Source organism: Henriciella marina (assembly GCF_027213945.1).
In the GTDB taxonomy this organism is placed as follows: Bacteria; Pseudomonadota; Alphaproteobacteria; order Caulobacterales; family Hyphomonadaceae; genus Henriciella; species Henriciella marina_A.
On the sequence record NZ_JAPWGW010000002.1, the window covers coordinates 397930 to 453718 of the forward strand.

A 55789-nucleotide genomic window follows, 5' to 3' on the forward strand; every position below is an offset into this window, starting at 1 on the left:
CAATGCTGGAAGGAAACCTCCCATGAAAAAGCCCGTCAAAGTTGCCGTTACAGGTGCCGCCGGTCAGATCGGTTACGCCCTGCTCTTCCGTATCGCCGCTGGCGACATGCTGGGCCCGGACCAGCCCGTCGATCTTCACTTGCTCGAAATCACCCCGGCCCTCGGCGCGCTCGAAGGCGTGACGATGGAGCTCAATGACTGCGCCTTCCCGCTTCTCAACAAGATCGTGCAGACCGACGACCCGAACGTCGCCTTCAAGGATTGCGACTATGCGCTTCTGGTTGGCGCCATGCCGCGCAAGCAGGGCATGGAACGCAAGGACCTGCTGTCAGCCAATGGCGGCATCTTTGGCCCGCAAGGCAAGGCGATCAACGATCACGCGTCGCGCGATGTGAAAGTCCTCGTCGTCGGCAACCCGGCCAATACGAACGCCCTCATCGCCCAGCAGAACGCACCGGACCTCGACCCGAAATGCTTCACCGCCATGGTCCGCCTCGACCATAACCGCGCGATGAGCCAGCTCGCCGAGAAGACCGGCGCGCACAATACCGACATCAAGAACGTCATCATCTGGGGCAACCATTCGGCGACCCAGTATCCGGACATCCATCACGCAACGGTCAAAGGCAAAGACGCCAAGCCGCAGGTCGATGAGGCCTGGTACACCGACACCTTCATCCCTGACGTGCAGCAGCGCGGCGCGGCGATCATCAAGGCACGCGGTGCCTCGTCTGCCGCTTCGGCAGCTTCGGCCGCAATCGACCATATGCGCAGCTGGGCCCTCGGCACGCCTGAGGGTGAGTGGGTCTCGATGGGCATTCCGTCCGACGGCTCCTACGGCATCGAGCCGGGCGTCATCTATGGCTATCCATGCACCTGCAAGGACGGCAAGTATGAGATCGTCCAGGGCCTCGAGATCAATGAGTTCTCGCGCGGCAAGATGGATGCAACCGATGCGGAGCTGCGCGAAGAGCGCGCCGCCGTCGAGCACCTCTTCGCCTAGGGCCTAAGACTAACTGACAAAGACGGGCAGCCATGTCGCACAATACGTTCGGCCACCTCTTCCGCGTGACCACCTGGGGCGAAAGCCACGGGGCGGCCATCGGATGCGTGGTGGATGGCTGCCCGCCAAACCTGCCGCTGGATGAGGCTTATGTGCAGGGTTTCCTCGACAAGAGAAAGCCCGGCACCAGCCGCTTCGTTACCCAGCGCAAGGAACCGGACGAGGTGCGCATCCTCTCCGGCGTCTTCGCTGACGATCGCACGGATGGCCAGGTCACGACCGGCACGCCCATCTCGATGATGATCGAGAATGTCGACCAGCGCTCCAAGGACTATTCGGAAATCCGGGACCGCTATCGCCCTGGCCATGCCGACTATGCCTATGACCAGAAATACGGGATCCGCGACTATCGCGGCGGCGGGCGCAGCTCTGCGCGCGAAACCGCCATGCGGGTTGCTGCAGGCGCGGTAGCGCGCCGCGTTCTGGGCGATGGCATCACGATCCGCGGCGCCGTCATCCAGATCGGCCCGCACATGATCGACCCGGAAAACTGGGACTGGGACGAGACGGGTAAGAACCCTTTCTGGTGCCCCGACGCCAAGACGGCCGCGCAGTGGGAAAGCTTTCTGGACGAAACCCGCAAGGCCGGCTCCAGCGCCGGCGCCATTGTCGAGGTCCACGCCTCAGGCGTACCTGCCGGATGGGGCGCCCCCATTTATGGCAAGCTCGATAGCGAACTGGCGAGCGCCATGATGAGCATCAATGCTGCCAAGGGCGTCGAGATCGGCGCAGGCTTTGCCGCCGCCTCCTACTCTGGCGAAGAGAATGCCGACGAGATGCGCATGGGCAATGAAGGCGTGCGCTTCCTGTCGAACAATAATGGCGGTGTCGCCGGAGGTATCAGCACGGGTCAGGACGTTGTGGTCCGCGTCGCGATCAAGCCGACCTCATCCATCCTGTCGCAAACGCGCTCTGTGACCCGCGACGGCGATGAGGTCGACGTGCGCACCAAGGGCCGCCACGACCCCTGCGTCGGTATCCGCGCCGTGCCTGTCGCCAAAGCGATGATGGCCTGCGTGCTGGCGGATGCAAAGCTGCGTCATCACGGGCAGATGGGCTAAAGCTCCAGCACCATCTGAACATCACAGCGGCTATAGGGCGTGCCCTTGAGCTCATCATCCGACAGCTCTCGAAAACCTGCCGAGCGATAAAGGCCAAGCGCCGCTTCAAGCTTGCGATTAGACTCCAGCCAGATACGGCCCGCGCCCATCCGACGGGCGGCAGCCACGCTTGCTTCCATCAGAGCTTTGCCAATTCCCATTTCACGAAGATCGCCGCGCGCGCTCATCTTTACCAGTTCGAGCGTATCTGGTTGATGACCACGCACGAGTGCCGCCGTGCCGACGGGCGTTCCGTCAAGGTCAGCGATAAGAACGCAGCCCCCGGCATCAATAATTGATGCTTGCGGATCATCGAGCTGGGCAAGGTCAGATGGCTCAACGCTGAAAAGAGGCTCGATCCAGGCAAGATTGAGCGATTTGAACGCATCGGCGTCAGCAGGCGTGAAGGGTCGTACCTCGATCATCGTCCTTTGGACTATGCTACCCCACAAACGCCTTTTCAATGACGAACTCGGCCGGGGCAGCGTTCGAGCCTTCGGTCAGACCGGCTTCCTGCATGAGGTCTTTCATCTCCAGCGTCATCGGCATGGAGCCGCAGATCATCACACGGTCCGTGGACGGATCGAGCGGTGGCAAGCCCAGCTGCTTGAACAGCTCGCCAGAGCGGATGAGGTCCGTCGGGCGGCCCATGCGGTCTGACTGCTCCTGCGTGCAGGAGGTGAACAGCTTCAGCTTGCCATGCACCATCTCACCGACGAGCGGGTCATTGACGAGGTCCTCGATCAGTTTGGTGGAGTATTGCAGCTCCCCATTCTGGCGGCAGGTATGGGTGACGATAACGTCCTCGAACTTCTCATAGGTCTCCGGGTCGCGCACCAGGCTGGCGAAGGGCGCAAAGCCCGTCCCTGTGGAGAACATGTAGAGCCGCTTGCCCGGCGTCAGCGCATCGAGCACAAGCGTGCCGGTCGGCTTCTTGCCGAGCAGCACCTTGTCGCCCGGCTGGATCTTCTGAAGGCGTGAGGTCAGCGGGCCGTCAGGCACCTTGATGGAATAGAACTCCAGCGAGTCGTCCCAGGATGGCGACGCCACCGAATAGGCCCGCAGCAGCGGTTTACCATCTTCGCGCGGCAGGCCGATCATGACGAACTCGCCCGAGCGGAAGCGGAAGCTTTGCGGGCGCGTGATGCGGAAAGAGAAAAGCCGGTCGGTGTAATGCTCTACCGAGAGGACAGTCTCTTCGGTTGGCGCGTTCGGATTGACGCGTGGCGCGGCAGTTTGCTGGCTGGCAGTCGTCATGGTTTCGTCCCGATAATCACTGGTCGATGGGTGACATGACGGCGAAAGCGCCGATGTGCAAGCGGCGTAACGGTCGCATTAGCAGAACTAAATAAGGAAAGGCAGGCACGGCGAGGGGAAACCGGCCTGCCTTTCAAGGCGGTGCGCAGCTGAGGTTCATGGCATGTGCGGCGCGCTCACCCAGTTCACATCCGGATCGCTGGTGCTGACAAGCTCGCCGAGCTCATAGACATTGGTGTAGCCATAGCCGTGCAGGTTGATGAAGGTCGGGATGTTCAGCGCGAGCGGCGCCCGCTTCAGCATCACCGGCGCGATATCGTCGGCAAAATTGTTGTTGCAATAGATGAGGATGCGCGTGCCGCGATGGGCGATTAGATCGGCCAGCTTTTCATCGGTGAAGTCGGCAAAGTTGATATTGATGGCACCGTTGATATGGCCCATCGCAAAAGCCTCAGCGCTTCGAGCGTCGAGGATGATCGTGTCGGCTTCGCTCGCAATCTCATTGAATTCGGCAAGGCTGACGAGGCGTGTGGCACGCAGCGCCATGACATCCTCACCTGCCTGCATGAAGCTGGCATAGTCGATCTCTGGAGAGCCTGCGGCCTGCGCGCCAGCCTTGGCGCTCACACCTGCGAGCACGAATGAAAGCAGCGCAGTCAGCGCGAATGCAATATTGCGGCGGGCACCCATGACCTCTCCTCCTCAGTCGATGCGATGAGGGGACAGTCACTCGCAAATGGGGCGTCAATCTGGTCAGGCGCGGGCGATTGAGGGGTTTCATAAGTAAAGCGGCGCCACATTCGCAGCGCCGCTTTGCTCAAGATTTGCGAAAGATCAGTCGGCGCCGACGACCCAATAGCGCTCGACCTTGTAATAATCGAAGGCCGCATCGCGCGCGGCCGCGCCATCATCCTTGGTCAGCTCTTTCAGGCTGTGCGATGGCGCCTGCTTCAGCTGTTCTTCGCTGAATGGGACGATGTAGCCGCCCTTGTCCTTCTCATAGTCGAGCGACGACCAAGGGATCGCATGAAACTTCTCACCGAAGCCGAGGAAGCCGCCAAAGCCGACGACTGCAAACATGATCTGGTTGTCGAGCTTGTTCAGCATGACGTCCTCGATCTCGCCGATCTTATCGCCGCTGGTTGAGTAGACATCCGTCCCGATAACGCGGGAGGCGCGGATGGCAGTGGTATGTCCGTCTGGTGTGGGCATGGCAGTTCCTTTCTGGTTTCGATTGGGAGCGTTCTGCTCCTGCCCCAAACAACCAGATGGACGGCCCACTTGTTCCTGTCAGTCGGCTTGCAAACCGGTAACTTCTTTCCAGTGCTGGCGGCAGAGCGACAGATAGTGGTCCTTGTCGATATCGACCTGCTGACCTTCTGTCTGCGGCTGACCGGCCTCATCGACGCGGGCCGTCATCGTCGCCTTCTTGCCGCAATGACAGATGGTGCGGATCTCCCGTAGGCTATCAGCGATGCCGAGCAATTCAGCCGAGCCATCGAACAGCTTGCCCTGGAAGTCGGTGCGAAGGCCGTAGCAGAGAACAGGGATGCTGAGCTCGTCCGCCACACGTGACAGCTGCCAGACTTGCGCAGGGCTAAGGAATTGCGCCTCATCCAGCAGAACAGCGCTTAGCGGCGTGCCTGCATGCGTTGTCTCGATCGCAGAGAAGAGGTCGACGTCGCCATTGAAGCGGTGGGCGTCAGAGGCAAGCCCGATACGCGATGAGATGCGCGCATCCTCTACGTCATCGGCCTTGGTGAAATGAGACGTCCAGAGCATGACCGTCATGCCCCGCTCACGGTAGTTATGGGCCGATTGCAGGAGGATGGTCGATTTGCCGGCATTCATTGCCGAATAGGTGAAATAGAGTTTCGCCACGATCTCTCCTCATCTCAGGCAGGGCCTACCTTCCGCAGACATTCGGCTTGGCCTGATTCCATCCGCTTCCGGACACTCAATCGACAGGCGCTTCTATGTCTTCTGTCAGGAAATGACGCACTTCGCGATCCTCAATCTCGATCACCCAGAGATCGCTGTCTCGGCTGCGGGCGCGGTGGACATACTCATCCGCCTCTGCCTCGCTTACGCCCACGCCCTGCAGGCGCACATCAGAAAAGATGCGGGTGCCTTCCATGCTCGTTCGGGGCACATAGACGCGCGCACTCCCCTTTAGGTCAGCCACTTTCACGATGACGTCGCCCCGCTCCCGGTCGCCCTTCTGCAGGATGAAACAGCTGGCGCCGGCCACCTGTACCCGGCGTACCAGAGCATCGACCCAGAGCCATGTCGGCAAGCGTTCTTCAAACATACCGTCCGGCTCCTCTCATGCGGCACAGTGCTTGCAAGTTGCGCAAGCGTTAACAGTTTACTAATACACCGCCGGGGAGTGGGCCATGTTCAGCACCATCATTCAATCAGGCGCCGCCATAAAGGCTGCAGCTGAAACATCCAGCGTGAATGCTCTGTCGCTTGGCGGCAAGGATTTCCTGTCTGCGCGTGCTGTCGAAGTTACCGGCTCGCCTGTCCTTCCCCTCGAAGTGGTCATCGTCACGATCGGGGCCCTACTCCTCAGCGGCTTTGCGCTCCTCCTGCGCGAAACACGAATCGAGCGACGCAAGTTCAAATCCTGATCACAGGCCGACTTCACCGCCAGGCTAGACGCTGGTCGTCTCCAGCATCGCGCTTTCAGTCTCTTCTAGCTCGGCCTTTGGCAAAATGACTCGCACCCGCGTGCCCTCTCCGGGGGCGGTATCAATGATAACCTTGCCATGCATCAGGTCGGCAAACGTCTTCACAACGGCAAGGCCAAGGCCAGTGCCCGCCCTGCCCTTCGCGTTGCTGCCCTGCTGGAAGGGCCGCGCAACCTGTTCAAGGTCGCTGGCGCTCATTCCGGCGCCCATGTCCCGGACCGAGAGCGCGACTGTCGATGCCCCCGCCCGCGCATCAATGCTGACCATCGCCCCTCTCGGAGAGTATTTGATCGCGTTCGAAAGAAGGTTTTGCCAGATCTGGCGCACCGCGCGCGCATCGGCCAGCGCCCAGACTTCATTGCCCGCTTTCTGACGGATGGAAACGCCTGCCCGATCGGCAAAGGCTGATAGCTGCGCAATGACGGACTCGCTGCTGGCGACGAGATCAACCGGTTCCAGATCGAGCCGGATATGCCCGGACTCTGCCTTTGCATAGTCGAGGATGTCCTCAACGGTCAGAAGCAGGTCCTGTCCGCTTTCATGAATGAGTTCGACATATTCGCGGTAAGCCTCTGGCAGGTCGCCGCGTAGCTCGTTGCGCATCAGATCGGAAAAGCCGAGAATAGCGTTGAGCGGGGTCTTGAGCTCATGACCGAGGCTGGCGAAAAACGCGGTCCGCTCTGCAAGCGCCTCTTCGGCGGCACTGGCGCGATCAACCGGGGCTTCAACTGGCTCGCCCTCCTCTCCGTCTTCTGAGTCCGCCTCTTCCATCAGGCTCATGAAGACGCGCATGCCTGCAGCATGCGGATCGAAGATCAACTCAAGCGGCGAACGCCCGATAGCGACATCAAGACGGGTCCCGTCAGATGAGAGGGCCGCCTCGATCTTTGGCCTATGCGGCGTATCGAACGCCTCCACAAAAGGTTCTTTCTGGCGCGGCTTGACCGGCGCATCAATCTCGCCCGAGACCATGCGGACGCGGCCATCGTCGGCGACATCGACAATCATCACTGGGCCTGATCGAGCAGGTTTGCCCTCGTCGATCTCCGGACCGGCGCGAACCGGTTCTAGCGCCGTTGCGGCAGCGACATCGGCGGACTGGCGCTGCAGAATGGCAACAAGCAGCAAAGCGCCGGAGAGGATCGCGTTGACCGACAGCACGCCGCTGAACATGTCCAGTGCGGCATTATCCAGCGTGCCATTCAGGAAGGCTGCAGCGATCAGGCTGCCTGCAAGCCCCAGGATCGCGAAGATGCAAACCTCGACAACATGGGACCGCCAGCCGAAGGCCAGCACAAGAAGTGGCGCGAGCGCCCCTGTCGCAATGGCTGGCGAATAGAAGCCGCCAGTCACGAAGACGAGACCAGATGCCAGCGCAATCCAGGGCAGGATCGCAATCACCGATTTACGCGCCACTGGCCAGCGACGCCCGCGCAGGGCCACGAGTATGGTCAGCACGGCTGGCATCGCCGCGCACGCGCACACCGCCACCGCAATCAAACCCGGCATGCCTTCGCGCGCCGCCAGCACAGCCGCAGCGACGGCACCAGCCAGCCAGATCAGGGAGGCAGATATTACCGCGAATTTAGACGAGCTGTTCATCTGTCGGTTAGAAATGCCACGCATCCTTGCGGGTGAAGAATTCAAGTTGAGTCGGTTGCCTATTATGCCCTAGATTATGGTGAGTTGCGCCAGAATGATAGAGCGAGGCATGCCTTCGCGTCTCAGGGGAAACAGAATGAAACTCGGAAAAATTCACGCAGCAGTGACCGCCGGCGCGCTATTGGCGCTTACCGCCACAGCCCAGAACAACACGCCTGAACAGGCCTCCGAACCAGCCCCGACGGCGGTCATACCCACAGTTCAGCCCTACAGTATCGCACCGGCGCCAGACCCGCTGGCGACAGCTGCAGCCGTTTACGCCACCTATCAGAGTGACGTGACCCGTCTGGAGCAACAAAGGTTCGAGGACGTCGCGTCGATCCAGACCGCGCTCAACGACCTAGGTAGCCAGAACCATGATCAGCTCTCTCGCGGCTGGCTCGCCTATTCGGCGCTTATCGCCTCGCAGGACCCTGAATTCCGCGCAGCTGTGCGCGACGGCGAAGCCTATTATGGCCGCGACTTTCTCGTCCGCGGCCTGCAGAATGATGTGCGCTATGCTCGCACGCTTCATGGCGGCTCCGCCGCTGTCAGCGCAGCTCTCAATGCAGGTGCCGCCGATGCTCAGCGCCTTCAGGCAACCGCACAGACCGTGAAGCAGCAGGCCTACAGCCTTCAATCCTATGGCTGGGCCAAGGGCAAGCTCGGCGACTCTGGCGCGCTGGCAACCCGCCTTCGCGCCGACTCGCTTGTCGGCCGCACCGCCAGCAATGACATGACCACCGCTTTCCGCGCGCCGGATATCGGCAATGTCCTGTCGACGGCGGGCCGGGCTGGCGCCCCTTCAATCTGGCGCAATATCAGCGGCACCGCCGATCGTGTTCGCGTCGCGAATGTTGGCACCATTACCCGCGGCACCCGCCGCAGCGTCGCTCCTGGCAGCGAGCAGGTCGCCGACAAGATCGCCACGCTTGCCGCCTACCGGGTCCTTGGCAGTGAGCAGACTGGCCCTGCCCCGATCCAGGGCGCGATGACGGAAAGCCAGACATCTGGCTGCATGAATATGGCCAATCTAAACCTTCAGCAGTGCATCGCCGCGACGCACCAGCATTTCGAGGTGCCATTCTGCCTCGGAGAGCATGCACTTGCTGAGATTGGAAGTTGCATCGCCAAGGTCAGCAACTAGGATCACAGATATTCAATCTCTCGCCCCGACCCTCAGCTGGGGGCCGGGGTTTTCTTTTGCCTGTTTCTGCCCCAAATGAGCGGCATGACAGTTACAGAACGCGCCCAGGATATCTCTGCAGAGTTTGAGTTTCTCGACGATTGGGAGACCCGCTACGCCCACATCATCGATATGGGCAAGGCGAACCCGCCACTCGACGCTAGCGAACGGAGCGAAGACACGCGCGTTCGCGGCTGCGCCTCCCAGGTGTGGATGGTAATTGAGCCTGAGGATAGCGATAATCTGAAGATCCGCGCCGAGTCCGATGCGCTGATTGTTTCCGGCCTGATCGCGATTCTCATCCGGCTCTATTCGGGCGCTAAGGCCACAGAGATTGCAGCCTTCGATGCCATGTCTTTCTTTGACGAAATCGGCGTCAGCGAAGCGCTGTCGGCGCAGCGCTCCAATGGTCTTGCCTCCATGCTGGAACGGATCAAGTCGGTCGCCGGCACCGAAGCGGCCGCTGGCTAAATCCCTTCCCGCCACCTGACTGGCCGACATCCGCAGCCTCGCGCAGCTTGTTCTCCATCAGGTCCAGCCAGGCGTCGATGTCCGGGTCGTCGCGCATATCCTCGATCCTGTGGCAACCATGCGCGACGGTAGAGCGGTCCCGCTCCAACGCTGTTGCGACGCGCGCGAGACTCATCCCCAGCCCGACATGTGAGAGATACATCGCCACCTGCCGGGCACGCACGACGTGATGGTCGCGCGCGGATGCTGACAGGATCGCTTCAGAAGGGATCTGCAGCGCATATCCCGTCAGCCCGACCGCGAGCCGGACGCTGTGCTCGTCATGGAGCCTGTTCTTGGTAGAGTTCATTTCCTACTCCTGTTGTCTCGTGCGTCCCACCTTAAGGTGCGCGAGAGAGGTGTAGGATATTTTTCCTAATTATATACTTGACAAAGCAGGCCCTCTGGCTATCTTGGCAGCCAAGGAGAACAGCCAATGTCTATCGCTCTTACAGACCCGATCTTCACCGACGAAGACGCAGCGCGCGAGCATCTTGAAGCGCAGCGCTGGCCTGACGGCGCGGTGTGCCCACACTGCGGCTGCGTAGGCGAGGATCACGTTACTCCGATCAAGGGTGCCCGTGCGCGTCCATCCAAAGCCCACCCAGAGGGCAAGGAGCGCAAGGGCCTCTATCAATGCAACGGCTGCCGCAAGCAGTTCACCGTGACCGTTAAAACCGTGTTTGAGCGCTCCAAGGTGCCGCTCAACAAGTGGCTGGCCGCTACCTACCTTCTGGCCTCTTCAAAGAAGGGCATGTCTGCCCACCAGCTTCACCGTATGCTTGGCGTTACCTACAAGACCGCTTGGTTCATGTTTCACCGCATCCGCGAAGCCATGAAGGAAGATAACTCCACGTCTGGCCCGCTTGGTGGCGACGGCAAGATTGTCGAAGCTGACGAGACACATATCGGCAAGCGAGACGTGCCTTACGTCTCCCCGCGCCGCATCAAGGAGGGCCGTCCTTTCATCAAGTCAGGTGGCAACCAGAAGCGCCCTGTCGTCGCTCTTGTCGAGCGCGGTGGCCGTGTCCGTTCCTTCCATGTCCGTATCGCCAACAAGGCGCAGGCGCGTGACATTCTGGTCCGCAATGCAGACCGCAAGTCCCGCCTGTTCACTGACGAGTCGCGCCTCTACACCACGACTGGCACCGAGTACGCAGACCACAAGACGGTCAATCACTCCGCTAAGGAATACGCGCGCGGCGAAGTCCACACCAACACGATTGAGAACGTCTTCTCCGTCTTCAAGCGTGGCATGACTGGCGTGTACCAGCATTGCGGCGAAGCCCATCTTCACCGTTACCTCTCAGAGTTCGACTTCCGCTATAACCGTCGCACGAAGCTCGGCATCAATGACGAAGAGCGTCACAACCAGCTCCTCAAGTCAGTGGCAGGCAAGCGCCTGACCTATCGGCGGACTGGTGAAGCCGCGCTCGCCTAAGCAGCTAGCGCGCGCCTTCAAACGTCACCGAAAGCGTAAAAAGTCTCGACAACCGTGACTGCGGTTTGCGCTTATAGGGCCTCACGCAACTTCGAGGCTGCTATGTCGTTCAAACCGCTTCTCGTCTGGATAGAGGCCAAACACTTTGATCGGTTCAGAGAGGTCCTCTCCGAGGACCCTCAGTTCCCCAGTTCCTTCGAAGCGTTCCGCGAGAACTTTGAGCATGAGCGAGCGAAATGCGCGGCGCGTGGCCAAGACGCCGACCATGTCGTCGTAAATCCTGATGAGTTCCTGCGGTTCTGCGAACTCAGTGGCTTGCCACACAACACTATCTCTTTGCAGGGCTGTGCCGTCGCAAAGGACGCAACCCCTAAGAGCGATCGTTAGGCTAGAGGTCCGCGCGCCCTCGTCATAAGCCGCATCATAGGCAAGGTCGGCCACTTCAGCAGCCGCAAGAGAAAGAGCGTCAGCCTTTATCATATCGTGCCTCGCTCCTATTCGGCCCAGTCAGTCTAGCCGCGACGGCGCTTTAGGGGATCGACTGGCCCCATCTTGCGCCGTCGCTCGGACTCGCGCTTAACTTTAGCCTCATCCTTCACGTCCTCTTGCGGCTTTGGCTTCTGATCCATCAGCCGTTTGAGGGTGTCGGTGAATTTTTTGTCATCTCTGGAGTCTGGCATGAGTGATGAAACCGATTCAATCAAAGTCGCATTCGACGAGATGCCGAACGAAGTGTTTTTCCTCATAGGCGTCTTCCTGCGCAACTGCGCCGAGCTTGAGGATATGATTGAGACTAAGCTCTTTTCGCTTCTCAAGCTATCCGAGGATCAGGGGCGAATGCTTCTTGGGGCCGCAACTATCGGCACTAAATTAAATAAGCTGGAATACGCAGCCAAGGCAAAAGATACAGACTTCCACCAGGCATTAAAGCGCCTCAAGCTGGACAGCCTTGATGAGATAATCTCCTGCCGCAACACCTTCGCTCACTCAACATATGTTGGGACCATGGATGGTGAGTTTGCATTCCTTACTGCAAAGCAAATGGCACCTGACAATGGCGTAGGAACAACCAAGATCGAAACGTACTCGCTAGACACCATTAAAGAGAGGGCAAAGGTGTCCGCTGAACTTTGCTTCATTTTTGGGAATGACCCTGAGACTCAAGCGCGGCGCAAAGAACGGAACGAGCTACTTCAGTCGGGGTATAACCTTCGTCGAGTATCGCCCCAGCAAAAGAAAACTCCCCCAGCACAGAAGCGCCGACCTCAATCATCTGGGGAGTAACGCGATACGCTCGCGTTGCTTCGCCCTCTTCATTCCCATCCTTCATAGGTATCCTCCCAGATACCTGACCGCGAATCACTCCGCTTTGTCAGGTATATAATTAGGATATTTTTCCTATTTCAGGAAATCAATCTCTTGTGGATCAGGCAGCTACGGCGCGCGATGCCAATGGATGTAGGGAAAAGACCGGCCGGGACATGCGAGTTTTTTTCCGCCGCAGGATATCGTGGCATAGCACCATGGACGGTGTCTCGTCCGCAGCCGTGTGGCGCAATGGCAGGCGGAGCCAGGCATGATGGCTCTCGCCGAGGTCGACAACGCCCTGGTCCGGCTGGCAGGATTCAGGCCGTGGCAGCCCGCCGCCCATTCGCCAGATCGAGGCATATTCGTCAGGCAACTCATCAATGTGGCAACCGCGCATATCGGCGCCGATCAGGTTTCGAAGCTGCGTTCCCATAAGGCGGAAGGTTGCGCCGCCCTGCCCGTCCAGTTCCAGAATTGAGATACAATGGAGATGCGCGCGAAGGGCACCGGGGTCCATGTCGCTCCGCAAAGGTACGACGCCGCTCTGCCTTCTGGAATTCCAGTAATCGACAATCTCATTTTGAGCATCGATCAGGCTAAAAATATCTGATTGACTCGTCATCGTCAGCCACCCCAAGCGATTCGATAGAATCAGGTGTGTCTGAATTCGATTCGCGCCGCAAGAGTCAATCTAAGAAAAAATTAACCTAGATTGCCAAAGCATTTCATTTCGCAAGCGTAACGATTTTGGATGTCAGTATTCGGTAGACGAACTGAAAAGAACCGGCTTATTTCTTACCGGTACCCAGGCCCATTTTCTTCGCAAGTTGCGAACGTTTGCGAGCATAACTTGGTGCGACCATCGGATAGTCGAAAGGCAGGCCCCATTTCTCGCGGTATTCATCCGGGGTCATGTCATACTTGGCGCGCAGGTGGCGTTTCAGTGATTTGAACTTCTTCCCGTCTTCGAGACAGATAAGGTAGTCGTCAGTGACAGACTTCTTCACAGGGATAGCCGGCTTGGCTTCCGGCACCTGGACGTCTTCAGCGGAGAGGTTGGTCAACGCATCGTGGACATTGCGGATCAGATTGGCGAGGTCACTGCTCTGGACAGGATTGTTGCTGACATAGGCCGCCACAATCTCGGTGGTCAGTTCCAGTGTGTCGACGCCAAGGGCTTTCTTGTCTGTGCCGGTATCCACATTGCTCTCCTTTACGCTCAAGCCCAATCAATTCATCTGAATGGGCTTGGTTCCAAGTACATTTCAATAAGTACAGCGAATTCCAATAGAATACACAAACGGAGATTGCACTGATCTATATCAAGATCAGTGCATAGGGCTTCGTTTCAGTAGTGGCGGGTGATCCTAGCGAATGAAGAACGCGATCAGCAGGGCGAGGCCCAGCAACACCGCTGTCCAGATTGCCATCCCGTTGAAGAGCCCACCAGAAGCCAGCGTCCCCCGCGGGCTGAACGCCGCTTCAAGCCGTGAGAATGTTCGCGCGCTGAGGCCGCCAAACACGCCGCTCATCGCCGGGCCGACCTTGGTCCAGACAAGCCCCGCCCAGGTCGCAAGGCCGTAGCCAGCTTTACGATAGATGATATCGGTATCGATGATGATACCGCGCTTTTCTGGCGGGTAAGCGCCAAGGCGCTGCAGCAGGGCGAAGGCGAAGATAGCCAGCACGAGAAGCTGCATCTGCGTCAGGATATGGTCGCCGGTATAAGGTTCGTAGCGGACCGTATACGGGTCGTTGGCGAATGGCAGGATCGAGTAGAGCCAGTTGAAGCCAAAGCCCGGGAAGAAGGCTGGCAGGCCGACAGCGATACAGATGAACGCGGCAAGCCCCATCGCGACGAGCATGTTGAACGGCGCCTCCTTGGGACGCTTGCCGCTATCATGGCCGAAAAAGGCAAAATACGGGATCTTGATGCCCGAATGCTCCAACACACCAGCTGACGCGAAAAGCAGCATCAGCCACGGGATCAGGAAAGCCCCGCCCGCAACCGCGCTCATGGTCAGAGACTTCGATACAAAGCCGGAGAAGAGCGGGAAGGCCGAAATGGATGCGGCGCCAATCAGACAGAAAACCGTCGTCCACGGCATGGTGCGGAACAGGCCCCCAAGCTCGGTCGCCTTGGCCGTGCCCGTGCGGTAGAGGACTGCGCCCATGCTCATGAAGAGCAGCGACTTGTACATGATGTGGCAGAAGGCATGTGCAGCCGCGCCGTTTAGCGCGAGCGGCGTGCCGACACCGATGGCGCAGACCATGAAGCCGAGCTGGTTGTTCAGCGAGAAAGACAGGACCTTGCGCAGGTCGTTTTCCACCACGGCGAAGAAAACCGGGTAGATCGTCATGATCGCACCAATCCAGACGAGGCTTTGCTCGCCGGCGAAAGTCCGCGCCAGCGCATAGATAGCGAGCTTCGTCGTGAAGGCAGAAAGAATGACGGTGCCAACAACGGTCGCCTTCGGATAGGCATCTGCGATCCAGGTATGAAGGAACGGGAAGCCTGCCTTGATACCAAAGGCGAGGAAGACCAGAAGCACGCCCGGATTACCAAGCTCCAGCGCGCGGATGCTCATGTCGCCCGTATCGAAATAGATCTGCATTGCGCCAAACAGCAGCAGCACGCCCGACAGGATGTGCAGGCCAAGATAGCGCATGCCAGCCTTGTACGCGGCCTGTGTTCCGGACCGGAAGATCAGGAAGACTGAGGTGATGGCGGTCAGTTCCCAGAAGACGAACAGGCTTATGAAGTCGCCGCAGAAGGCCGCAGCCACAGCCGCGCCCATATAGGTAAGCCCCATCGTGTCTTCGAACTGGCTATCTTGGTGAAGCGCGTAGACTGCATTGATGAAAGCCGCGATCAGGAAGGCGAGGCCAAAGATGAAGGAAAGCGAGTCGACCCGGTAAAGCACCATGTCGAAGCCCATCATGGACAGGCTTGCGAGGTCGGTCTCACGAGGGGCAGCAAGCAGCAGAGCGGTCGCGATGACCGGCGCCAGCAGCGCGAGCCCCTGACGAACACGCTGGACCGGAATGACGGCGGCCAGCATGCCCGCAAGGATGAGCACAAGGCCCGGATTGATGGTTGCAAGAAGCCCGTTCATGGATGCGGCTCCGTTCCGGCAGGTTCCTGCTCATCCTCATAATAGTCTTCAGAGCGACGCATGAGGCGGCCAAGCGGCCAACCCGCCAGCACCACAAGCGCAAAGGCCCCGAAGCCCCAGAATGCATTGAAGCCAAGCGTGCCGTCGATGCTGAAGTAAGGGTGGCGAAAATGCTCACCTTCCGGCGCCAGCATTTCGAGCACAGGCTCAATGGCGATCAGCAGGATCGACACGACAAGCAGGCCCCAGAAGATGACCTTCCCGATCCATGGCTTCGTCGTCCAGCCGAACAAGGCACGTGCTGCTGGAACCGTCTGGCTCTCATCGGGCGCGTGTTCTCCGTGATCGCTCAGATGAGGCGGGGTTGCATGATCGCTCATGGCTGGCCTCCAATCGCTGGCAGAAGGAAGTCGTAAAGCTCGCCCATGAAGAAGAACAGCACAAGCGTGCCGACCGCCGTAAAGACGGGCGCGGCAACGGCAAGAGCTGGCGCCCCTTCAGGGCGTTTGTAAGGGGCAGGCTCTGGCGTACCGCGCGGCGGCATCAGGCCAAGGAACGCAATCGGCAACAGATAGGCGATGTTCAGGAGCGAGGAGATGATCAGCACCCAGGCGACGTAGGCGTCACCGCTCTCAGACGCGCCAAGCATCAGGAGGACCTTTGGCCAGCCCCCTGCAAGCGGCGGAAGACCGATGATCGACAGTGACCCGATAAGGAATGCCGTGAAAACGAGCGGCATACGCCGGCCAAGACCGCGCATCTCCGAGATCGCCTTCTTGCCCGTCGCAACATAGATCGCGCCAGCACACATGAAGAGCGTCATCTTGCCGAAGGCGTGGGCCGGGATCTGCAGCGCACCGCCCATCATGCCCGCCTCATTCGCCAGCATTACACCCGCTGTGACATAAGCCAGCTGGCCGACGGTCGAATAGGCGAGCCGGGCCTTGAGGTCGTTCTTGGTGAGGGCGATCAGCGAGGCAACAACAATGGTGAAGCACGCCACGAAGAGGACAAAGTCACGCGCTGGTGTGTCGGCCAAAAGGTCTATGCCGAAAACGTAGATGCCCACCTTGGCCATGGTGAACACGCCAGCCTTCACAACCGCCACGGCGTGCAGCAGCGCAGATACCGGCGTGGGCGCGACCATGGCATTCGGCAACCAGAAATGGACCGGCATTAGCGCCGCCTTACCGATGCCGAACGCGAAGAGGATGAGAAGCGCGCTGGCGATTACCGGCGTCACACCCTCTACCCCGGCGAGCAGGCCGCCCGGTACGAAGTCCATGCTGCCAGCCAGCGTCGCCGTCCAGATGATGGCGACGAGTAGCAGACCGATAGAGGTCGCGAGCAGCGTCATGAGATAGATACGGCCACCGCGGAGCGCATTGGCATCGCCCTTGTGTGCAACCAGCGGGAAGGTCGACAGGGTCAACACTTCGTAGAAAACAAACAAGGTGAAGAGGTTCGAGGCCATGGCAACGCCCATGGCGCCCATCAGCGCAATTGCGAAACACATATAGAAGCGCGTCTGGTGGCGCTCCTTGTTCCCTCGCATATAGCCGATGGAATAGAAGCTGTTCACGATCCAGAGACCGCTGGCCACGAGCGCGAACATCGCGCCAAGCGGCTCCAGCTTGAATGCGAGGTCCAGGCCCGGAACGACCGTGCCAAGAACGTATTCGGCAGGCTCTCCGCCAGTGATAGTCCCAGTCAGCAGACAGGCGACAACAAAGAGTGCGCCGGCGCCAACCAGCGTGACGCCTTCGCGCACATCAGGCAGGCGACCGGTCAGGTAGATACCGGCCATGGTGACAAGCGGCAGGATGAGCGCCGCGAGGATCAGGAATTCACCGCTCATGACGCGCCTCCGATAAAGAGCGCCTCAGCTGCATCCGTTGCAAGGCCATAGACGAAGCCGCCATCGACACCGACCCAGATATTCGCGATCGCAAGAATCCAGAGCGGCACGAGTATGAGAAGTGGGGCTTCGCCATGTTCCTTGTGCGGATTTGCAGGCGCGCGGAAGAAGACCGCTTCGAGGATGCGGCCCATATAGATGACGGCCAGCACGCTGGAGAAGACCACAAGTAGCGCAGCCCACCACCAGCCGCTTTCAAGGAGCGCCGAGACGAGCGCGAACTTGGACTGGAAGCCTGCAGTCAGCGGCACGCCGATCAGCGAGAGACCCGCGATTGCAAAGGCCGTCATCGTCCACGGAGCGCGGCGGCCAAGACCTGCAAAGTCGTGAATGCGCGTGCCCTGATAGGTCAGCACCGCGCCGGCGACGGCCATGAACAGCGCGCCCTTCATCAGCGCGTGGTTGACCAGGTGGAACATGCCGGCAGAGACGCCCGCCGCTGTACCCAGCGAGATGCCGAGCAGCATGTAGCCGACCTGCGCAACCGATGAATAAGCCAGCGTGCGGCGAATGTCGGCCTGAAAGATCGCCTGGAAGGAACAGGCGAGCATCGCCGCAATGCCCATCGGCGCGAGGATCAGGGCAAGACTCATGCCTTCGAAAGCAAAGTCGAGCGAGAAGACGCTGAACAGGAAGCGAACCATTGCATAGATCGCGACCTTGGTCGCGGTTGCGGCAAGGAAGGCCGTTACGAAGCTCGGACTGTAGGAATAGGCGTTTGGCAGCCACTGGTGCAGCGGGAACATTGCCGCTTTCAGGCCAAGACCCACGAGGATGAAAGCAAAGCCGACCTGAACGGCGCGGTTGCCGCCAACATCCTGAAGCTGGACGGCGAGATCCGCCATGTTGAGCGTGCCGGTCGCGGCGTAGAGGAAGCCGACGCCGACCACATAGAAGCTCGCCCCGATCGTGCCCATCAAGAGATAGTTGATCGCTGCCGGAAGCGCGCGCCGGTCACGGCCGGACCCAAGCGCGACCAGCACATAGGTCGCGATGGACGAAAGCTCCAGGAAGACGAAGAGGTTGAAGGCGTCGCCCGTCGCGGCCACGCCGAGCAGGCCCATGAAGCAGACCTGGAACGCGCCAAAGAACATGGCGCGCTTGCCGTCGGCAATCTCCGCCTTGATCGTCGGCCAGCCAAAGATGCTGGTCAGGAAGGCAATCACGCTGACGAGCAGCAGAATGAGCACGTTCAGCGCATCTATGCGGAACTCGATACCATGCGGCGGCGCCCAGCCACCCATGGCGTATGAAATGATCGCGCCGCCCTCAATCGAGCGGACCTGCGCCAGCAGGATCAGCGACAGCAGCGTACAGAGCCCTGTTACGACAACCGTCATGATCCAGGCGACTCGTCCGCCGCCGGGCAGGAATGCCGCAATCGGTCCGGCCAGCATCGGCAGCAGGATGAGCAGCGCGGGTGCGTGCGCTTCAGCGAATGCTGGCGCGATTTGAAGGATCCAGTCCATCATACCGGGTTAGCCTCATCAGCCTGGTCCACAGCGTACTCGGCGCGTGCGACCTCAAGGTCAGTCTCGCGGATCTCGTCGCTTTCGATCGTGCCGTACGCTTCCCTGATGCGAACCACGATGGCGAGACCGACAGCAAGCGTTGCGACACCCACCACAATGGCCGTCAGCATCAGAACGTGCGGAAGCGGGTTGGAATAGACATGCTCAAGTCCATGGCTGGCCGCGCCATGTGCAGCGTCGGCAGCCCCATGAGCGGCATCGGCCGCACCATGCGCTGCATCTGATGCGCCGTGGGCCGCTTCGCTAGCGGCACCATGCGCGCCGGCTGCCTCATCATGACCGCCGCCATGTCCTTTCGCGTCCTTGCCATAAAGGATCGGCGCGGTCCCGCCATCGATACGGCTGAGCGAGATGTAGAAAAGGATGATCGACGTCTGGAAGATCGACAGACCGACCAGCTTCTTGATCAGGTTGGTCGCCGCAAAAAGCGTGTAGAGGCCGATCATCATCAGGCCGATGATCGCCCAGTAATTGCCGCGCTCGAGAACGAATTCCAGCATTACCAGTCCTCGTCCTTGATCTCGGTGACGCGGCCCGCAAACGCGTAGAAAATGGACAGCATCGACCCGGCAACGGCGAACAGCACGCCAACTTCGACAGCGATGATGCCATAGTGCTGCCCCATATGGCCGCCCGGCTCTTCATTGAACAGGACGTCGTAGTCGAGGAAGTTACCGCCCATGACCAACGCCCAGACGCCAACGCCCGCGAAGATAATGAACCCAAGCGCCGCAAGCGATCTTGCAAACACCGGCGGGACCGCGCGCATCGCGGGCGTGATCCCGAAAACCAGTGCGTAGAGCACGACGGCAACGACGATGATGACGCCTGCTTGGAAACCGCCCCCCGGGCTGTAGTCACCATGGAAATGAACATAGAGCGCAAACAGGGCGATGATCGGAATCAGCGGCTTTGCGACAACGCGCAGAATGACGTGATGATCTGAACGCGGGCCGGCCATTATTGCTTGTCCTTCTTGCGGTTGAAGGTCGCCGAGAGAGAGCGCTCGCCGAAACCAAGCAGGAGGATCACAGCAAGCGCCGCAGTAAACACAACGCCCGTCTCACCCAGCGTATCGAATCCACGATAGCTTGCGAGAACGGCGGTCACGATATTCGGAACAGCGATTTCCTTGGGCGTGCGCTCAAGATAATCGGTGCCGACATAGGTATTGGCCGGGCTGTCCGGGTCACCGAAAGCGGGCAGGTCGATCGTCGCATAGACGAGCATCGCGCCCGTCGCCAGGACGACCAGAATCGGGACGATCTGCATGGCGCCTTTTTCAGGCTTGGCCGTACGGGCGGTGAGCAGCATGGCACCAAGCAGAAGTGCGGTAGAGATACCGGCACCAACGGCAGCTTCGGTGAACGCCACGTCGACAGCATCAAGGGCGACAAACCAGGTCGCAGAGATCAGTGAGTAGATGCCCGACAGCATGACGATGGCGAACAGGCTGCGCATACGCGCAATTGCCACGCCAACGACGAAAAGCAGGCCGAGCAGAAGAACGTTGATTAGAGCAATGGCGAGATCTGCGCCAGAATAACCAGCGATCATGCCCCCTCCTCACTATTGTCTGGGCGCTTCAGATCGCGGCCGAGGACAGGCTGAAGCCCTGCCGTATGAGCCGCATTCGCAAGCGCGTGTGAACCGGTCGGACTGGTCAGGAAAATGAACAGCCAGATTGCCGCCAGCTTGAACACGACCAGCCAGCTCGGCGCGAGAATCGCCATCCCCAGAAGGGAAAGCGTGACAGCGCTCGTATCAGTGATACTGGCCGCATGAAGGCGCGTGAAAAAATCGGGAAAACGCAGGACGCCGATCGAGCCGATCAGCGCAAGCAGTGCGCCAATGACACAGAGAATACCGCCGACCCATGGCTTGAGGAAGATGAGGATGCCGAGAAGCTCAGACATTGTCGCCCCCCTGCTCTGTCGGCGTCTTCGTGGCCGGTCTGCGATGCAGCGGCACCTGGAAGGAGCGATACCGGAAGAATTTCAGGATCGCGATCGTCGAGACGAAGTTTATGAGCGCATAAAGCACAGCAATATCAAGCCAGTCCGGGCGACCCAGCACAAAGCCGAGGAAACCGATAAAGAGCACGATCTTGGTCCCGAGCGAGTTGACGGCGAGCACGCGGTCATAGAGCGTTGGCCCCAGTAGCGCGCGGACAAGCGTCAGCCCGATCGCGATGATGATTGCGACAGCAGCGATCTCGGTCATGCGGCCAGCTCCTCCTCACGCTTGCCATCGGCAGCGCGATAGGAACGCAGATCCATCTCGTCAAACGAGTCCGGCGTGGCGTCTTCTTCAAAGAGCGCGTGGATCAGAAGCTTGCCACCCTCAACCTCAACCGTCACCGTTCCCGGCGTCAGCGTGATCGAGTTTGCAAAGATCGTTTTGGCGAGGTCGCTTTCGCAGCGCGTCTTAACCCGCACAAAGGCCGGATTGATGTTCAGATTCGCGCTGACGCACGCCTTGATGACCGGCCAGTTCGCCTTGAAAATCTCGATCATCAGCCAGGCCCAGTAGGACAGGATCGGGATGGAGCGGCCATATGGCGAGCCTTCCCGATCAACAGTTTCGAGGCGCGAAGCCAGAACAACCGAGATGAGAATCGAAATGCCGGCAAGAATGAGCAGTAAAGGCTTGTAGATCCCCGAAAGGCCAAGCCAAAGTGCGGCAAGCACAAAGATCAGGCCTGCAAAATAACCCACGAGTTAGCCGCTCCCTTTACGCCACAAGACAAGTATGGGTCGCTGTTACTCGCTCGGCAGGAGTTTGGCCAGACCCTCTTCCAGTCTATGCGCCGAAAACGAGCTGAGCCGTCCGCCGCGACGTTGAGAAACGGGTTTCATTGGGCGATTCTGTCGCATCTTCAGCAGCAGGGCTAGTACGTGGTGAGTAGGAAGAAGAGAGCGACCAGTTCCAGTAACGCAGCGTTGTCTGCGCCTTGGCCACCGCAAGAAGTTCATAGGTCTCGGACAGATACGCGAACTGTGGGTGAAGCTTTCCGTCATCCAGTTTAAGTGGCCGGCGCAGTGCATGCCACAGGCGCGCCAGGTAAGGCCGTTTCAGCCCTGTCGCCTTGCAAAGCACGGCAAGGCCTTCGCCGCCTGCGTCGCTCAAGATCTTCGCAATCGTCACTGGCTTCACGCCGGCGAGAAACCCGATTTCCTGCGCCAGCTCAGGCGTGAGCCCCTTCTCTGCTGCGACTTCAACGGCGTGCTCCAGGCTATCATAGGGGCTCTTTTCGATGGCTGCGCGGTTTCTCTGGCGCCGCTCGATCAGCTGGAGTGTCTTGCGGGCGACCGGGTCTGACCAGTTTTCCTGGGCGGCCACAGCGAAGACGTCCGAGCAAAGATCCACGAGTTCGAGCCGGTCGGCGGCCTGCCTTTGCAGGATGGTCCGGCGGGTCGCGCCATCCGCCCACCAGAACATCGCCATGGCCTGACTCGGAATAAGCTCCAGACGTTTGATGAGCAACGTCGTCAGGCCTTCGACGGTCCGCGAGTGCTGGACGAGAAGGTCCATACCGCGTTCTGAAATCTCCGCGCCGCGATTCTGCAGAAGCGCCTTGAGGACCGCCGGTTCCTCGCGCTGGCAGAGCGCTTCGGCGACACAAGGATCGATGCGTTTGCGCTGCGCGATCAAAAGTCTGTGATCGAGCGAGGTTTCGTCTGCGATGGTGGCCAGGTCGGCCGCGTCGAAACCCTCATTCACCTCGAGAATCGGACGCGCGACCTCAAGATCGGACATGGCGAGGTAACGCATCAGGCGTCGCGGCGCTTCCTTGTTGACCTGTAGACGCTCTGCGCAGAACCGACGATCATCAGGCGACGCGTGGAACAACATTTCCAGAAGGATATCGCCGCCCATTGATCGGTCCTGCGGTGCAACCGCTGTGGCCGGCAGCGCCACGAAGTCGATAAGCCGCCGTAGCAGCAGCCGTCTGGCGCGCCCACTGGTTGCACCTTCAGGCTTGCTCGGTTCGCCTTCTGAGATCTTTTCCAATGCTGACATTGCGGCCTGTTCGCTCAGTGTCGTTCAAGCCCTCAGAGTGCCAGCCTCAGGTTAACAGCGCGTTTGACGTTTCAGACGTCTTCGATCTCCGGCGCCTTGCGCACGGGATGGGAAAAGAAAAGCAGTATGGAGACAGCGAGCATCGCAACCGAGAGCATGAACACCCGGCCGAAATCGGTACCGCTTTCGAAGACAGCCGTAGATGCGGGAAGTTCGCGGCCAAGTATGTCCGGCATGAGATGTACTGTCACTGCACCCATCATGAGGAGCGCCGATAGTGCCGCGCCAAACCGCCTAGAAGCCGGAATCAGCAGGAAGACGCAAAGCAGAAGCTCAAACACTGCCACAACAACGCGGCCCGTTGGCTCCAGAAGCTCGATCCCGGTCTTGTCCGCCATGGTCTGGAAAATGACATTGCCCCCCGGTCGGTCGAACAGCTTTACAAAGCCTTCGGGCGGATCTGGCAGCGGATGAAGGGTCGCGTTGACGTAGACGAAGATCAGGAAAACCGCGAACAGCCAGCTGAGGAGCAGGCGCAAGGCAAACATCGGATTCTCCCGGAGGGTAACGTTAGTGGCAGAGCATAGACCGCCTGTGCCTTACCTCAATGAGAGACATGATGTGAGGCGACTTTGTGACTGCGAATGCAGCCAGTAGGGGAAAATCGCTTTTCTGAAGGGCCGCAGACAGTAAGGTCGCCCCTTCGCCGACAGGGAAACGGTATCACGTATGAATGAAGACGAGCGCCAGCTGGAAAGCCGCGGCGAAGACCGCACCGGCCAGGTGAAGTCGCCGGTCAGCGGCCTGGATAGCGCCACAACGGCGGGCGCCTCGGTCGAGTTCACAGCGCGCAGCCTGTTCACACGGCGTACCCATCGGCGCGTCAGATCAGAGCTTCCAGCCTATCTGTTGATCCAGTGCAGCTGGTTCACCGCGTTCGGCCTTCAGATGGTGCTGTTCCCTTACCTCATTACCAACCGGCTTGGTCTTGATGGCACGGAGCTTGGCCTCGCCAACATGGCGCTGTCAGGCCCCTCGGTCATCTTCCTTCTGCTTGGCGGTGTCATTGCCGAACGTGCGTCGGGCAAGTCGTTGCTCATGCTGCTTCACCTCATGGCAGCAGTGCCCGCAGCCATCCTCGCTTTCGTCCTTGCGACCGGCAATCTCGCCTATGGCTATATGATCATCTATGGCGTCGCGATGGGAACGGTGGGCGCGTTCATGATGCCTGCGCGCGATTCCATCATCAATGAGGTCGTCGACCGGCGTGCCCGCGTTGGGTCTGACGTCACCCTTCAACAGGGCGTCGCCTTTGCGACGATCGCACAGTTCGCCGCCCAGATTTGCGGCCTGATCATCGGCGGCTATGCCGACAAACTGACCCGTATGCCGGACTGGCTGGGCGGCTTCTCAGTTGGTCCCATACCCAGCTGGGAGCTTCTTGCCTTTCAGGCCATCATTGTCGGTCTCGGAGCAGGGTTCGCGCTGTTCCTCGCCCATGGCCGCCGAGTGAAGACCGGCCGCTCTGGCCTCGGCGCCGCTTTCGGCGACATCAAGGAAGGCTTTCAGGTTGTCAGTGCTGACGGAAAGCTCTGGGCGATGACCGTGCTCATGTTCGGGGTCGGCATCTTTGTTATCGGCTCCTTTCTCGTCGTCTTGCCGATTATCAACCGCGATATTTACGGACTTTCATCGGATGGCATTCGGGACATGTTTGTCACCTTCTGGCTAGGTGCCTTTGTTTCTTCAGTGACGCTCTCTCTCTTCAGGCACATCAGGCGGCAGGGACGCCTCCTCCTGACCGCGCAGCTTCTCGGCTCGCTTGCTATTCTCATCATGCTGGCAAAGCCGCCGCACTATGTCTTCCTTGGCATTGTCTTCGCCTGGGGCCTTGCCGCTGGCGTCTCCATCGCGATGAGCCGCTCTATCGTTCAGGACGCCGCGCCGAAGAACCATCTCTCCCGCGTTCTCTCCATCTACCAGCTCGGCTTCATGGCCGGAGCCCCGTTTGGCGCCGCCCTCATGGGCTGGCTGATCGATTTCTTCCCGGAACAGCCCCAGCGTGTTGCGGTGGTTCCGGCGCTTGGCATGACCATCCTGATCGCCTGGATGGTCATCCGCACCCCCATCTGGAACATGAAGCATAAACCCGCCGCCGAGGGGTGAGGACGAAAAAAGACTACGGGGCCATCTGACCATAATTTAATGCGGTCCGAGAGACGGAAACGGCCTTGCCGTCCGTCCAAGCCTGCGCCGACCGGCCTGAAAGCGCCGGCAGGCAAGCTTGAAAGGATTTCAGATGAGCTCTCCCTCCCCCCGGCAGGCAGCTGGGTGCATTGCAGTGTGCACCTTGTTCCTGCTCTCCGCCTGCGCATCCCACCCCGACGGCCGTGGCGGTCGCCCAGAAGGCCCGGGCCCGCGCCAGATCTCTGGCCCGGTTGCGTCGCCTGCTGCGCTGCTCTTCACCGGATTAGACGACAATGGGGACATGATCGTCAGCGAAGCCGAGTTGCATGCCGGCCTGGATAGCGCCTGGCCGACTTTTGCTGATGGTGAGCATTCTACATCGACGCTATCGCTGGATAACTGGCTGGAACGCGCGCTTGGTTCTTCAGATTCGGAGCTCTCTCCGATTGCCTTTGACAGCAATATCGACGGCGTCATTTCGCGCCGCGAATTCGACGGCCGCTTTGCCGCTGTTTTTGAACGGCTGGATAAGGACGGGAATGGTGAGCTCACGCGCGCGGAGCTTCTGTTCACGCCGGCACGCGCCCGTCGGCAGAATGTGAGCCAGTCTGGAGGTCGTGGCCGTGAGGACAGGCCGCGTGGACGGCCCCAGCGGCAATAAACAACATTCCGCAATCGGAGAACGGGAAACAGAACCGGACGGGCCGCTGACGCGCGGTCCGTCCGGATCATGAATGAAAAGCGATCAGCCGCCCTTCTTGGAAATCCATTTGAAGGACGGATCCTTCCACCATGGGAAGAAGGTAGGCATGTCCTTGGAGACAGAGCCTTCATACTTTGCGGGGCGCTTTTCGAGGAAGCTCATCACGCCTTCCTTCGCGTCGGCAGACTGTCCGCGCTCATAGATGGAGGCCGAATCGACGATGTGAGCGTCCATCGGATGCTCTGCGCCCAGCATGCGCCACATCATGTGACGGGTAACCGCGTTGGAGACCGGCGCTGTGTTGTCAGCGATCTCTCGGGCGAGTTCCCTGGCGCGGGACATGAGGTCGGCCTGCGGCACGACCTCTGAAACAAGACCACCAGCGAGCGCTTCGGAGGCCGGGAAGACGCGGCCGGTATAGCACCATTCCAGCGCCTTGGAGATACCGACGAGCCGCGGGAGGAACCAGCTGGAGGCTGCTTCCGGGTTGATGCCGCGCTTGTTGAAGACGAAGCCGAAGCGGGCATTGTCCGACGCGATCCGGATATCCATTGGCAGCTGCATCGTCACACCGATACCGACGGCCGCGCCATTGATGGCGCCGATGACAGGCTTCAGGCTTTCAAAGATGCGCAGGGTGACACGGCCGCCGCCATCGCGCTGGATGTCTTCTTTATTGGTACGGCCTGCTTCGCCAGAGTCAGCGCGGGCATCATAGTCGAAGGTCTTTGCGCCCTCGGAAAGATCGGCGCCGGCGCAGAAGGCACGTTCGCCAGAACCGGTGACGATGACGGCCTTGATGTCATCATCCTTGTCGGTCTCGTCGAAGGCGGCGATCATTTCCTGCATCATCTTGCCGGTGAAGGCATTCATCTTGTCAGGGCGATGCAGGGTCAGCACCGCGATGCCGTCTTCCTTCTCCAGTTTGATCTGTTCGAATTCCTTGATCACGGTCGCGCTCATCGGACGTGTCTCCCTTGTTGGCTATTGTTTCGGCCGCCAGTGAGGCGAGGTTCCCCCGCGTTCGTCAAGCGCGATTTCAATGATGTGCCCTGGCGAAACCCTTGGGCATCTACTTGCGCCACTGAGCCCCATATGCTCCACAAGAGTGCGCAAAACTGTTCGATAACAGGGCGATGGGGGACGTTAATGATGCGGTTTATTTTATTGTTCATGGCGGTGACCGGACTGGCGGCAACGAGTTCGGCGCAGACAGTCTGGGGAATTGAAGCCTATAGCGATGTGTGCCGGGTCGTTCTGATTGAAGATGATAACCGGATCGGGCAGGGCATCATTGATCATCTTGATGAAGGCTGCCGTGTCGGACCATTTGAGCGATATGCTGTGGGCGATCGTGGAGAAGTTCGTTTCCTCAGTGCAAGCGGGGACATCCTGATGTCGGTCATGCCCGACGGCCCCGGCTATGAAGGGTATGTCGGCGATGGCGAGCCGGTTACGATGAGCGTCATGAGCAGCGAAGCTGCCAGACGCTATCCTGCCCCAGAGAGGCCACGTCCCCTGGCAAGGCCACATCGCGCACCGGCGGGCGTCAGCGAACCCGCCGCTGCAGCCTGCGTACGCTATTACGACACCGGACAATGCGCGCAAGATCACGATCTTGGCTTGCCGGGCAGCCGGTTCGATCTTTTGCCCGTCGAGACCCGCGCGCGAATGAACAAGCGCTTCATGGCGAGCCTCAACTCCTCGATCGAGGGTCAGATCGATGCTGGCGTCTGTGTTGAAGTGCGCAACTGTACCGAACGTATGATCGACGACGAGATCTGGTGCGAGATCGACCATGATGGCGACTGGTCCTGGATCCTGAAGCAGGATGCGCAATTCGTTTACGCTGGCGCCGGTTGTGGCTGAGCCCTTCGGGTCACTCTCATTGATCTGTGCACGGCGGGACGATCTGGCACTGCTGGCTGATCTGGACTTCAGTCCGGAGCCGGGCAAGGTTTGAGCAAATCGATGCGTCCAACACCTTTGGAGAAGGTTGGGCGTCTCATCATCCGAGCTTGAGCCATGCCCGAATTTCCCTCCCCGACTACACTTGCAGCGCCTGCCTTCGTGCTGGCGGTTATCTGGGAATGGTGGGCGGTAAAGTCTGGCCGCGCGGGCGGACGCTATGAGACGAAAGATGCGTTTGCCTCCTTGGCGATGGGGACCGGCAACCTCGTCGTGAACACGATAACCGGTGCCATCGCCCTCTGGATGATGATGCTGGCCTGGCCTTTCCGGCTTGTCGAAATCCCGGTGACCTGGTGGAGCTTCGCCCTCCTCTTCGTGGCCTATGACTTCGTCTATTACTGGAAGCACCGCCTTGCCCACCGCATGCGCTGGTTCTGGATGGAGCATGTCACCCATCATTCCTCGACCCATTACAATCTGACGACGGCGCTGCGCCAGCCATGGTTCGGCCCGTTTACCGGGCTTATCCTTCTTGGCCTGCCGCTGGTCCTCATTGGCTTCCACCCGCTTTTCATCTTCTTTGCTGGCGGACTGAACCTCCTCTACCAGTTCTGGATCCACACCGAATCCATTGGCCGGATGCCGCGCTGGTTCGAGGCGGTGATGAATACCCCCTCTCATCACCGGGTCCATCACGCGACCAATCCTCGCTATCTCGATGCCAATTATGCGGGCGTCTTCATCGTCTGGGACAAGATGTTCGGCAGCTTTGTAGAAGAGCGAGAAGACGACCGACCGAATTATGGCATCGTGAAACCGCTCGGCAGCTATAATCCTGTGCGCATCGCCTTTCATGAGTTTGGCGGACTGTTGAGCGATTGCAGGCGCGACGGCTTCAGGCCTGACCGCTGGGTTCGCAGGGCATTCAATCCCCCGGGCTGGAGCCCTGACGGCCAGCACAATCGAAGCGAAGACATTCGGGCCGCCTGGGCAGAGGCGCAGCAGTCGCGGCCGCAGGCCCTGAAAGACTGACGGCAAAACGGACCGGTTTTTCAGAAAGCCTTGCGGCTAGCCGCTATCAAAGGCGAATGGCACGCGCGCGTCTGATCGCGAAAGCGCAGATATCACAACCCTGGAGATGAAGCAGGCAGGTCGAAAGCGCTTCACGCATGTATCTGGCTTAAGGGCCACCGATAAGGAGAGCCAGGGCTGGTACGGGGTATGCCCCCTCCAAACAGCTCTAACGGGCGCAGCATCTTCGTAAACATCAACGATAATGAGCCGCCCATGACGCGAAACTGCGAGAGCAACATGACCGCGCATGTCGTCCGGCAGGTCTGCGCGCCACCTCAGATAAACCGCAACATCATGCAGGAAGACCGGCCAGAGCCAGACCGGCAGCAAGCTGAGCGTGCGAAGGATGAAGGCGCGGTTCATGGCGAAGATTGGACCACGGCCCGGCTGCTGTCGGACGGATTTATTCTGTCCATGAAAACAGTGCGGAAGGAGGGCCGGGTTTCCGCTACGTTGGGCATGGACGCATGAGGCCCGCTTGATAGAAACCTCATCAACGACACGACGCCCGACAGTGATGGCCAGAGGCGCGCCCATACGCACGAGGAGAGGACCCCCGCATGCACCCTTTTCATTTCGCCAAGTCGAAGCCGAACCATCCCGCCTATATCATGGGAAGCTCCGGTGAGACCGTTACCTTCAAGCAGCTGGACGAACGCTCGAACCAGATCGCCCACCTGCTTCGCGAACACGGTATCAATCCGGGTGATACGATCGCCATCTTCGCCGAGAACAGCGCCCGTTATTTTGAGATTGCCTGGGCCGCACAGCGTGCAGGTCTCTACTATGTGTGCATTTCTTCGCGCCTGACGGCGCCGGAAGTTCAGTATATCGTCGAGGATTCAGGCTCGAAGGTGCTGATCGCATCGGCGAGCCTCAGCTCCGTCGCGGCAGAAGTCACCGCGATTACAGAGCTTGAAGCCTACTGGTCCATCGATGGCGAGATCGTGACCTATCAGAAGCTCGAGGACCTTGTCGCAAAGAAGCCGACCACGCCCATCGCTGATGAGATGATGGGCACGGACATGCTCTATTCGTCTGGCACGACGGGACGTCCGAAAGGTATCCGGCCGGCGCTCGAACTGGGTATGCCGATTGATGAGCCGAGCGTGCTCGTCCAGCTCGCCCAGCTTCTGGCCAAGGCGCAGGGCGACGACATGGTCTACCTGTCGCCGGCCCCGCTTTACCATGCGGCCCCGCTGCGCTGGTGCATGTCCTTCACGCGCATGGGCGCGACGCTGGTCATCATGGAAAAGTTCGACCCGGAAAAGTATCTGGAGCTGGTCGAGAAGTACAAGGTCACGCACACCCAGCTGGTGCCGACCATGTTCGTCAAGATGCTGAAGCTGCCCGAAGAGGTCCGCACCAAGTATGATGTCTCCTCACTGCGCGCCGCCATTCACGCGGCAGCCCCCTGCCCTGTGCCGGTCAAGGAGCAGATGATCGAATGGTGGGGTCCTGTGATCGAGGAGTATTATGCCGGGTCCGAAGGCAATGGCATGACCTGGATCAATTCGGAGCAATGGCTCCAGCACAAGGGCTCGGTCGGCCTGCCGGTCATGGGCGAGCTTCATATCTGCGACGAAGAAGGCAATGAACTGCCCGTCGGCGAAGCTGGGACCATCTATTATAGCGGCACGACCCCGCCGAACTATCACAATGACCCGGAGAAGACGAAGGGCGCGCTGAACCCTAAGCATGCTGACTGGTCGACGCTGGGCGATGTTGGCCGGCTCGACAAGGACGGGTTCCTCTATCTCACTGACCGCAAGGCGTTCATGATCATTTCGGGCGGCGTGAACATCTATCCGCAGGAAGCCGAAAATGTGCTGATCACGCACCCGAAAGTGGCGGATGTCGCCGTCATCGGTGTGCCGAATGACGAGTTTGGCGAAGAAGTGAAGGCGGTTGTCCAGCCTGCCGAGGGCATACCAGCCGATGAGGCGCTGAAGGAAGAGCTGCTTGAGTTCTGCCGCTCGCAACTCGCAAAGATCAAATGCCCGAAAACGGTCGATTTCGACCCGGCCCTACCGCGTCACCCGACCGGCAAGCTCTACAAGCGTCTCGTTCGCGACCGCTATTGGGGCAAGAGCGATTCCACTATCGTGTAAGCGCGGTGCAGCTGGGGTGTTCTAGATGCCCCAGCTTGCGGGATCGTTGATCGGCTGTTCCGCCAGAAGGGCCTGCATCCCTTTGACGACGCGGATGACATACCAGACAATTGCGGCAAGAATGATCAACACGCCCACGATGATGAGCGTGAGCACGGCGCCAACCACCATGAAGAGCAGCATCTTCCAGAAGATGTTGATCTGGTTTTCATAGTGCGAGCGCACCAGCGGCGACGCGCTATCCTTGCCGATATAGGCCATGATGACGCCAACCAGCGCCGACACGCCGATCAGGAAGCTGCAGAGATAGAGAATATAGACCAGGTTGGCATTGCCCTTCTGGCCCGGATCTACGGTAACGACGGGGTCGGACATGGCGAATTAGCCTCCTGGCTGATTGGCGCACCAAAATGGCACGATCAGAGAAGTGCCCCCGGCCTGCCTCAAGGTCAACAAGACGTCGCGAATCTCACAGCGCAGAGAGCCCTAGCTGCCCGCGCCCTACTAGCCTCGCGGTGGTAACGCCTCATGACCGGGCATATCGGCAAGTCTTTTGACGCAATCTGTTCGATGCTGCGTCCATATCTGCTCCCAAGGGCGGACGCTGTCGGGGTCGTCGAAGCTCTCCGTCGTAATGTCGACAAGGCCTTCCAGATAGTCGGCTTCGAAGAACAAGGTCGTTCCGCACTGGCCGCAAAACGATCGCCGCACGCCTGGCGACGACTCATAGACGCAAAGGCGCGACCTGTCCGTCTGAAGACAGTCGGCCTCGAAAAGGGCCCAGCCCACAATCGGCGCGCCTGCCGACTTTCTGCAAGACGGACAGTGACAGACAGCCGCGTAGTGCAGCTCACCATCGACCTGAAACCGTACAGTTCCGCACTGACACCCACCCGATAATCTCATCTTGTCCACCCTTGCCTTAAAACAAACAGACAGTATGTTTTTATATAGAAGCAACGAAGTGAGCAAGAGCGATGCCCAAAAATGATGTCCGGAGCGCAAGGACACGCCGCAAGGTTCTGGACGCTTCGCGCAAGCTCTTTGCCGAGCATGGCTACAGCGGCGTCTCCACGCCCAAGATCGCGCGGGAAGCGGGCGTGTCGCGCGGCGCGCTCTACCACCATTTCAGTGACAAGGCGGCCATTCTGGAGGCCGTCATTATCGCTGAGTACGAAGCCATCGCCTCTGCCATAAACGCGGGAACCAAAGAGCAAAGCGATCCGATGGAAGCGCTGATAGAGGGCGGCGACCTTTTCCTGTCTGCAATGTCGGACCCGGCATCGCGCAGACTGCTGTTGATTGAGGGACCTGCGGTCCTCGGAAAGTTCAGGATGGACGAACTTGATGCCGCCACAACGACGCAGACGCTTTCAGCGGGAATCGAGGCGGCCCAGCAGGCTGGCTGCCTGCCGGCCGACATAGATACGGCGGCGCTCACCAGCCTGATGACGGGCGCCTATGACAGAGGGGCTATCGACGGATTTGGCGATGATAGCGAGAATCAGCTTGCGATACGCCATGCCATTCGCGCTATCTGGTTCGGCCTTTCCAGGCTGGCCTGATGCGATGCTCCAACGTGAGGCCTTGGCAAGCTCGGCTCAAATGCGCAAGAAGGAACCAACGCCACGACAGATAAGGAAGAGGAGGCTCCATGGCTGACCCAATGAAAGTACACTACAACGACCTGGAATCGATTGCCGGCAAGGAAGTCGGTGTTTCCGACTGGGTGACGATCGATCAGGACCGCGTGAACAAGTTCGCCGATGCGACCGGCGACCATCAGTGGATTCACGTGGATGTCGAACGCGCCACGAAGGAAATGGGCGGCCCGATCGCGCACGGTTTCCTGACGCTGTCGCTTCTACCAATGCTTGGTGCGCAGGTGCTTCGCATCGAAGGCACGACCCGCGGCATCAATTACGGCTCTGACAAGGTCAGATTCACGAACATGGTGCCTGTCGGCTCCAAGGTGCGCCTGCGCCAGAAATGCCTCGCCGTTGAAGGAAAAGCCGGCGGCAAGCAGACCCGTATGGAAGCAACGATTGAAGTCGAAGGCCAGGAGCGCCCGGCGCTGGTCGCAGAAACGCTGACCGTCGTTTACGGCTAGGCCTGAAAATCAGGTGCAATGACAAGGGGCTGGCGGAGCGATCTGCCGGCCCTTTTTTTCGTGAATTTTGCCCCTTGAGGCACAAGTCTTGCAGACTTTTACGTTGAATTGCTGCACAGATTTTGTGGCAACGGCATCGCACGGGCAAAAAAGAAAAATTGCCTCGCAGTGCCTGACTGATGTTGAATAGCCTACCGGCTGCTTCTTTCAAAAAGGGTTCCAAGCCATGCTCGTGAAACCAAAGTCCCTTTTCCTGTCGACCTCGGCCCTTGCCCTGCTCGCCCTGCCCGTCACCGCGCAGGGATCGATGCCGAGATTTGGTGCGATCGATGAAGCCTTTGCCGGTGACGGTGTCTGCAGCGACCCCCGCTTTGAAGGCCCCGGCATGGCCGAGACGCCTTCCGAGGATGCGATCATGAGTGATGCGGGCGACTGTGTGGTCGCCTGGGAAGCCGGTGAGATCACGCTGATCGAGGTGGAAGCCGAGGTCGAAGACGCCGCTGATGAGGTGATGGACCCGGACACCGAAGCGGAGGTCGACGCTGAAGAAGTTACGTTGCCGGACGTCGAGGGCACGGTGGACGCGGCAGATGAAGAAGCTGCTGACGACGTCGTCGAAGAGACAGACATGGACGCTGAAGGCGAAGCTGAAGCGAACGTAGACGCAGACGCCGAACTGGATACTGGCGTCGATCTTGAAGAGGCCGCAGGCGAGACCGAAGCAGAGGTCGCGATGGAAGTCGCGGCCGATGATGAAGCTGCGGCGGACGAAACTAAAGACGCTGTCGAAGCGGAGGATGTAGCCGCCACCGCAGACGCGGACGCCGAGGAGATGGAGCCGGACGCCGACGCTGCAGGGGAAGTGGAAGTCCCCGCCGAAGAAGAGAGCTCGGCCGAAGATGACGCTGCGGTGGAAGAGCCCGAGGCGGCGGACCTCGATACCGAAGTTGATACAGATGCTGAGATTGAAGCAGAGGCGCCGGCTGACCCTGAGATCGATCCGGCCGCCAACGAAGACGACGTTGCTGCCGAGGAAACAGAAGACCCAGCGTCTGAAACAGTTGAGTCAGCGGAAGCCGGCGACGCAGTGACCCTGGATGAAGCGGCCACTGAAGACAGTGAGGCCCTCGAACCAGTTGAGACAGACGAGACAGCTCTTGACGCAGACGTCACGGTTGAAGACGCCGTGGACACCGCTGAAGCGCCGGTCGAAGACGCGGCAGATGAGGTCGATGCTGAAGCGGCAGAGGATGAGACGGATGTCGCGGCGCCTGCAGAAGACGGCGTCGAGGCCACCGCCGAGGAAACCGATCCGGTCGAACCGGCTGAGACGGAAGCGGACGCTGAGACTGAATTGGAAGCTGGCGTCGAGGCTGATCTCGCGGCGGATACGCCCGCCGACGCAGCGCCGGACATGACGGCCGACACCTCTGGTGATGAGGCGGCCGAGACCGAAGACACCGCCCCAGCAGACCCCGAAGAAGAAATCGTATCAGAAGACGCTGCCGAGACTGAGCCCGCAGAAGCCGCGCCGGTGGAGGATGTTGCCGAGGACGCGGAATCGGTCGCCGAGGTACCCGAAACGGACGAAACCGTGTCTGAAGACGCAGCCGCTGAGACTGCGCAGGCTTTGCCGGTCACCCCCGCAGATAGCGGTATCGATTTCGGTGACGACACGAGCGAATTCGCCATGGACGGCGAGTGCGATGATGCGCGCTTCACCGGCGAAGGCATGACATCCACCGCCCTGATCGAAGAAGATATAGGCCGCGACGCCACCGATTGCCGCGCGGCGTTCGAAGCAGGTCGGCTGGAACTGCGCGATGCAGCAGCTACGGCCATGCCGGGCGCAACAGAAGCGCCTGTCGTACCTGCAGTGCCGGAAGATGAAGAAGAAGAAACCGCTCCTTCGGCGTCTGCGGAAACCACTGCCACGGCTGAGGATGATGCGACAACGCCAGCCGAGACTGCCCCGCCAAGAGAGAACATCTCCTTCAACGGGATCAATTTCGGCGACAATACCAGCGCCTGGGCAAATGATGGCGAATGCGACGATCCCCGCTTTGAAGGCGAAGGCATGACGCAGACGCCGCTGCTAGCCGAGGACGCCTATCATGACGCGAATGACTGCCTCGCTGCCTGGCGCACGGGCGGCCTTCGCATCGCCAATGAGTAGCCCGCCCTGGGCGACATGTCGCCAGAGGCTGTTGAAAGCGACCTTCGCCCCCATATCTCGACTAACAGATATCGAGACAGGAGTTGAACGACATGCTGCCCCCAAAGCCTGCTGACAATTTCAAGCGCGTGAGCCGTTCGGAGAAGGAATGGCGCGAACTCCTGACCGATGAACAGTACCGCGTGGGTGTCAGGGACGGCACGGAGCGCGCCTTCTCGCCCGGCAACCACAATGATGAAAAGCGTGATGGCATGTATCATTGCGTCGGCTGCGACACGCCGCTCTGGTCGTCGGAGCACAAGTTCGATTCCGGCACTGGCTGGCCGAGCTTTTACAAACCGGTGCGTGAAACCGCTGTTGATACGAAGACCGATTTCAAGATGATCATGCCGCGCAAGGAGTGCCATTGCGCGACATGTGGGCTGCATATGGGGCACGTCTTCAAGGATGGGCCGCCACCAACGGGTGAGCGCTGGTGCATCAATGGTGTCGTGCTCAATTTCAAGCCGGCCTGACGCACAGTTTTCTGGACAGCACCGCTTCAGTCGCTACGGTTTCACGTTTCTCGATATGTAACGGAGATCTTCTCGAATGCGAATGAGCTATCTGCTGGCCAGTGCTGCAAGTGCTGCCCTTTTGACAGGGTGCACGTCTCCCAACGGACACACCGAACAGAGCGACAATACAATGACCGAATCTGCTTCTGACACGCAGACAGCAACCGACGCACGCGCCGAAATCCCGCCCATGGCCAAGCGCGTCCCGCTAGAAATTGAACAGGTCGGGCGCACGCGTACCGACAATTATCAGTGGATGAAGGACGATAACTGGCAGCAGGTCATGCGCGACCCGTCCGTCCTGCGAGAGGATATCCGCGAATACCTTGAGGCCGAAAACGCCTACACCAAAGCCTCGCTGGAAGACCCGACGGAAAAACTGCGCGAAACGCTGCTGGCGGAAATGCGCGGGCGCATCAAGGAGGATGACAGCTCTGTCCCCTCCAAGGACGGGCCATATGCCTATTATGTGCGCTACCGCGAAGGCGGCGAGTATCCCATCTTTGCGCGCAAGCCGGCCGAACAGGCCTTCGACGCCGATGCGCCTGAAACAGTTCTGTTTGACGGCGACGCAGAAGCAGAAGGCCAGTCCTACTTCTCGATCCGTGGACTGGAACAGTCGCCCGACCATAAGCTGCTAGCATCTGCAATCGATACGCAGGGCAGCGAGTACTACACCATCGCCGTGCGCAATATCGAAACCGGCGAAGCAGTTGGTGCGCCCATCGAAGGCACTTATGGAAGCTTTGAATGGGGCGCCGATTCAAACCTGCTCTATTGGGTCGAACGCGACGATAATGGCCGACCGACGGCGGTCTTCCAGCGCGACCTGACGACGGGCGAAGATGTCGAGATCTACCGCGAAGAGGATCCGGGCTTCTTTGTTGGCGTCAGCAAATCGGAGTCGGAAGAGTTCATATTCGTGGAGACCGGCGGTCACACATCCGGTGAAGTGTGGTACTTCCCGGCAGACGCAAAGCGCCCGGAGCCGACCCTCGTGGCGCCGCGCAAGGAAGATGAAGAGTACGACGTAACACATTGGAATGGTGCGTTTTACATTCTGACCAATGCCGACGGTGCCGTTGACTTCAAAGTGATGAAGGCGCCCATCGACAACCCTGGACGTGAGAACTGGGAGGAAGTGATTCCGCACCGCCCAGGCACGCTGGTGCTTGGCCTTGATCCTTATAAGGATCACCTCGTCCGGCTGGAACGGGCCAACGCCCTGCCCCGCATCGTTGTTCGCGCCCGTGAAAGCGGCGACGAGCACACGATTGCAATGGACGAGAGCGCCTATGACCTTGGCCTCGGCTCAGGCGAGTATGACTCGACTGTGATGCGGTATGATTACGCCTCACCGGCGCGCCCAAGCCAGGTTTTTGACTATGACATGGAAACGCGCGAACGCACGCTTCGCAAGACACGCGAAGTGCCATCCGGCCACAACGCGGACGACTATGTGGTCGAGCGCCTGATGGTCCCGGCCTGGGATGGCGAGGAAATTCCTGTCACCATCCTTCGCCGCGCCGATACAGCGGTGGATGGCAGCGCGCCTCTGCTGCTGTATGGATATGGCTCCTACGGGATCACCATCCCGGCGAGCTTTTCCACCTCCCGCCTGTCACTGGTCGACCGGGGCTTTGTCTATGCCATTGCCCATGTCCGGGGATCTCAGGCAAAGGGTTACCAGTGGTATCTCGATGGCAAGCTCGAAAAGAAGCCGAACACCTTCAAGGACTATGTTTCTGCGGGGCGTTATCTCGTAGAGAACGGCTATGGCGCAGAAGGCCGCGTTGTTGGTCATGGCGGATCGGCCGGCGGACTTCTCATGGGCGCCGCAGCGAACATGGATCCGGAGCTTTTCGGCGGTATCATTGCAGCCGTCCCCTTTGTGGATGTGATCAATACGATGTCCGACGATACACTTCCCCTGACGCCGCCGGAATGGCCCGAATGGGGTAACCCGATCACAGACGCCGAGGCCTACGACACGATCCTCGCCTATAGCCCCTATGACAATGTCGCAGACAAGGACTATCCGGCCATGCTGATAACGGGCGGTCTGTCTGATCCGCGCGTCACCTATTGGGAGCCGTCGAAATGGGCTGCCCAGCTACGCCACGAAGCGCCGAATGCAGGCCCTTACTATCTGCGCATCAACATGGATGCCGGGCATGGCGGCTCTACTGGCCGGTTTGAGGGCCTGAAGGAGACCGCAATCGAATACGCTTTTGCACTGGCCAGCGTTGGCCTGGTCGACGGCTATGACATATCCCGCGCGGAGACGTCTGCCGACTAATCGGCGAACCAGCTATCATCAGGAACGCCGGCGCCTTCCGGGTGCCGGCGTTTTTTTGTGCCTGTCTGATAAGTGCTTCCGCGCCAGACCGCCCCGCTAGTAGACCTATCTTCCACGCAAACGAAAATGGCCCGGCATTGCTGCCGGGCCATCATCATTTCTGAATGTCAGATCAGACCGTTCTTAGCGAACGATGATCGTGACTTCCGAACGACGGTTCAGAGGCTCACGCACACCGTCGCCGGTTTGCTTGGCCAGGTCGTTCTCACCGCGGCCTTCCGTGGCGATCATGCTGGACGGGATGCCGCGCTCGTTGAGAGCCGTTGCAACCGCTGTAGCGCGACGCTCGGAGAGACGTGCGTTGTAGGACTGGGCACCGGACGTGTCGGTATGGCCGACGATCGTCACAGAGTTCGCAGCACATTCCTGACGGCTACGAATGTTCGCCACAGCCTGGTCGATCACAGCCGAAGCTTGGCTGGTGATGTTCGACTTGTCCCACTCGAAGTAGACCACGAACGCCTGGTTCAGCGTGGAGCACGCTGGTGGTGGCGGTGGTGGTGGCGGTGGAGGCGGTGGTGGCGGTGGTGGTGGTGGCGGAGGTGGCGGTGGTGGTGGCGGAGGCGGCGGTGGCGGTGGAGCCGCTGGAGCCGCAAACTGATACCGCAGACCAACCGTCACGGAGTGATCTTCATACTCGCCGCTGTAAGGAACCGGCTGACCGAGCGGTGCGCGGCCGTCGAGGTTCAGGTCGTCGACGAAGAAGTACTTGTAGCCGAGGTCGAGCGTCAGACGCTCGGTGAGGCCGTAACCGATACCCCCGAGAAGCTGGTAAGCCATGCCGGTGTCGTCGTCGTTGAAGCCATTGGCGTCAAACGTCTGAACGCCGCCTGCGGTAACAACGCCAGCGCGCAGGTTGGTCGCACGAGCGTCAACCTTTGCGAGACCAATACCAGCACCGAGGTATGGCTGGACAGCGCCTGTTGGGTTGAAGTCGTACAGAGCGTTGAACATCAGCTCATAGATGCTGATGTTGCCGTCGCCACCAACCGAGTAGCCACCATTGGCCAGCGGCGGGAGGTTCAGGATGCTTGCACCGGTGATCGTGGTGGACGGCTCAAGGTCGCCACCGCGGTAACCGAAGGTCGATTCCAGACGGAAGCCGTTGCCGAAGCCGTAGCCCAAACCGATCTGAGCGCCGAGCAGGCCGTCGCCGTCAAGCTCCTGATCGCCACCGAGCGCGAATGGCGCGTTGGTTGGCGGATCGGAATCTAGCTCACCGTCGAAGCTGTAGCCCAGATCAGCGCGGCCATACCAGCCGTCCTGAGCGTTAGCGACAGACATTGCAGACGCCAAGGCGGCCGCGGCTGTCGCGCACATAAGAGTTCTTTTCATACTCATCCCCTATTGTGAGCCGAATGGGCACTATTACCCACCGACCGCAGAGACTAAACGGACCATTCCGTGTGCATACCCTCCTAGAACAACTTCGTTCCTGAGACGAGTGTACAAAGAAGGAAAATAGTTGAAACTTCGCGTTTTTTCTAGCAAGCGCGGCGTAAATGCAACAATTTTTCTTGCATGACAGCTGGGCGCCCGGACTTTGCCAGATTGCGGTCATATTTGCGCAAGCAAGACCGGAATTATCGAATCAGGGGGAAATGGTACCGCCTCTCCGGCTTGAACGGAGGACCTCTGGTTCCACAAACCAGCGCTCTAACCAACTGAGCTAAGGCGGCACGCCGGACGCACATACGCCCAAGCGGCTTTGCGTTCAAGACGCTTTACCGAGTCTGATGCAGTCCCCTCTCCCCTATTCCGCAGCAAGGGGCTGCAGTGTTGTCTCCGGGGGCGTTTCGAAGGCAGCATCGCCCTGTTTCCGGTAGCGAAGAACGCCGTCATCCAGCTTGGCACGGCCGATCTCAAATATGTCCTGGACATAGTTCTGGTTGAGCCGCCAGGGCGCCTCCTGGCCCTGCTTTGGAAGACGGTGAAGGGCGCGCGTGACATAGCCGGACGAGAAGTCGAGCCAGGGCGCATCGCCCGGATGCTGATCTGCGATGGGACGAACCTCCACCGCACCGGTCTTGTCCATATACTTGATCAGGCGCGAAACGAATTTGGCGATCAGGTCCGCTTTCAACGTCCAGGAGGCGTTCGTATAGCCGAACGTCACCACGAGATTGGGGACATTGTTGAACATGATCCCGCGATAGCCATGCAGGCTCGACGGCTCGACCGGCTGGCCATCCATATAGAGGTCTGCGCCGCCCATGAACTCTAGCTGGAGCCCTGTCGCTGAGACGACTATATCGGCGTCGAGCGTCTCTCCTGAGGCGAGTTTCACACCGGTTTCTGTGAACGTATCGATCGTATCGGTGACAACGCTGGCCTCGCCGGCCTTGATCGACTTGAACAGGTCGCCATCCGGCACCAGGCAGAGACGCTGATCCCAAGGATTGTAGCTCGGCGTGAAGTGCGTGCCGACGTCGAAATCAGCGCCCAGTTCCTCCTGCGCCATGCCGACTATGCGCGCCTTGACCTTATCGGGACGTCGACGCGCGAGCCTGAAAAACAGCATCTGAAGCAGCGTATTCTTCCAGCGGGTCAGGCCGTAAGCCGTCTTTTCGGGCAGGATTTTTCGCAAGCCGAGAGCAACCTTGTCCTCAGCGGGGCGTGACACGATGTAGGTCGGCGACCGCTGCAGCATGGTGACGTGCGCGGCTTTCTTCGCCATCTCCGGCACGAGTGTCACTGCCGTCGCGCCAGAGCCGATGACGACGACATTCTTACCGCTATAATCAAGGTCTTCTGGCCAGGCCTGGGGATGGATCACCTGCCCCTTGAAGGTCTCTTCTCCCGGGAAGTCCGGTTTGTAGCCGCCTTCATAGGAGTAGTAGCCTGCACACATGTGAAGGATGCGGCAGGTCAGCGTGCGCTCAACGCCCTCGGCCTTGTCTTCGACCTTGAGCGACCAGAGCGCAGTTTCGGAATCCCAGCGCGCTTCGCGGACCAGGTGCTCGAACCTGATCTTGCGATTGATGCCGTTCTCGGAGGCGGTCTCCCGGACATAGTTCAGGATGGACGGCCCGTCGGCGATCGCCTTGCGCTCTTTCCACGGTTTGAAGTCGTAGCCGAGCGTGTGCATGTCGCTATCGGAGCGGATACCGGGATATCGAAAGAGATCCCATGTCCCGCCAATTGCCTTGCGGCCTTCAAGAATGGCGTAGGTTTTTCCGGGACAGCGTTCCTGCAGGTAATAGGCGGCGCCGATGCCGGACAAACCCGCGCCTACGATCAGTACGTCGAAATCAGGATTTGCCATTCGCAAAGAGAACCGCGAATCCGGGCGCCTGTCCAGATATTATGACTCAGGCGTCAGGATTTCATCGCTCTGTTCAACCTCATCGCGAGGCCATGCGCCCAGAGCCCGGTAAACAGCAATGGAGTTGAGACTGCGGACGAGGTTTGCCCGGATAAGCTGCTGACGCGCATCGTAATAAAGCTGCTGGGAATCGAGGACAGAGAGATAGTCATCGACGCCGACCCGGAAGCGTTCTTCAGATAAATCACGTGTGATTTCAGTGTCTTCCACGAGCCTGACCAACGCATCGACACGCTGGTCGATCGTGCGTCGGACGGCAAGCGCGTCTGCTGTGTCACGAAAGGCGAGCTGGATTGCCTGCTCATAGCTTGCAACGGCAAGTTGCTCCTGCGCCTCCCGCACGTCGAGGTTTGACTGACGCGCGCCAGCGTCAAAGATCGGCAGCGAGATAGAGGGACCAAACGACCAGCCCAGCGTGCCATCAAAGAGGTCACCCAGCTCATCGCTGGAATAGCCCACCTGACCGGTGAGCGAGATTATCGGGAAGAAAGCTGCGCGCGCTGCAGCGATGTTTGCGTTGGCAGCCATGAGCTGGCGCTCTGCCGACTGAACGTCCGGACGCGAGAGAAGGACGAGCGAAGACTGACCTATCGGAATATCTTCCGCGAGCGGCGTCGGGTCGAGTTTTGCTGCGGCCAGCGTGCCTGCAGGAAGGTCCGTGCCGACGGCGAGACGAAGGGCGTTGAGGTCCTGTTCGACCTGGGCAGAAAATTCAGCTGCCTGTGCGCGGGCGGTTTCCACGCTGGCCGACGCGCGGCGCACGTCTAGCTCTGTTGCGATACCGGCGTTGAACAGCTCCTGGGTGAGATCCAGCGATTCCGACTGGACATCGACCGTGTCCTCAGCAAGCGCAAGCAGCGCCTTGTCGGCCGCAAGCTGCATCCAGATTTCGCCCACCGTGGCGGCAATGGCGATCTTGGCAGCACGCTCGCCTTCGGCAGAGGCGAGGTAGCTTTGCAGGGCCGCCTCATTCAGCGAAGCGACACGGCCAAAGAGGTCAAGCTCATAGGCGGTAATGCCGATGCTGGCGGAGGCATTGTCGAAATTGCCGACGCCACCATTGCTGTCGCCGATCGTACCCCCTTCGGTAAAACCGCCATTGGCGGTCACTGTAGGCAGGCGCTGCGCGCGGCTGATGCCGTATTGCGCGCGGGCGAGCTGCACGTTCGCTGCTGCGATCCGGAGGTCACGGTTTTCTGCCAGGGAAAGACGGACCAGCTCGCGCAGCTCTTCGGAAATGAAGACGTCCTGCCAATAGAGCGGCTCCACGCGCTCACCGTTTTCGTCAGTGACGGGCAGGGCCTCGGGTATTGGCGCCGCCGGTTGCTCATAGGACTGCGAGATCATGGCACAGCCACTGAGCGCAGTGGCCGCCATAGCGCCGAGGATCATACGTTTCGTCGAGATCATGCGACGGCTTCCTTGTTACCGGGTTGAGTCAGAGGTTTCTGGCCTGTGAGTTTACGGATCATGACATAGAAGAGCGGCGCAAACAGCAAGCCGAGGATCACCGAAACGATCAAGCCACCAAGAACGGCCGTGCCGATGGCCTGACGACCAGCTGCACCGGCGCCGGTGCTGAGCGCGAGCGGCAGCACACCGAAACCGAAGGCAAAACTCGTCATGAGGATCGGGCGAAGACGCATGCGGACAGCCTGTGACACCGCGTCGAAAAGCTCCACGCCCTGCTGTTCAAGGTTACGGGCAAACTCAATGATGAGAATGGCGTTCTTCGAAGCGAGGCCGACCGTGGTGAGCAGCGCCACCTGGAAGAAAACGTCATTATCGAGCCCGCGAAGATGGGCCGCGAGTACGGCGCCAGCCACGCCGAGCGGCGCTGTCAGGAGGACGGCAACCGGAACGGTCCAGCTTTCATAGAGCGCCGCGAGGCAGAGGAACACGAACAGGATCGACATGATGTAGAGAAGCGTCGCCTGATTGCCGGCTTCGCGTTCCTGCGCGCTGATACCTGTCCATTCCATGTCGAGGCCCTGTGGCAGCTGTCCGACAAGGGCTTCCATCTGGTCCATTGCAACACCCGAGCTGACGCCCGGTGCTGGCGCGCCCTGAATGTTCAGCGCAGGCAGGCCGTTATAGCGCTGCAGCTGCGGTGAACCATAGGTCCAGCCAGTCGTCACGACTTCCTCCAGCGGCGTCATTTCGCTCGAGCTATTGCGAATATACCAGCCGCCAAGATCATCCGGCTGCATGCGGTTATCGGCCTCACCCTGAACATAGACGCGCTTGATGCGGCCCCTGTCGAGGAAGTCGTTGACATAAGTGCCACCGAACGCCGTCGAGAGAAGGCTCGTGATGCCAGAAACATCGACACCGAGGGCCTGCGCCTTCTGGTAATCGATGTCGATATTGAATTGCGGGCCGTCGGCCTGGCCATTGGGGCGTACGCCGGTCAGCTCTGCGCTCTGGTTTGCCATGCCGAGGAGCTGGCCTTGGGCCTGGACGAGCGCGTCATGGCCGACACCGCCAGCATCCTGGAGGTACATGTCGAAGCCTGACGAGTTACCAAGCTGCGGGATTGGCGGCGGAACGATGGCGAAGATCTGAGCCTCAGTGCCTTGGGCAAAGTTGCCGCTGGCTGCGCCTGCGATCTCCATGGCCGACTCTCCCGGACCATCGCGCTCTGACCAGTCGACAAGCGCGCCGAAGGCGATACCGTTATTCTGGCCCTGCCCAGCAAAGCTGAACCCGGCAAGCGTGAAGAGGCCTTTGATATTCTCTCCCTGGGCGCCCCGGTAATACTCACCGACCGAGTCCATGACTTCGGTTGTGCGCTCAAGGCTGGAGCCAGGTGGAAGCTGTACAAGCGTGATGAACTGACCCTGGTCTTCCTGCGGCAGGAAGGATGATGGCAGACGGACGAAGCCTGCGGCCATCACGGCGACGATGACCGCAAAGACACCTGCAAAGATCCAGCGGCGGCGCAGGATGCGGTCGACGATGCTGCCATAGCCATCGCGCATCCGGTCAAAGCCATTGTTGAACCAGACGGCCGGCTTCTGAAGCATACCCGGCTTCTTTTCGTGATCAGGCTTTTTCAGGATGGTCGCACAGAGAGCTGGGGACAGGATGAGCGCGATCAGCAGCGACAGCGCCATGGCCGACACAATGGTCACCGAAAACTGGCGATAGATGAGGCCCGCCGAGCCTGGAAAGAAGGCCATTGGAACAAAGACCGCAGATAGCGTCACCACGATGCCGATCAGCGCGCCGGTGATCTGGCTCATCGACTTGCGTGTCGCCTCGACAGGGCCTAGCCCGTCTTCTTCCATGACGCGTTCCACGTTTTCGACCACGACGATCGCATCGTCCACGATAAGGCCGATAGCGAGCACCATGGCGAACATGGTCAGCGTATTGATCGAGAAGCCAAGTGTCAGCAACCCGACCATGACGCCGAGCAGAACGACCGGCACCGCGATCATCGGAATGAAGGATGCACGCAGGCTCTGAAGGAAGACGAAGATAACAAGGAAGACGAGGATGACCGCTTCGATGAGTGTCTTCTGAACCTCATGGATGGAGGTTTCGATGAAAGGCGTCGTGTCGACCGGAAATGCGTATTCAATATCCTGCGGGAAAGCCTCAGACAGGCGTTCGACTTCAGCCTTCACAGCTTCTGCCGTGTCGAGCGCATTGGCCCCGGTCGCGAGTGACACACCGAAACCAGACGAAGGATAGCCGTTGAACTTCGCGTTGAAGGCATAGTTCTCTGCGCCAAGCTCTACGGTACCGATATCGCCGAGGCGGACCGAGCCACCTTCTGGCGTTGTGCGAATGAGGAGTTCGCGAAACTCTTCCGGCGTGTTCAACAGCGACTGCAGCGTGACCGTGGCGTTTATTTCCTGGCCCGCAACCGATGGCGCGCCGCCAAGGGCACCGGCGGAAACCTGCGTATTCTGTGCCCGGATCGCTGCGATGACATCTGCGGGCACGAGGTCGAACTGAACGAGCTTGTCCGGGTCGAGCCAGATCCGCATCGCGTATTGAGAGCCGAATTGCTGGACGCGGCCAACCCCATCTACGCGGCTGATGGAATCATACATGTTTGAGCGGATATAGTCGCCGAGGTCTGTCTGGTCGTAGGCCGCATTCGGCGAATAAAGCGCCGTAATTAGCAGGAAACCTGTGCTGGCCTTGTCTACCGTAACACCCTGGCGTTGCACAGGCTCTGGAAGGAGCGGCGTCGCGAGCGAGAGCTTGTTCTGGACCTGCACCTGGGCAATGTCGGGATCGGTACCTGTCTCAAATGTGAGCGTTACCGAAGCCTGCCCGGACGAGCTGGACGAGGACGAGATGTAATCGAGCCCATCAAGGCCCGTCATCTGTTGTTCGATGACCTGCGTGACCGAGTCCTCTACCGCCTTCGCGGATGCCCCGGGATAAGACGCATTTACCGAAATGGTCGTTGGCGCAATGTCAGGATATTGCGACACCGGCAAGGCGCGCAGCGCCATTGCGCCAGCGATCATGATGACGATCGCGATGACCCAGGCGAAGACCGGGCGATCAATAAAGAAATTTGCCATGATAACTGAGCTTTATTCTGGCTGGGCCACTGTCGCAGGCGACGCAACCGCCGCCATTTCTTCCTGACGCGAGGCGATCACCTCAACGGGCGCGCCATTGCGGACATTCTGGAAGCCGCTGACTATGACCCGATCGCCCGGCGACAGACCATCAGTCACGATCCAGTTCGAGCCGTTCGCTTCCTGAATTGTGAGAGGTTTCTGGATGGCCGTACCGTCATCGCCTGCGACGAAGACATATCCGTCGCCCTGCGGCGTGCGCTGCACGGCCCGCTGCGGGATGGCGTAGACATTGTTGTAAGTGCCAGCCGCAAAGGACGCCTTCAGAAACATGCCCGGCAGGATGAGATTGTCAGGGTTCGGGAACTGGGCCCGCACGATGACAGTGCCGGCCTCCTGATCGACGCTGACTTCAGAGAACTCGAGCTGACCGGATAGCGGATACTCATCGCCGTTCTCAAATTCCAGTGTCACAGGGACAGCGGCAGAACGGCCAGATGTGGGACCGAGCGTCTCGATCTTTCCTTCTGAAACATCCCGTTTCCAGCGCAGGACCTGCGCGCTCGACGCCGTCATGTCGACATAGATGGGATCAAGCTGAAGGACGCGGGCAAGTGTGGTCGCCTGATTGGCAGTCACCAGTGCGCCTTCGGTCACAGCGGAGCGGCCGATACGGCCAGTAATTGGCGAGCGGACCTTTGTGCGCGCCAGATCGATGCGCGCGCGTTGCAGGGCAGCCCGCTGTATGCCGACATCGGCTTCTGCCTGTTTCTGGGCAGCCACCGCCTCGTCATAGGATTGCTGGCTGACAGCATTGATATCGGCCAGACGCTCAAAGCGCCGCGCCGTTTCGGTTGCGGCGGCTGCTGTTGCCTGCGCCCGTGCAAGAGATGCTTCTGCGCTCTGGACGGCGGCGTAATACTCGTCGGCGTCAATCTGGTAGAGCGCCTGATCTTCGGTGACGACTTCGCCCTCGGTGAACAGGCGGCTCTCGATCAGGCCTGAAACCTGCGGGCGGATCTCTGCCTCGGCATATGGCGTCGCCCGGCCAGGCAATGTTCGCACACTACCAATCGACGATGGCTGCACCGGCATGACCTCAACGCGCACTGCCATCTGCTGTGGCGGACCCGCATTCTCAGAAGCCTGTTGGCCCGGAGCATTGCCGCCCTCGCCATTTCCACATGCTGCAATAATCAGCAGCGTTGCACCTGCAGCCGCACCAAATCCCTTTCTGAGGGTTTGCGACGAGAACTTTCTGAATTGGGGCATGTGTTTCCTATGCGCCGTCGAGGGTTCGATGAAATGTAGCGAAACCTGTTGATTTTCGAATGAACGTTCTATTTGTTGCTGCAATGCACAAAGTCAATGACGGGATGTGAAATAGTTGGAACAAAAACCAATACCGATGACGGGCGCCGAGAAACGTCGGACTGCGAGAATCTCGCAAATCCTTGACGCAGCGGCACATTGTTTCGTCGAGATGGGCTTTCACCGCGCCGGCATGGCGAAGATTGCCGCGCGCGCAAAAATGAGCCCTGGTCACATCTATCACTATTTCGAGAGCAAGGAGGCGATCATTGCCGCCATCGTCGACCGCGAGTCGGCGCGCGCTGCCGAACGCTTTGCGGAGTTCGATGCGGTCGATTCAACCGAGCTTGCTTCCGTCATGACTGAAAGGGCGGTCCAGTCCATCGCGGAGAAGACCGACATACTACAATCGGTGCTCAACATGGAAATGCTCGCAGAGTGTCAGCGCAATCCGGAAATTGCCTGCATCATCCACAAGCATGACCGTTACGTCCGCGACCAGCTCACTCACCTTATCCGGGACAAGCTGGGCCTCGATCTCGCTGAGGCGCGCACAGACATGATGATGGTGCAGTTCTCAGGTCTGGCGAACCGCCTGCTTCGTAATCCGGACCTCGACCTTCAGAATATGGTCGTCCTGATGCGCCAGACGATGATGTCCATACTGTCCCCCACAATCGGTCACGAGGCCAAGTGAACCTTTTCGTCGATTGCACGCTAATGATGCATCTATCAACGGAAAAAAGGGACGTACCCCGATGGCAGACACAGCATCGCGGGATAACCCCCTCGAGAATGTCCTCGAGAGGGCTATCAAGGAAGTAGATGGCGACAAGGTAACATTCGGCGACATTCTGGACCTGTTTGGATCGCGCTCATTCGGGCCGATCATCGTCCTTCTTGGCATGCTCGTCACAGTCCCGCCCCTCGGCGCGGTCCCGGGCCTGCCGATGATCGTTGGCCTCGTCATCATCCTTTTCACCGTTCAAATCGTCTTTGGCGCGAAGCGGATCTGGGTCCCCGGTTTCATCGAAAAGCGCTCGATATCCAAGGACAAGCTGGAAGCGGCAGACAAGAAGGCAAAACCCTGGCTGAAACGTATTGACGGGCTCGTGTCTGAGCGCATCACGATGTTGACCGGTGAGTGGGCGGTCTATGCCTCTGCTATCATCATCATCTTCCTCGCGCTCCTTATGATCCCGCTGGAACTTGTCCCATTTGCCGTGGCCGCCCCAGGCGCCGCAATCACGCTGTACGGCCTCGCCATCATGGCACGCGATGGCGTGCTGATGCTGATCGGCTACGTACTGGCAGCTATCACCACGGCTTTGACAATCGCCTTTGTGCCATGGGACAAATTCGCGTCCTTCTTCGGTGGAGGCTAGGCCTCAGGCCGCATCCGACAGCAGCAAAGAGCGCGCGCGGGCGAGGTCATCGACGAACCTGTCATATTCTTCGGCCGCCCGCTGCCTGTCGGGCAGGCGTAGAAGGTAGGACGGGTGGATGGTCGCGATGAGGCGGGTGCCATTATCGAGCTGCGTCAGCGCCCCGCGCATATCTTTCAGGGCGACCGCCTTGCCGAACACGCCGCGCAGCGCGGTCGCCCCCATCGTTACGATGATGTCCGGCGCGACGAATTTACGCTCCAGATCCAGCCAGAAACGGCAGGTATCGATCTCGCCAGCGTTCGGCTTTTGATGCATCCGCCGCTTCCCGCGCGGGGTGAATTTGAAGTGCTTCACCGCATTGGTGATATAAGCCTTGCGCCGCTCCACATTCGCTTCGTTCATCGCCTTGTCAAACAGCTGACCGGCCGGACCGACAAAGGGTTTGCCCGCGATGTCCTCCCGGTCGCCGGGCTGTTCGCCAATGATCATCAGGCGGGCATCTGCCGGTCCCTCACCAAATATGGTCTGGCTGGCGCATTCATGGATCGGGCAGCGATCACATTTCGACGCTGCGCGGCGCGCATCATCAAGCGAGTTGATCTCTATCGCCTCTTCTTCGGCGAAGAAGTTCGACATGCGTGAGCTTCGGATGTTGGCGTCTGTCGAGGGCGCCGAGAGGAGCGCACCGGTGCGCTGTGACGACTGGCGGATGAGGTCCGGAATGAGCTCTGCCTCAGGCAAATTCTTCCAGTATTTTGCGGGCATTTCCGACAGCATGGCGTCAACCTTGAGCCGGGCCGGATTGAAGATGGAGGCGTAATAAGTGCGCCACTGGTCCTCGATCGCGTCCTCTGCCGGCATCTGTGAGCGGTCAGCGCCCGCCGCAAAGGTCAGCTTCTTGCCATCCCAGCTGGCGCAGGCGTCCGGCGTCAGGATCGTCCAGTCCATGCCGGTAAAACGGCGCATGAAGAAAGGAGCGGTCAGACCGACAATGCGGTTGTCCGGTTCAAACCAGCTCATGAAGACTTCACGGCCATCGCGTTCCCCAACTTTGCGGAAGCGGACGAAGGCGTGCATCTTGTGAACATCACGGCGGATCTGCTTGTCGGCGCCTTTGACCCAGCGCACCGCATCATTCAGCGGGTCAGTGAGGGCTGCGCGATTGGACTGCAGATCCCAGAGAAGCTGGTAGAGCCAGGCAAAGCGGGCCGGGTCGCGGTGGCAGATGACCCGCTTGGCCATGTCGATGAAGGCTTTGGGGACTTTGACTTCTCGCGGCGCTGAATGGTCGGGCACGGCAGGTTCAGGCGCGCTGGCGGCAGCGGCGAAAAGATCATCGCCACCAGCGGTGCTACCCGACCAATGGATGTCGGCAGGCGGCACGCCCTGCCCTGCCAGACGCCGGGCAGCATCGCGCCACCCATCGAAGTCCGTTTCGGAAGACAGGCTGACATGGTGCATCAGAAAAGCTGAAGCTGCTGGGGTTGCGGCACGAACCTGTCGCGCAAAGTCACAAGATCGAGCGCGCGGGACGGGTGCCAGTCTACGGTTTCGATAAAGTCGCGGCAAGTTTTCAGCGACCGCACGATACGCGCGATATGGTCGAGCCGCAGCGTTGTGTGTCGGCGTGCAGAGAGGATACGGTTCACCGACTTGGTCCCGAAGCCGGGCACACGCAGCAAGTCTTCGCGGCTCGCGCGGTTCACATTGACGGGAAAGCGTTCCCGCCTCTCCAGCGCCCAGGCCAGTTTCGGGTCAAGCTCCAAGTCGAGCATACCATCGCGGCGGGCCTCAAAAATCTCATCCTTCTCGAAGCCGTAAAAACGCATCAGCCAGTCAGCCTGATACAGGCGGTGTTCTCTCATCAGCGGCGGCTTGATGAGCGGCAGGTCGCCAGAGCTGTCCTGAATGGGGCTGAATGCCGAATAATAGACGCGGCGGAGCTTGTAGCCGGAATAGAGCGAGGCGCTGGTCGTCATGATGTCATTGTCGGAGGACTGGTCCGCGCCGACGATCATCTGCGTCGACTGCCCGCCGGGAACGAAGCGCGGCGGGCGCGCCTTGCCTCTCTCCTTGCGGTCGGGCTGACGCGACTCGATGCCGTGACGGACATTTGCCATGGCAGAGCGGATCACGGCGCCTGACTTTTCTGGCGCATAGGATTTGAGCGAAGCTTCGCGGGGCAGTTCGATATTGATGGAGAGGCGGTCAGCGTGCAGCCCGGCCTGCTCAATCAGGGCCGGGTCCGCCTCGGGAATGGATTTGAGGTGGATGTAGCCGCCAAAATTATGCTCCACCCGCAGCTTACGAGCGACCTCGACCATCTGCTCCATCGTATAGTTTGATGAGCGGATGATGCCGGAGGAGAGAAACAGGCCTTCGATATAATTGCGCTTGTAGAAATCGAGCGTCAGCTTGACGATTTCGTCGACGCTGAAACGCGCCCGCTCCACATTGCTCGACACCCGGTTGATGCAATACTTGCAGTCATAGATGCAGAAATTCGTCATAAGGATCTTCAGCAAGGAAATGCATCGTCCGTCAGGCGCATAGGCATGACAGATGCCCATCCCTTCGGTCGAACCTATCCCATTGGTAGAAAGTGAATTTCTCTTGGCCGACCCGGAGGACGCGCAAGATGCATCATACTTGGCGGCATCCGCGAGGATGGCCAGACGGTCAATCAGAGTACGCTTTCCCATGCGCGGAACATAGCAGGAACACGCAATCAGTAAAAGCAATTCAGCAGCTGTTTTCCACGACCAGGAAAGCGCGCAAACAGGTCCAATGGCGCACCAATCGCGCGTGTTGCGCGCAAGCAACGTCAACGCATCACTGCGGAATGTTAACCATTGCACAGCTAGAAAATCGGAACGCTCGGCACGTCTGTTTGTTTACAGGTTGAGCAACGAGACAGAATTATGACTGACAGACACGAGCATAAGCGATCAACGCAGGCTAGCGCCGAGGAGCGCCACGCCCGACGTGCATTTCGCAATGCCATGTCTGCTGGGCTGAAGCGCACCTATGATCGCGTTTCCGAGAAATCTGTCCCAGATGAATTCATGCAATTGTTGCAGGCAGCTGACCGGAAAGCAAAAGCTTAGGACTGCGCGATATTCGGGCAGCGGTCTGAATTTTAGCTTGTGAGCAGCCGCCCCATTGCAGTGAAGCCCGCAATGCGTACGGTCACTGTATGTCGAGACAAGGCTTCACCTTGCCCCGAGGGATGCAGGCGGACTGGCCGACACTGGTTGCGGCCTCTACCGATTTTCGTCGAGACCTCCATCGACACCCAGAACTTCCCTGGCAGGAAATAGATACGTCCGAAGTCATTCGTGCGTCGCTTGATGCTATGGGCATTTCCTACCGCGTCTGCGCGGGGACCGGTACCGTTGCAACTCTGGCCGCGACTGCGCCCGGCAGACATGTCGGCTTGCGTGCCGATATTGATGCCCTTCCAATCAATGAGGCGACGGGTCTCGATTACAGCTCTTCCCACACTGGATGTATGCACGCGTGCGGACATGACGGTCACGCGGCCGCGCTGATGTCGACCGCCGCCTGGCTGAAACGCCATGAAGCGAGCCTGCCTGGCCCTGTCACCCTGCTCTTCCAGCCTGCCGAAGAAGGCGGGCATGGCGCAAAGAAGATGATTGAAGACGGCGCGCTTGAAGGGCTCGACTGCATCTTCGGCTGGCATAACTGGCCGGCTATTCCTTTCGGCAAAGCAGTTTGTCCCGACGGCGCCGTCATGGCGGGCAATGGGACATTCCGGATCACGCTGCGCGGCGCAGGCGGCCATGCGAGCCAGCCTGAAAACACGCGCGACCCCGTTCTGGCCGCCTCTGCCGTCACCATGGCTTTGCAGCAGATCATTTCGCGCCGAATTACGCCGCAAAATGCCGCCGTTGTCAGCGTGACCTCCATCGAGGCCCCCAGCGGTGAGACCGTCATCCCAGACAGTGCGAAAATGGCCGGCAGCATCCGTCTGGCCAATGCCAATGACCGGCCACTCATAGAAGGTCTCATCAGGGAAATTACTGTTTCGCAGGCCAAAGCGTACGGGGTCGAGGCGGACGTGGAGGTTTTCCCTCGTTACGACGCAACCGTAAATCACCCGTCTGAAGCGGCCCACATGCGTGAAGCGATCGCAGCAGATTTGGGCGAAGCCTGGCATTTCGACCAGATCCCGGTGCCGATCATGGCGTCGGAAGACTTCTCTTATTATCTCAAAGAAATACCAGGTGCCTTCGCCCTGATTGGTGCCGATGACGGCAAGGGCCATCACGAGCCGTGCCATTCCCCCAGATACGATTTCAATGACAGGCTGCTGCCGATTGTGACCCGCATCTATGCGCGTCTCGCCGGCGCGCCCCTACCCGACCAAGCCACTTATCTGAACGACTAACCCTGAACACGAATCCGAGGAGAGACCGTCATGGACCTGTTTGAGCGCTGGGAATCGAATGTCAGGGGCTACGCACGGACTTACCCCACCGTGTTCAAGTCCGCGTCCAATGCCCGCCAGACCGATGAGGCCGGCAAGTCATATATCGACTTCTTTGGTGGCGCAGGCGTCCTGAACTTCGGACATAATAACCCTCGCATGAAAGAGGCCATCATCAAATTCATCGAGGCCGATGGCATTCCCCATAGCCTCGACATGATGACGACCACCAAGCGTGACTTCATCAAGGCCTTCACCGAGACGATCCTCGAGCCGCGCGGCTGGGACTACCGGATGCAGTTCACCGGGCCGACCGGTACCAACGCTGTCGAAGCCGCCCTGAAACTTGCGCGCCGCGCGACCGGCCGCAAGCAGGTCATCGCCTTCACCAATGGCTTTCATGGCATGACGCTTGGCGCGCTCGCGGCCACGGCAAATGCCTATTTCCGTAACGCGGCAGGCGTGCCGCTGAACCATGTCGAGCGCCTGCCATTCGGCCACCCGCTGGAAGGTATGGAGGAAGTCTATGCAGACCCCTCGTCTGGCTACGAACCTCCAGCAGCGATCCTGGTTGAGCCTATCCAGGCCGAAGGCGGCGTGAATGTCGCCGACGCGGAATGGCTGAAAGCGATCCGCAAGTTTGCAAAGGATCGCGGCGCGCTATTCATTCTGGATGATATCCAGGCCGGGTGTGGGCGCACAGGTTCATATTTCAGCTTTGACGGCATGGACCTCGACCCGGACATCATCACGCTGGCCAAGGGCATTGGCGGCTTCGGTACGCCGCTTGCCATGAATCTGAACAAGCCGGAATTCGACAAGCACTGGTCGCCGGGCGAGCATACGGGCACGTTCCGCGGACAGGGTATCTCCTTCATCGCGGGCATGGTCGCCATGGACTATTTCAAGGATGACAACTTCATGGCCGACGTCCGCCGCAAGGGCGAGATCATGGAAAGCCGCCTGAAGAAGATGGCACGCTCTGGCATGGAGGTGCGCGGCAAGGGCATGATGCAGGGCCTCGATACGAAAGATGGCGCATACGCCAAGAAGGTCGTCGCCGAATGCTTCGAGAACGGGCTGCTTCTCGGCGGTTGTGGCAGCGAAGGCCGGGTGGCCAAGCTGATCCCTCCGCTGACGATTGACGATGCTGACCTCAATGAAGGCCTCGACATCATGGAGGCGGCCATGGAAGCCGCTCTGGTGCGCGCATGAGACATCGCGATGATATGACGTTCCCGCCGGAAGAGTATGCTCGCCGGCTGGAAGACCTACGCGACCGGATGAGAAGCCGCCGACTTGATGCGGTGGTGATTTCCGACCCTGAAAACATTATGTACCTCACTGACTATCAGACGACGGGGTACTCATTCTTCCAGGCACTGGTGGTGCCGCTGGACGACGACTGCTTCATGGTCACGCGGAACATGGAAGAGTCGAACGTCCATGCCCGCACATGGGTCGAGAAAACAAGGCCCTATGCCGATAATGGTGACGCCATCCAGCGCCTGATTGAGGCGCTTCGTGAGGCCGGACTCTATAATTCAACGGTCGGCTACGAGCGCAATTCATACTTCCTGCCAGCCTACCAGCAGGACCGCTTCCACTCGGCCTATACGGGCGGCCGTCTGCTGGATTGTTTCGGCATCGTAGAGGAAGGCCGCGTCTGTAAGTCGAAGCACGAAATCGAGATCATGAAGAGGGCCGCCCGCGCGACCGAAGCGGGCATGAAGGCCGGCATCGAGATCGCGAAACCCGGCGTCACTGAGAATGAGATTGGCGCGGCGATCTCGGCGGCCATGTTCGAAGCTGGCGGCGAGCCACCCGCTGTCATGCCCTATGTTACCTCGGGACCTCGCTCCATGATCGGGCATGCGACTTGGGAGGGCCGTACGGTTCAGGAAGGCGAGCATGTCTTCCTTGAGGTGGGCGGCTGCTACAGGCGCTATCACACCGCCATGATGCGCACGATCGTGATGCAGGATGAACTTTCGCCATCCATGCGCAGCGCAGAAGAGCAGATGCAAAAAGCGCTGCTTGAGCTGCGGGACCGGGTCCAGCCGGGCCTTACGGTTTCGGACGCAGACAAGATCGTACGCGATATCATCTCGGCCGGGTCGCATGGTGGGTCACTCATCACCCGCTCTGGCTATTCGATCGGCATCGCTTTCCCGCCGAGCTGGGATGAAGGCTATATCCTGTCGCTGATGCAGGGTGACCCGCAGATCCTGAAGGAAGGCATGACCTTCCACATCATTCCATGGGTCTGGGGTGTGGACGGCGACAAGACGGTCGGCATATCCGACACTTTCTATGTGACTGAAACCGGCTGCGAAAGCTTCTTTTCCCTGCCCGAAGAGTTCACGCTGAAACCCGGCACGGGAAAGCCTGCCGCGCCAGCCGCAAAGAAAGCCAATGGCGAGCAGGCTCAACCGGCGAGCTAGCGCCTGTTACACATCTGAGATCAGGAGATATCCATGCTGAAAGCCGTCAATCCGGCGACCGGCGAGACCGTTCGTGAAGTTGCGCTCGACAGCGAGGCAGACATCAACGCCAAGATCGAAGCGTCGCTGGCCGCCTTCCATGAGTGGAAGACCAAATCCTATGAGGAACGCGCAAAGCTGCTCAAAGCTGTCGCGGCCCATATGCGCGAACATGTCGAGACGCTAGCCCCCATCATGACCGAAGAAATGGGCAAGCCGATCAAGGAAGGTCGCGGCGAAGTCGAGAAGTCAGCCTGGTGCGCAGAGCATTATGCCGACCATGCCGAAGGCTATCTCTCTCGCCAGGTT

58 protein-coding genes and 1 tRNA gene (1 of these 59 cut by a window edge) are annotated in these 55789 nt (G+C 59.6%); 25 read left to right on the forward strand and 34 right to left on the reverse strand.

What is annotated here, in order from left to right; all coding sequences use genetic code 11:
* The first annotated feature begins 22 nt into the window (after window positions 1-22).
* Window positions 23-1003: a malate dehydrogenase gene (locus O4G74_RS08340; RefSeq protein ID WP_269402178.1), complete on the forward strand. Its 981-nt coding sequence runs from the start codon at window positions 23-25 to the stop codon at window positions 1001-1003.
* Between the two features lie 32 nt (window positions 1004-1035).
* Window positions 1036-2124, forward strand: a complete 1089-nt coding sequence (gene aroC / locus O4G74_RS08345; RefSeq protein WP_269402179.1) for a chorismate synthase — start codon at window positions 1036-1038, stop codon at window positions 2122-2124.
* Here the strand turns inward: aroC and O4G74_RS08350 are convergent.
* The 6 genes from O4G74_RS08350 to O4G74_RS08375 all read right to left on the reverse strand — a co-directional run bounded on the left by O4G74_RS08350 (window position 2121) and on the right by O4G74_RS08375 (window position 5731).
* Window positions 2121-2588 carry a GNAT family N-acetyltransferase gene (locus tag O4G74_RS08350; RefSeq protein WP_269402180.1) on the reverse strand — a complete coding sequence of 156 codons (468 nt, stop codon included), beginning with the start codon at window positions 2586-2588 and terminating at the stop codon, window positions 2121-2123. The genes aroC and O4G74_RS08350 overlap by 4 nt on opposite strands.
* A gap of 16 nt (window positions 2589-2604) precedes the next feature.
* Window positions 2605-3420: a ferredoxin--NADP reductase gene (locus O4G74_RS08355; protein WP_269402181.1), complete on the reverse strand. Its 816-nt coding sequence runs from the start codon at window positions 3418-3420 to the stop codon at window positions 2605-2607.
* 156 nt (window positions 3421-3576) lie between these two features.
* A complete protein-coding gene (locus O4G74_RS08360; RefSeq protein ID WP_269402182.1) occupies window positions 3577-4110 on the reverse strand; it encodes a rhodanese-like domain-containing protein in 534 nt (177 codons plus the stop codon).
* Window positions 4111-4254: 144 nt separating this feature from the next.
* The gene (locus tag O4G74_RS08365) at window positions 4255-4632 is read right to left on the reverse strand and encodes a PRC-barrel domain-containing protein (RefSeq protein ID WP_269402183.1); all 378 of its coding nucleotides are present in this window, start codon (window positions 4630-4632) and stop codon (window positions 4255-4257) included.
* 78 nt (window positions 4633-4710) lie between these two features.
* Complete coding sequence (locus O4G74_RS08370; RefSeq protein WP_269402184.1) at window positions 4711-5301, reverse strand: thymidine kinase; 591 nt, start codon at window positions 5299-5301, stop codon at window positions 4711-4713.
* Between the two features lie 76 nt (window positions 5302-5377).
* Window positions 5378-5731, reverse strand: a complete 354-nt coding sequence (locus tag O4G74_RS08375) for a DUF1491 family protein (RefSeq protein WP_269402185.1) — start codon at window positions 5729-5731, stop codon at window positions 5378-5380.
* 85 nt (window positions 5732-5816) lie between these two features.
* Here O4G74_RS08375 and O4G74_RS08380 point away from each other — a divergent pair, with 85 nt between their 5' ends.
* Entirely contained in the window at window positions 5817-6053 is a 237-nt protein-coding gene (locus O4G74_RS08380) for a hypothetical protein (RefSeq protein WP_269402186.1), read from the forward strand.
* 24 nt (window positions 6054-6077) lie between these two features.
* On the opposite strand, the gene O4G74_RS08385 is transcribed toward O4G74_RS08380, so the two are convergent.
* Window positions 6078-7715, reverse strand: a complete 1638-nt coding sequence (locus O4G74_RS08385) for a sensor histidine kinase (protein WP_269402187.1) — start codon at window positions 7713-7715, stop codon at window positions 6078-6080.
* 136 nt (window positions 7716-7851) lie between these two features.
* Between O4G74_RS08385 and O4G74_RS08390 the strand changes: the two genes are divergently transcribed.
* Window positions 7852-8901 carry a hypothetical protein gene (locus tag O4G74_RS08390; RefSeq protein WP_269402188.1) on the forward strand — a complete coding sequence of 350 codons (1050 nt, stop codon included), beginning with the start codon at window positions 7852-7854 and terminating at the stop codon, window positions 8899-8901.
* A gap of 84 nt (window positions 8902-8985) precedes the next feature.
* Window positions 8986-9411, forward strand: coding sequence for a SufE family protein (locus O4G74_RS08395; RefSeq protein WP_419715379.1), 426 nt, complete (start codon window positions 8986-8988; stop codon window positions 9409-9411).
* Here O4G74_RS08395 and O4G74_RS08400 read toward each other — a convergent pair.
* On the reverse strand, window positions 9374-9760 hold the full coding sequence (locus O4G74_RS08400; RefSeq protein ID WP_269402190.1) for a helix-turn-helix domain-containing protein: 387 nt from the start codon (window positions 9758-9760) through the stop codon (window positions 9374-9376). The genes O4G74_RS08395 and O4G74_RS08400 overlap by 38 nt on opposite strands.
* A gap of 126 nt (window positions 9761-9886) precedes the next feature.
* Between O4G74_RS08400 and O4G74_RS08405 the strand changes: the two genes are divergently transcribed.
* Window positions 9887-10891, forward strand: a complete 1005-nt coding sequence (locus tag O4G74_RS08405; RefSeq protein ID WP_269402191.1) for an IS1595 family transposase — start codon at window positions 9887-9889, stop codon at window positions 10889-10891.
* Window positions 10892-10972: 81 nt separating this feature from the next.
* On the opposite strand, the gene O4G74_RS08410 is transcribed toward O4G74_RS08405, so the two are convergent.
* Window positions 10973-11371 (reverse strand): hypothetical protein, encoded by a 399-nt coding sequence (locus O4G74_RS08410; RefSeq protein ID WP_269402192.1) that lies wholly within the window; start codon window positions 11369-11371, stop codon window positions 10973-10975.
* A gap of 198 nt (window positions 11372-11569) precedes the next feature.
* Between O4G74_RS08410 and O4G74_RS08415 the strand changes: the two genes are divergently transcribed.
* On the forward strand, window positions 11570-12175 hold the full coding sequence (locus O4G74_RS08415; RefSeq protein ID WP_269402193.1) for a hypothetical protein: 606 nt from the start codon (window positions 11570-11572) through the stop codon (window positions 12173-12175).
* A gap of 142 nt (window positions 12176-12317) precedes the next feature.
* Here O4G74_RS08415 and O4G74_RS08420 read toward each other — a convergent pair whose 3' ends face one another.
* From O4G74_RS08420 to O4G74_RS08485, 14 genes are all read right to left on the reverse strand, one after another.
* Window positions 12318-12821, reverse strand: a complete 504-nt coding sequence (locus tag O4G74_RS08420) for a PAS domain-containing protein (protein ID WP_269402194.1) — start codon at window positions 12819-12821, stop codon at window positions 12318-12320.
* A 166-nt stretch (window positions 12822-12987) separates the two neighbouring features.
* Window positions 12988-13401 (reverse strand): MucR family transcriptional regulator, encoded by a 414-nt coding sequence (locus O4G74_RS08425; RefSeq protein WP_269402195.1) that lies wholly within the window; start codon window positions 13399-13401, stop codon window positions 12988-12990.
* Between the two features lie 165 nt (window positions 13402-13566).
* A complete protein-coding gene (locus tag O4G74_RS08430) occupies window positions 13567-15315 on the reverse strand; it encodes a Na(+)/H(+) antiporter subunit D (RefSeq protein ID WP_269402196.1) in 1749 nt (582 codons plus the stop codon).
* Window positions 15312-15695, reverse strand: coding sequence for a hypothetical protein (locus tag O4G74_RS08435; protein ID WP_269402197.1), 384 nt, complete (start codon window positions 15693-15695; stop codon window positions 15312-15314). The genes O4G74_RS08430 and O4G74_RS08435 overlap by 4 nt, the downstream gene beginning before the upstream one ends.
* Complete coding sequence (locus O4G74_RS08440; protein WP_269402198.1) at window positions 15692-17173, reverse strand: proton-conducting transporter membrane subunit; 1482 nt, start codon at window positions 17171-17173, stop codon at window positions 15692-15694. Before O4G74_RS08440 ends, O4G74_RS08435 begins: the two co-directional genes overlap by 4 nt.
* Window positions 17170-18702, reverse strand: coding sequence for a monovalent cation/H+ antiporter subunit D family protein (locus O4G74_RS08445; protein ID WP_419715380.1), 1533 nt, complete (start codon window positions 18700-18702; stop codon window positions 17170-17172). Before O4G74_RS08445 ends, O4G74_RS08440 begins: the two co-directional genes overlap by 4 nt.
* Window positions 18702-19265, reverse strand: a complete 564-nt coding sequence (locus O4G74_RS08450) for a cation:proton antiporter subunit C (protein ID WP_269402200.1) — start codon at window positions 19263-19265, stop codon at window positions 18702-18704. Before O4G74_RS08450 ends, O4G74_RS08445 begins: the two co-directional genes overlap by 1 nt.
* Window positions 19265-19726 carry a Na(+)/H(+) antiporter subunit B gene (locus tag O4G74_RS08455; RefSeq protein WP_269402201.1) on the reverse strand — a complete coding sequence of 154 codons (462 nt, stop codon included), beginning with the start codon at window positions 19724-19726 and terminating at the stop codon, window positions 19265-19267. The genes O4G74_RS08450 and O4G74_RS08455 overlap by 1 nt, the downstream gene beginning before the upstream one ends.
* Window positions 19726-20322: a DUF4040 domain-containing protein gene (locus tag O4G74_RS08460; RefSeq protein WP_269402202.1), complete on the reverse strand. Its 597-nt coding sequence runs from the start codon at window positions 20320-20322 to the stop codon at window positions 19726-19728. The genes O4G74_RS08455 and O4G74_RS08460 overlap by 1 nt, the downstream gene beginning before the upstream one ends.
* Window positions 20319-20681, reverse strand: coding sequence for a monovalent cation/H(+) antiporter subunit G (gene mnhG / locus O4G74_RS08465; protein ID WP_269402203.1), 363 nt, complete (start codon window positions 20679-20681; stop codon window positions 20319-20321). Before mnhG ends, O4G74_RS08460 begins: the two co-directional genes overlap by 4 nt.
* The gene (locus O4G74_RS08470; protein WP_269402204.1) at window positions 20674-20988 is read right to left on the reverse strand and encodes a cation:proton antiporter; all 315 of its coding nucleotides are present in this window, start codon (window positions 20986-20988) and stop codon (window positions 20674-20676) included. The genes mnhG and O4G74_RS08470 overlap by 8 nt, the downstream gene beginning before the upstream one ends.
* On the reverse strand, window positions 20985-21482 hold the full coding sequence (locus O4G74_RS08475) for a Na+/H+ antiporter subunit E (RefSeq protein ID WP_269402205.1): 498 nt from the start codon (window positions 21480-21482) through the stop codon (window positions 20985-20987). Before O4G74_RS08475 ends, O4G74_RS08470 begins: the two co-directional genes overlap by 4 nt.
* 85 nt (window positions 21483-21567) lie before the next feature.
* Window positions 21568-22779, reverse strand: coding sequence for a DUF2336 domain-containing protein (locus tag O4G74_RS08480; protein WP_269402206.1), 1212 nt, complete (start codon window positions 22777-22779; stop codon window positions 21568-21570).
* 80 nt (window positions 22780-22859) lie between these two features.
* Window positions 22860-23336 (reverse strand): hypothetical protein, encoded by a 477-nt coding sequence (locus O4G74_RS08485; protein ID WP_269402207.1) that lies wholly within the window; start codon window positions 23334-23336, stop codon window positions 22860-22862.
* Between the two features lie 181 nt (window positions 23337-23517).
* Here O4G74_RS08485 and O4G74_RS08490 point away from each other — a divergent pair, with 181 nt between their 5' ends.
* Complete coding sequence (locus tag O4G74_RS08490; protein ID WP_269402208.1) at window positions 23518-24954, forward strand: MFS transporter; 1437 nt, start codon at window positions 23518-23520, stop codon at window positions 24952-24954.
* 133 nt (window positions 24955-25087) lie between these two features.
* Window positions 25088-25636 carry a hypothetical protein gene (locus tag O4G74_RS08495; protein ID WP_269402209.1) on the forward strand — a complete coding sequence of 183 codons (549 nt, stop codon included), beginning with the start codon at window positions 25088-25090 and terminating at the stop codon, window positions 25634-25636.
* 84 nt (window positions 25637-25720) lie between these two features.
* Here O4G74_RS08495 and O4G74_RS08500 read toward each other — a convergent pair whose 3' ends face one another.
* Window positions 25721-26641 (reverse strand): crotonase/enoyl-CoA hydratase family protein, encoded by a 921-nt coding sequence (locus O4G74_RS08500; protein ID WP_269402210.1) that lies wholly within the window; start codon window positions 26639-26641, stop codon window positions 25721-25723.
* A 186-nt stretch (window positions 26642-26827) separates the two neighbouring features.
* Here O4G74_RS08500 and O4G74_RS08505 point away from each other — a divergent pair, with 186 nt between their 5' ends.
* From O4G74_RS08505 to O4G74_RS08520, 4 genes are all read left to right on the forward strand, one after another.
* Window positions 26828-27547, forward strand: a complete 720-nt coding sequence (locus tag O4G74_RS08505; protein WP_269402211.1) for a hypothetical protein — start codon at window positions 26828-26830, stop codon at window positions 27545-27547.
* 156 nt (window positions 27548-27703) lie between these two features.
* Window positions 27704-28621, forward strand: coding sequence for a sterol desaturase family protein (locus O4G74_RS08510; protein ID WP_269402212.1), 918 nt, complete (start codon window positions 27704-27706; stop codon window positions 28619-28621).
* A 255-nt stretch (window positions 28622-28876) separates the two neighbouring features.
* A complete protein-coding gene (locus tag O4G74_RS08515) occupies window positions 28877-29134 on the forward strand; it encodes a hypothetical protein (protein ID WP_269402213.1) in 258 nt (85 codons plus the stop codon).
* A gap of 89 nt (window positions 29135-29223) precedes the next feature.
* Window positions 29224-30774 (forward strand): acyl-CoA synthetase, encoded by a 1551-nt coding sequence (locus O4G74_RS08520; protein WP_269402214.1) that lies wholly within the window; start codon window positions 29224-29226, stop codon window positions 30772-30774.
* Window positions 30775-30795: 21 nt separating this feature from the next.
* Here O4G74_RS08520 and O4G74_RS08525 read toward each other — a convergent pair whose 3' ends face one another.
* Together O4G74_RS08525 and O4G74_RS08530 are read right to left on the reverse strand one after the other, a co-directional pair.
* Window positions 30796-31149: a DUF4870 family protein gene (locus tag O4G74_RS08525; RefSeq protein ID WP_269402215.1), complete on the reverse strand. Its 354-nt coding sequence runs from the start codon at window positions 31147-31149 to the stop codon at window positions 30796-30798.
* 129 nt (window positions 31150-31278) lie between these two features.
* Window positions 31279-31680, reverse strand: coding sequence for a GFA family protein (locus O4G74_RS08530; protein WP_269402216.1), 402 nt, complete (start codon window positions 31678-31680; stop codon window positions 31279-31281).
* A 71-nt stretch (window positions 31681-31751) separates the two neighbouring features.
* Between O4G74_RS08530 and O4G74_RS08535 the strand changes: the two genes are divergently transcribed.
* The 5 genes from O4G74_RS08535 (at window position 31752) to O4G74_RS08555 (ending at window position 37916) form a co-directional block, all read left to right on the forward strand.
* Complete coding sequence (locus tag O4G74_RS08535) at window positions 31752-32339, forward strand: TetR/AcrR family transcriptional regulator (protein ID WP_269402217.1); 588 nt, start codon at window positions 31752-31754, stop codon at window positions 32337-32339.
* An 89-nt stretch (window positions 32340-32428) separates the two neighbouring features.
* A complete protein-coding gene (locus O4G74_RS08540; RefSeq protein WP_269402218.1) occupies window positions 32429-32884 on the forward strand; it encodes a MaoC family dehydratase in 456 nt (151 codons plus the stop codon).
* A 226-nt stretch (window positions 32885-33110) separates the two neighbouring features.
* Window positions 33111-35060, forward strand: coding sequence for a hypothetical protein (locus tag O4G74_RS08545; RefSeq protein ID WP_269402219.1), 1950 nt, complete (start codon window positions 33111-33113; stop codon window positions 35058-35060).
* A gap of 92 nt (window positions 35061-35152) precedes the next feature.
* Window positions 35153-35575 carry a peptide-methionine (R)-S-oxide reductase MsrB gene (gene msrB / locus O4G74_RS08550; protein WP_269402220.1) on the forward strand — a complete coding sequence of 141 codons (423 nt, stop codon included), beginning with the start codon at window positions 35153-35155 and terminating at the stop codon, window positions 35573-35575.
* Window positions 35576-35747: 172 nt separating this feature from the next.
* Window positions 35748-37916, forward strand: coding sequence for a S9 family peptidase (locus tag O4G74_RS08555; protein ID WP_269402221.1), 2169 nt, complete (start codon window positions 35748-35750; stop codon window positions 37914-37916).
* A gap of 183 nt (window positions 37917-38099) precedes the next feature.
* Here O4G74_RS08555 and O4G74_RS08560 read toward each other — a convergent pair whose 3' ends face one another.
* The 6 genes from O4G74_RS08560 to O4G74_RS08585 all read right to left on the reverse strand — a co-directional run bounded on the left by O4G74_RS08560 (window position 38100) and on the right by O4G74_RS08585 (window position 47120).
* Window positions 38100-39311 (reverse strand): OmpA family protein, encoded by a 1212-nt coding sequence (locus tag O4G74_RS08560; RefSeq protein WP_269402222.1) that lies wholly within the window; start codon window positions 39309-39311, stop codon window positions 38100-38102.
* Between the two features lie 267 nt (window positions 39312-39578).
* A tRNA-His gene (locus O4G74_RS08565) sits at window positions 39579-39655 on the reverse strand.
* A 74-nt stretch (window positions 39656-39729) separates the two neighbouring features.
* A complete protein-coding gene (locus O4G74_RS08570) occupies window positions 39730-41241 on the reverse strand; it encodes a flavin-containing monooxygenase (RefSeq protein WP_269402223.1) in 1512 nt (503 codons plus the stop codon).
* A 39-nt stretch (window positions 41242-41280) separates the two neighbouring features.
* Window positions 41281-42711 (reverse strand): efflux transporter outer membrane subunit, encoded by a 1431-nt coding sequence (locus tag O4G74_RS08575; protein ID WP_269402224.1) that lies wholly within the window; start codon window positions 42709-42711, stop codon window positions 41281-41283.
* The gene (locus O4G74_RS08580) at window positions 42708-45848 is read right to left on the reverse strand and encodes an efflux RND transporter permease subunit (RefSeq protein WP_269402225.1); all 3141 of its coding nucleotides are present in this window, start codon (window positions 45846-45848) and stop codon (window positions 42708-42710) included. The genes O4G74_RS08575 and O4G74_RS08580 overlap by 4 nt, the downstream gene beginning before the upstream one ends.
* A gap of 12 nt (window positions 45849-45860) precedes the next feature.
* Window positions 45861-47120, reverse strand: coding sequence for an efflux RND transporter periplasmic adaptor subunit (locus tag O4G74_RS08585; protein WP_269402226.1), 1260 nt, complete (start codon window positions 47118-47120; stop codon window positions 45861-45863).
* Window positions 47121-47256: 136 nt separating this feature from the next.
* Here O4G74_RS08585 and O4G74_RS08590 point away from each other — a divergent pair, with 136 nt between their 5' ends.
* Together O4G74_RS08590 and O4G74_RS08595 are read left to right on the forward strand one after the other, a co-directional pair.
* Window positions 47257-47856 (forward strand): TetR/AcrR family transcriptional regulator, encoded by a 600-nt coding sequence (locus O4G74_RS08590; RefSeq protein ID WP_269402329.1) that lies wholly within the window; start codon window positions 47257-47259, stop codon window positions 47854-47856.
* Window positions 47857-47917: 61 nt separating this feature from the next.
* Complete coding sequence (locus O4G74_RS08595; protein WP_269402227.1) at window positions 47918-48544, forward strand: exopolysaccharide biosynthesis protein; 627 nt, start codon at window positions 47918-47920, stop codon at window positions 48542-48544.
* 3 nt (window positions 48545-48547) lie between these two features.
* On the opposite strand, the gene O4G74_RS08600 is transcribed toward O4G74_RS08595, so the two are convergent.
* Together O4G74_RS08600 and O4G74_RS08605 are read right to left on the reverse strand one after the other, a co-directional pair.
* Window positions 48548-50008: a UdgX family uracil-DNA binding protein gene (locus tag O4G74_RS08600; protein ID WP_269402228.1), complete on the reverse strand. Its 1461-nt coding sequence runs from the start codon at window positions 50006-50008 to the stop codon at window positions 48548-48550.
* Window positions 50008-51249 (reverse strand): putative DNA modification/repair radical SAM protein, encoded by a 1242-nt coding sequence (locus tag O4G74_RS08605; protein WP_269402229.1) that lies wholly within the window; start codon window positions 51247-51249, stop codon window positions 50008-50010. Before O4G74_RS08605 ends, O4G74_RS08600 begins: the two co-directional genes overlap by 1 nt.
* A gap of 219 nt (window positions 51250-51468) precedes the next feature.
* Here O4G74_RS08605 and O4G74_RS08610 point away from each other — a divergent pair, with 219 nt between their 5' ends.
* The 5 genes from O4G74_RS08610 to O4G74_RS08630 form a co-directional block, all read left to right on the forward strand.
* Window positions 51469-51654 (forward strand): NepR family anti-sigma factor, encoded by a 186-nt coding sequence (locus tag O4G74_RS08610; protein WP_269402230.1) that lies wholly within the window; start codon window positions 51469-51471, stop codon window positions 51652-51654.
* A gap of 89 nt (window positions 51655-51743) precedes the next feature.
* Window positions 51744-52958 (forward strand): N(2)-acetyl-L-2,4-diaminobutanoate deacetylase DoeB2, encoded by a 1215-nt coding sequence (gene doeB2, locus O4G74_RS08615; protein ID WP_269402231.1) that lies wholly within the window; start codon window positions 51744-51746, stop codon window positions 52956-52958.
* 30 nt (window positions 52959-52988) lie between these two features.
* On the forward strand, window positions 52989-54212 hold the full coding sequence (locus tag O4G74_RS08620; protein ID WP_269402232.1) for an aspartate aminotransferase family protein: 1224 nt from the start codon (window positions 52989-52991) through the stop codon (window positions 54210-54212).
* The gene (gene doeA, locus O4G74_RS08625; protein WP_269402233.1) at window positions 54209-55441 is read left to right on the forward strand and encodes an ectoine hydrolase; all 1233 of its coding nucleotides are present in this window, start codon (window positions 54209-54211) and stop codon (window positions 55439-55441) included. Before O4G74_RS08620 ends, doeA begins: the two co-directional genes overlap by 4 nt.
* Before the next feature lie 33 nt (window positions 55442-55474).
* Window positions 55475-55789 carry the 5' end (the start) of an NAD-dependent succinate-semialdehyde dehydrogenase gene (locus O4G74_RS08630; RefSeq protein ID WP_269402234.1) on the forward strand. Its footprint extends 1059 nt past the window's final position, so the window shows 315 of its 1374 coding nt (coding positions 1-315); the start codon lies at window positions 55475-55477; its stop codon lies off the right edge, out of view.

Bases quoted from the DNA above. Each gene is read 5' to 3' on its own strand.
- O4G74_RS08595 (WP_269402227.1), top strand. From the start codon at position 47,918: ATGGCAGACACAGCATCGCGGGATAACCCCCTCGAGAATGTCCTCGAG.
- O4G74_RS08415 (WP_269402193.1), top strand. From the start codon at position 11,570: ATGAGTGATGAAACCGATTCAATCAAAGTCGCATTCGACGAGATGCCG.
- O4G74_RS08420 (WP_269402194.1), bottom strand. From the start codon at position 12,821: ATGACGAGTCAATCAGATATTTTTAGCCTGATCGATGCTCAAAATGAG.
- O4G74_RS08535 (WP_269402217.1), top strand. From the start codon at position 31,752: ATGCCCAAAAATGATGTCCGGAGCGCAAGGACACGCCGCAAGGTTCTG.
- O4G74_RS08360 (WP_269402182.1), bottom strand. From the start codon at position 4,110: ATGGGTGCCCGCCGCAATATTGCATTCGCGCTGACTGCGCTGCTTTCA.
- O4G74_RS08520 (WP_269402214.1), top strand. From the start codon at position 29,224: ATGCACCCTTTTCATTTCGCCAAGTCGAAGCCGAACCATCCCGCCTAT.
- O4G74_RS08355 (WP_269402181.1), bottom strand. From the start codon at position 3,420: ATGACGACTGCCAGCCAGCAAACTGCCGCGCCACGCGTCAATCCGAAC.
- O4G74_RS08435 (WP_269402197.1), bottom strand. From the start codon at position 15,695: ATGAGCGATCATGCAACCCCGCCTCATCTGAGCGATCACGGAGAACAC.
- O4G74_RS08570 (WP_269402223.1), bottom strand. From the start codon at position 41,241: ATGGCAAATCCTGATTTCGACGTACTGATCGTAGGCGCGGGTTTGTCC.
- O4G74_RS08395 (WP_419715379.1), top strand. From the start codon at position 8,986: ATGACAGTTACAGAACGCGCCCAGGATATCTCTGCAGAGTTTGAGTTT.
- O4G74_RS08590 (WP_269402329.1), top strand. From the start codon at position 47,257: ATGACGGGCGCCGAGAAACGTCGGACTGCGAGAATCTCGCAAATCCTT.
- O4G74_RS08485 (WP_269402207.1), bottom strand. From the start codon at position 23,336: ATGTTTGCCTTGCGCCTGCTCCTCAGCTGGCTGTTCGCGGTTTTCCTG.
- doeB2 (WP_269402231.1), top strand. From the start codon at position 51,744: ATGTCGAGACAAGGCTTCACCTTGCCCCGAGGGATGCAGGCGGACTGG.
- O4G74_RS08580 (WP_269402225.1), bottom strand. From the start codon at position 45,848: ATGGCAAATTTCTTTATTGATCGCCCGGTCTTCGCCTGGGTCATCGCG.
- O4G74_RS08530 (WP_269402216.1), bottom strand. From the start codon at position 31,680: ATGAGATTATCGGGTGGGTGTCAGTGCGGAACTGTACGGTTTCAGGTC.
- O4G74_RS08385 (WP_269402187.1), bottom strand. From the start codon at position 7,715: ATGAACAGCTCGTCTAAATTCGCGGTAATATCTGCCTCCCTGATCTGG.
- O4G74_RS08555 (WP_269402221.1), top strand. From the start codon at position 35,748: ATGACCGAATCTGCTTCTGACACGCAGACAGCAACCGACGCACGCGCC.
- aroC (WP_269402179.1), top strand. From the start codon at position 1,036: ATGTCGCACAATACGTTCGGCCACCTCTTCCGCGTGACCACCTGGGGC.
- O4G74_RS08490 (WP_269402208.1), top strand. From the start codon at position 23,518: ATGAATGAAGACGAGCGCCAGCTGGAAAGCCGCGGCGAAGACCGCACC.
- O4G74_RS08620 (WP_269402232.1), top strand. From the start codon at position 52,989: ATGGACCTGTTTGAGCGCTGGGAATCGAATGTCAGGGGCTACGCACGG.
- O4G74_RS08445 (WP_419715380.1), bottom strand. From the start codon at position 18,702: ATGGACTGGATCCTTCAAATCGCGCCAGCATTCGCTGAAGCGCACGCA.
- O4G74_RS08575 (WP_269402224.1), bottom strand. From the start codon at position 42,711: ATGATCTCGACGAAACGTATGATCCTCGGCGCTATGGCGGCCACTGCG.
- O4G74_RS08500 (WP_269402210.1), bottom strand. From the start codon at position 26,641: ATGAGCGCGACCGTGATCAAGGAATTCGAACAGATCAAACTGGAGAAG.
- O4G74_RS08450 (WP_269402200.1), bottom strand. From the start codon at position 19,265: ATGCTGGAATTCGTTCTCGAGCGCGGCAATTACTGGGCGATCATCGGC.
- doeA (WP_269402233.1), top strand. From the start codon at position 54,209: ATGAGACATCGCGATGATATGACGTTCCCGCCGGAAGAGTATGCTCGC.
- O4G74_RS08470 (WP_269402204.1), bottom strand. From the start codon at position 20,988: ATGACCGAGATCGCTGCTGTCGCAATCATCATCGCGATCGGGCTGACG.
- O4G74_RS08510 (WP_269402212.1), top strand. From the start codon at position 27,704: ATGCCCGAATTTCCCTCCCCGACTACACTTGCAGCGCCTGCCTTCGTG.
- O4G74_RS08410 (WP_269402192.1), bottom strand. From the start codon at position 11,371: ATGATAAAGGCTGACGCTCTTTCTCTTGCGGCTGCTGAAGTGGCCGAC.
- O4G74_RS08340 (WP_269402178.1), top strand. From the start codon at position 23: ATGAAAAAGCCCGTCAAAGTTGCCGTTACAGGTGCCGCCGGTCAGATC.
- O4G74_RS08440 (WP_269402198.1), bottom strand. From the start codon at position 17,173: ATGAGCGGTGAATTCCTGATCCTCGCGGCGCTCATCCTGCCGCTTGTC.
- O4G74_RS08610 (WP_269402230.1), top strand. From the start codon at position 51,469: ATGACTGACAGACACGAGCATAAGCGATCAACGCAGGCTAGCGCCGAG.
- O4G74_RS08350 (WP_269402180.1), bottom strand. From the start codon at position 2,588: ATGATCGAGGTACGACCCTTCACGCCTGCTGACGCCGATGCGTTCAAA.
- O4G74_RS08375 (WP_269402185.1), bottom strand. From the start codon at position 5,731: ATGTTTGAAGAACGCTTGCCGACATGGCTCTGGGTCGATGCTCTGGTA.
- O4G74_RS08495 (WP_269402209.1), top strand. From the start codon at position 25,088: ATGAGCTCTCCCTCCCCCCGGCAGGCAGCTGGGTGCATTGCAGTGTGC.
- O4G74_RS08585 (WP_269402226.1), bottom strand. From the start codon at position 47,120: ATGCCCCAATTCAGAAAGTTCTCGTCGCAAACCCTCAGAAAGGGATTT.
- O4G74_RS08405 (WP_269402191.1), top strand. From the start codon at position 9,887: ATGTCTATCGCTCTTACAGACCCGATCTTCACCGACGAAGACGCAGCG.
- O4G74_RS08460 (WP_269402202.1), bottom strand. From the start codon at position 20,322: ATGATCGCTGGTTATTCTGGCGCAGATCTCGCCATTGCTCTAATCAAC.
- O4G74_RS08505 (WP_269402211.1), top strand. From the start codon at position 26,828: ATGATGCGGTTTATTTTATTGTTCATGGCGGTGACCGGACTGGCGGCA.
- O4G74_RS08380 (WP_269402186.1), top strand. From the start codon at position 5,817: ATGTTCAGCACCATCATTCAATCAGGCGCCGCCATAAAGGCTGCAGCT.
- O4G74_RS08600 (WP_269402228.1), bottom strand. From the start codon at position 50,008: ATGCACCATGTCAGCCTGTCTTCCGAAACGGACTTCGATGGGTGGCGC.
- O4G74_RS08430 (WP_269402196.1), bottom strand. From the start codon at position 15,315: ATGAACGGGCTTCTTGCAACCATCAATCCGGGCCTTGTGCTCATCCTT.
- O4G74_RS08365 (WP_269402183.1), bottom strand. From the start codon at position 4,632: ATGCCCACACCAGACGGACATACCACTGCCATCCGCGCCTCCCGCGTT.
- O4G74_RS08390 (WP_269402188.1), top strand. From the start codon at position 7,852: ATGAAACTCGGAAAAATTCACGCAGCAGTGACCGCCGGCGCGCTATTG.
- O4G74_RS08400 (WP_269402190.1), bottom strand. From the start codon at position 9,760: ATGAACTCTACCAAGAACAGGCTCCATGACGAGCACAGCGTCCGGCTC.
- O4G74_RS08540 (WP_269402218.1), top strand. From the start codon at position 32,429: ATGGCTGACCCAATGAAAGTACACTACAACGACCTGGAATCGATTGCC.
- O4G74_RS08545 (WP_269402219.1), top strand. From the start codon at position 33,111: ATGCTCGTGAAACCAAAGTCCCTTTTCCTGTCGACCTCGGCCCTTGCC.
- O4G74_RS08605 (WP_269402229.1), bottom strand. From the start codon at position 51,249: ATGGGAAAGCGTACTCTGATTGACCGTCTGGCCATCCTCGCGGATGCC.
- O4G74_RS08515 (WP_269402213.1), top strand. From the start codon at position 28,877: ATGACGCGAAACTGCGAGAGCAACATGACCGCGCATGTCGTCCGGCAG.
- O4G74_RS08560 (WP_269402222.1), bottom strand. From the start codon at position 39,311: ATGAAAAGAACTCTTATGTGCGCGACAGCCGCGGCCGCCTTGGCGTCT.
- O4G74_RS08455 (WP_269402201.1), bottom strand. From the start codon at position 19,726: ATGGCCGGCCCGCGTTCAGATCATCACGTCATTCTGCGCGTTGTCGCA.
- mnhG (WP_269402203.1), bottom strand. From the start codon at position 20,681: ATGTCTGAGCTTCTCGGCATCCTCATCTTCCTCAAGCCATGGGTCGGC.
- msrB (WP_269402220.1), top strand. From the start codon at position 35,153: ATGCTGCCCCCAAAGCCTGCTGACAATTTCAAGCGCGTGAGCCGTTCG.
- O4G74_RS08525 (WP_269402215.1), bottom strand. From the start codon at position 31,149: ATGTCCGACCCCGTCGTTACCGTAGATCCGGGCCAGAAGGGCAATGCC.